This is a genomic window from Streptomyces sp. NPDC020801 (genome assembly GCF_044334385.1).
Lineage (GTDB): Bacteria > Actinomycetota > Actinomycetes > Streptomycetales > Streptomycetaceae > Streptomyces.
In genome coordinates, this window is record NZ_JBIRST010000001.1 from 285,481 (window position 1) to 343,151 (window position 57,671).

Annotated in this window: 41 protein-coding genes (1 of these 41 running past the window's edge); 26 read left to right on the plus strand and 15 right to left on the minus strand. The window is 73.1% G+C overall.

The genetic code is table 11. The annotated features are described in order from the left end of the window. Window positions 1–211: 211 nt before the first annotated feature. From ACH4UM_RS01440 to ACH4UM_RS01470, 7 genes are all read left to right on the plus strand, one after another. On the plus strand, window positions 212–1,033 hold the full coding sequence (locus ACH4UM_RS01440; RefSeq protein WP_398172316.1) for a hypothetical protein: 822 nt from the start codon (window positions 212–214) through the stop codon (window positions 1,031–1,033). A gap of 153 nt (window positions 1,034–1,186) precedes the next feature. Further along, window positions 1,187–3,937, plus strand: coding sequence for a protein kinase (locus tag ACH4UM_RS01445; RefSeq protein ID WP_398172318.1), 2,751 nt, complete (start codon window positions 1,187–1,189; stop codon window positions 3,935–3,937). Between the two features lie 145 nt (window positions 3,938–4,082). Then, the gene (locus ACH4UM_RS01450) at window positions 4,083–5,768 is read left to right on the plus strand and encodes a protein kinase (protein WP_398173546.1); all 1,686 of its coding nucleotides are present in this window, start codon (window positions 4,083–4,085) and stop codon (window positions 5,766–5,768) included. 75 nt (window positions 5,769–5,843) lie between these two features. Beyond that, the gene (locus ACH4UM_RS01455; protein WP_398172320.1) at window positions 5,844–7,517 is read left to right on the plus strand and encodes a serine/threonine-protein kinase; all 1,674 of its coding nucleotides are present in this window, start codon (window positions 5,844–5,846) and stop codon (window positions 7,515–7,517) included. Between the two features lie 94 nt (window positions 7,518–7,611). Continuing rightward, window positions 7,612–9,450, plus strand: a complete 1,839-nt coding sequence (locus ACH4UM_RS01460) for a protein kinase (protein ID WP_398172322.1) — start codon at window positions 7,612–7,614, stop codon at window positions 9,448–9,450. A gap of 150 nt (window positions 9,451–9,600) precedes the next feature. Continuing rightward, entirely contained in the window at window positions 9,601–11,214 is a 1,614-nt protein-coding gene (locus ACH4UM_RS01465; RefSeq protein ID WP_398172324.1) for a succinic semialdehyde dehydrogenase, read from the plus strand. A gap of 42 nt (window positions 11,215–11,256) precedes the next feature. Next, window positions 11,257–13,062, plus strand: a complete 1,806-nt coding sequence (locus tag ACH4UM_RS01470; protein WP_398172326.1) for a GMC family oxidoreductase N-terminal domain-containing protein — start codon at window positions 11,257–11,259, stop codon at window positions 13,060–13,062. 173 nt (window positions 13,063–13,235) lie between these two features. Here ACH4UM_RS01470 and ACH4UM_RS01475 read toward each other — a convergent pair whose 3' ends face one another. Further along, window positions 13,236–14,234 carry an LAETG motif-containing sortase-dependent surface protein gene (locus ACH4UM_RS01475; protein ID WP_398172328.1) on the minus strand — a complete coding sequence of 333 codons (999 nt, stop codon included), beginning with the start codon at window positions 14,232–14,234 and terminating at the stop codon, window positions 13,236–13,238. Between the two features lie 872 nt (window positions 14,235–15,106). Then, window positions 15,107–15,400: a chorismate mutase gene (locus ACH4UM_RS01480; protein WP_398172330.1), complete on the minus strand. Its 294-nt coding sequence runs from the start codon at window positions 15,398–15,400 to the stop codon at window positions 15,107–15,109. 357 nt (window positions 15,401–15,757) lie between these two features. On the opposite strand from ACH4UM_RS01480, the gene guaA reads away from it, so the two are divergent. Beyond that, entirely contained in the window at window positions 15,758–17,338 is a 1,581-nt protein-coding gene (gene guaA / locus ACH4UM_RS01485; RefSeq protein WP_398172332.1) for a glutamine-hydrolyzing GMP synthase, read from the plus strand. Between the two features lie 21 nt (window positions 17,339–17,359). Here guaA and ACH4UM_RS01490 read toward each other — a convergent pair whose 3' ends face one another. Then, the gene (locus ACH4UM_RS01490; protein WP_398172334.1) at window positions 17,360–17,848 is read right to left on the minus strand and encodes a pyridoxamine 5'-phosphate oxidase family protein; all 489 of its coding nucleotides are present in this window, start codon (window positions 17,846–17,848) and stop codon (window positions 17,360–17,362) included. A 233-nt stretch (window positions 17,849–18,081) separates the two neighbouring features. Here ACH4UM_RS01490 and ACH4UM_RS01495 point away from each other — a divergent pair, with 233 nt between their 5' ends. Beyond that, complete coding sequence (locus ACH4UM_RS01495; protein WP_398172336.1) at window positions 18,082–18,876, plus strand: class II aldolase/adducin family protein; 795 nt, start codon at window positions 18,082–18,084, stop codon at window positions 18,874–18,876. Between the two features lie 24 nt (window positions 18,877–18,900). On the opposite strand, the gene ACH4UM_RS01500 is transcribed toward ACH4UM_RS01495, so the two are convergent. Further along, entirely contained in the window at window positions 18,901–19,785 is an 885-nt protein-coding gene (locus ACH4UM_RS01500) for a DUF4429 domain-containing protein (protein WP_398172338.1), read from the minus strand. A 159-nt stretch (window positions 19,786–19,944) separates the two neighbouring features. Between ACH4UM_RS01500 and ACH4UM_RS01505 the strand changes: the two genes are divergently transcribed. After that, window positions 19,945–21,222: a hypothetical protein gene (locus ACH4UM_RS01505; protein WP_398172340.1), complete on the plus strand. Its 1,278-nt coding sequence runs from the start codon at window positions 19,945–19,947 to the stop codon at window positions 21,220–21,222. Window positions 21,223–21,436: 214 nt separating this feature from the next. Continuing rightward, window positions 21,437–21,967, plus strand: a complete 531-nt coding sequence (locus tag ACH4UM_RS01510) for a DoxX family protein (protein WP_398172342.1) — start codon at window positions 21,437–21,439, stop codon at window positions 21,965–21,967. 1 nt (window position 21,968) lies between these two features. On the opposite strand, the gene ACH4UM_RS01515 is transcribed toward ACH4UM_RS01510, so the two are convergent. Next, on the minus strand, window positions 21,969–22,208 hold the full coding sequence (locus ACH4UM_RS01515) for a hypothetical protein (protein ID WP_398172344.1): 240 nt from the start codon (window positions 22,206–22,208) through the stop codon (window positions 21,969–21,971). Then, window positions 22,195–23,820, minus strand: coding sequence for a PspC domain-containing protein (locus ACH4UM_RS01520; RefSeq protein WP_398172346.1), 1,626 nt, complete (start codon window positions 23,818–23,820; stop codon window positions 22,195–22,197). The genes ACH4UM_RS01515 and ACH4UM_RS01520 overlap by 14 nt, the downstream gene beginning before the upstream one ends. Before the next feature lie 198 nt (window positions 23,821–24,018). On the opposite strand from ACH4UM_RS01520, the gene ACH4UM_RS01525 reads away from it, so the two are divergent. Continuing rightward, window positions 24,019–25,308 (plus strand): PspC domain-containing protein, encoded by a 1,290-nt coding sequence (locus tag ACH4UM_RS01525; RefSeq protein WP_398172348.1) that lies wholly within the window; start codon window positions 24,019–24,021, stop codon window positions 25,306–25,308. Beyond that, a complete protein-coding gene (locus ACH4UM_RS01530; RefSeq protein WP_398172350.1) occupies window positions 25,308–26,051 on the plus strand; it encodes a LuxR C-terminal-related transcriptional regulator in 744 nt (247 codons plus the stop codon). The genes ACH4UM_RS01525 and ACH4UM_RS01530 overlap by 1 nt, the downstream gene beginning before the upstream one ends. A gap of 42 nt (window positions 26,052–26,093) precedes the next feature. Here the strand turns inward: ACH4UM_RS01530 and ACH4UM_RS01535 are convergent, their stop codons facing one another. Beyond that, complete coding sequence (locus ACH4UM_RS01535) at window positions 26,094–27,158, minus strand: NlpC/P60 family protein (RefSeq protein ID WP_398172352.1); 1,065 nt, start codon at window positions 27,156–27,158, stop codon at window positions 26,094–26,096. Window positions 27,159–27,588: 430 nt separating this feature from the next. Between ACH4UM_RS01535 and ACH4UM_RS01540 the strand changes: the two genes are divergently transcribed. Then, window positions 27,589–27,942, plus strand: coding sequence for a hypothetical protein (locus ACH4UM_RS01540; protein ID WP_398172354.1), 354 nt, complete (start codon window positions 27,589–27,591; stop codon window positions 27,940–27,942). Between the two features lie 21 nt (window positions 27,943–27,963). Here the strand turns inward: ACH4UM_RS01540 and ACH4UM_RS01545 are convergent, their stop codons facing one another. Beyond that, a complete protein-coding gene (locus ACH4UM_RS01545) occupies window positions 27,964–28,941 on the minus strand; it encodes a tellurite resistance/C4-dicarboxylate transporter family protein (protein ID WP_398172356.1) in 978 nt (325 codons plus the stop codon). A 26-nt stretch (window positions 28,942–28,967) separates the two neighbouring features. After that, complete coding sequence (locus ACH4UM_RS01550) at window positions 28,968–30,224, minus strand: C40 family peptidase (RefSeq protein WP_398172358.1); 1,257 nt, start codon at window positions 30,222–30,224, stop codon at window positions 28,968–28,970. A 286-nt stretch (window positions 30,225–30,510) separates the two neighbouring features. Here ACH4UM_RS01550 and pcrA point away from each other — a divergent pair, with 286 nt between their 5' ends. Continuing rightward, complete coding sequence (pcrA, locus tag ACH4UM_RS01555; protein ID WP_398172360.1) at window positions 30,511–33,003, plus strand: DNA helicase PcrA; 2,493 nt, start codon at window positions 30,511–30,513, stop codon at window positions 33,001–33,003. Window positions 33,004–33,060: 57 nt separating this feature from the next. On the opposite strand, the gene ACH4UM_RS01560 is transcribed toward pcrA, so the two are convergent. Continuing rightward, window positions 33,061–34,554, minus strand: a complete 1,494-nt coding sequence (locus ACH4UM_RS01560) for a M23 family metallopeptidase (protein WP_398172362.1) — start codon at window positions 34,552–34,554, stop codon at window positions 33,061–33,063. 309 nt (window positions 34,555–34,863) lie between these two features. Continuing rightward, on the minus strand, window positions 34,864–35,730 hold the full coding sequence (locus ACH4UM_RS01565; RefSeq protein ID WP_398172364.1) for a lipase family alpha/beta hydrolase: 867 nt from the start codon (window positions 35,728–35,730) through the stop codon (window positions 34,864–34,866). A 569-nt stretch (window positions 35,731–36,299) separates the two neighbouring features. On the opposite strand from ACH4UM_RS01565, the gene ACH4UM_RS01570 reads away from it, so the two are divergent. Beyond that, window positions 36,300–36,716 (plus strand): cobalamin B12-binding domain-containing protein, encoded by a 417-nt coding sequence (locus tag ACH4UM_RS01570; RefSeq protein WP_398173548.1) that lies wholly within the window; start codon window positions 36,300–36,302, stop codon window positions 36,714–36,716. Window positions 36,717–36,799: 83 nt separating this feature from the next. Here ACH4UM_RS01570 and ACH4UM_RS01575 read toward each other — a convergent pair whose 3' ends face one another. Together ACH4UM_RS01575 and ACH4UM_RS01580 are read right to left on the minus strand one after the other, a co-directional pair. After that, window positions 36,800–38,431 carry a DUF5691 domain-containing protein gene (locus ACH4UM_RS01575; RefSeq protein ID WP_398172366.1) on the minus strand — a complete coding sequence of 544 codons (1,632 nt, stop codon included), beginning with the start codon at window positions 38,429–38,431 and terminating at the stop codon, window positions 36,800–36,802. Between the two features lie 255 nt (window positions 38,432–38,686). Further along, entirely contained in the window at window positions 38,687–40,039 is a 1,353-nt protein-coding gene (locus tag ACH4UM_RS01580) for an SWIM zinc finger family protein (RefSeq protein WP_398172368.1), read from the minus strand. Between the two features lie 134 nt (window positions 40,040–40,173). Here ACH4UM_RS01580 and ACH4UM_RS01585 point away from each other — a divergent pair, with 134 nt between their 5' ends. From ACH4UM_RS01585 to sucD, 7 genes are all read left to right on the plus strand, one after another. Beyond that, window positions 40,174–41,337 carry an AAA family ATPase gene (locus ACH4UM_RS01585; protein WP_398172370.1) on the plus strand — a complete coding sequence of 388 codons (1,164 nt, stop codon included), beginning with the start codon at window positions 40,174–40,176 and terminating at the stop codon, window positions 41,335–41,337. 174 nt (window positions 41,338–41,511) lie between these two features. Beyond that, the gene (locus ACH4UM_RS01590; RefSeq protein ID WP_398172372.1) at window positions 41,512–43,908 is read left to right on the plus strand and encodes a DUF5682 family protein; all 2,397 of its coding nucleotides are present in this window, start codon (window positions 41,512–41,514) and stop codon (window positions 43,906–43,908) included. Beyond that, window positions 43,905–45,086 (plus strand): VWA domain-containing protein, encoded by a 1,182-nt coding sequence (locus ACH4UM_RS01595; RefSeq protein WP_398172374.1) that lies wholly within the window; start codon window positions 43,905–43,907, stop codon window positions 45,084–45,086. Before ACH4UM_RS01590 ends, ACH4UM_RS01595 begins: the two co-directional genes overlap by 4 nt. Before the next feature lie 259 nt (window positions 45,087–45,345). Further along, window positions 45,346–46,464 carry a hypothetical protein gene (locus ACH4UM_RS01600; protein WP_398172376.1) on the plus strand — a complete coding sequence of 373 codons (1,119 nt, stop codon included), beginning with the start codon at window positions 45,346–45,348 and terminating at the stop codon, window positions 46,462–46,464. 240 nt (window positions 46,465–46,704) lie between these two features. Further along, window positions 46,705–48,819, plus strand: a complete 2,115-nt coding sequence (locus tag ACH4UM_RS01605; protein ID WP_398172378.1) for a hypothetical protein — start codon at window positions 46,705–46,707, stop codon at window positions 48,817–48,819. Between the two features lie 746 nt (window positions 48,820–49,565). Next, window positions 49,566–50,747, plus strand: coding sequence for an ADP-forming succinate--CoA ligase subunit beta (sucC, locus tag ACH4UM_RS01610; protein ID WP_398172380.1), 1,182 nt, complete (start codon window positions 49,566–49,568; stop codon window positions 50,745–50,747). 21 nt (window positions 50,748–50,768) lie between these two features. Beyond that, window positions 50,769–51,653, plus strand: coding sequence for a succinate--CoA ligase subunit alpha (gene sucD, locus ACH4UM_RS01615; RefSeq protein ID WP_398172382.1), 885 nt, complete (start codon window positions 50,769–50,771; stop codon window positions 51,651–51,653). A 173-nt stretch (window positions 51,654–51,826) separates the two neighbouring features. Here sucD and ACH4UM_RS01620 read toward each other — a convergent pair whose 3' ends face one another. After that, window positions 51,827–52,657, minus strand: coding sequence for an RNA polymerase sigma factor (locus ACH4UM_RS01620; protein WP_398172384.1), 831 nt, complete (start codon window positions 52,655–52,657; stop codon window positions 51,827–51,829). 93 nt (window positions 52,658–52,750) lie between these two features. Here ACH4UM_RS01620 and ACH4UM_RS01625 point away from each other — a divergent pair, with 93 nt between their 5' ends. After that, complete coding sequence (locus ACH4UM_RS01625) at window positions 52,751–54,628, plus strand: DUF6350 family protein (RefSeq protein ID WP_398172386.1); 1,878 nt, start codon at window positions 52,751–52,753, stop codon at window positions 54,626–54,628. A 10-nt stretch (window positions 54,629–54,638) separates the two neighbouring features. Here the strand turns inward: ACH4UM_RS01625 and ACH4UM_RS01630 are convergent, their stop codons facing one another. Then, on the minus strand, window positions 54,639–55,442 hold the full coding sequence (locus ACH4UM_RS01630) for a hypothetical protein (RefSeq protein ID WP_398172388.1): 804 nt from the start codon (window positions 55,440–55,442) through the stop codon (window positions 54,639–54,641). Between the two features lie 405 nt (window positions 55,443–55,847). Here ACH4UM_RS01630 and purN point away from each other — a divergent pair, with 405 nt between their 5' ends. After that, complete coding sequence (gene purN / locus ACH4UM_RS01635; RefSeq protein ID WP_398172390.1) at window positions 55,848–56,477, plus strand: phosphoribosylglycinamide formyltransferase; 630 nt, start codon at window positions 55,848–55,850, stop codon at window positions 56,475–56,477. Then, window positions 56,474–57,671: the 5' portion of a bifunctional phosphoribosylaminoimidazolecarboxamide formyltransferase/IMP cyclohydrolase gene (purH, locus tag ACH4UM_RS01640; RefSeq protein WP_398172392.1), read on the plus strand. The gene runs 368 nt beyond the window's last position; only the first 1,198 of its 1,566 coding nucleotides appear in the window; its start codon is at window positions 56,474–56,476; the stop codon falls past the right edge of the window. Before purN ends, purH begins: the two co-directional genes overlap by 4 nt.

Below are 57,671 nucleotides of genomic sequence, written 5' to 3' on the forward strand. Positions count from 1 at the left end.
CCCGGCATCCCCGGCATCCCCGGCATCCCCGGCATCCCCGGCATCCCCGGCATCCCCGGCATCCCCGGCATCCCCGGCATCCCCGGCATCCCCGGCATCCCCGGCGTCCTCGGCGTCCTCGGCTTCCCCGGCGTCCTCGGCCTCCGGTGCCGGTGCCGGTGCCGGAGGCGGAGGCGGGGCGCAGAGTGGGCGTACCGCTTCGGGGTGGCCCGTGGTGCCGCCGCCGGACCTGGACCTGCCGCCGCGACCGGTACCCAGAGCGCCGCTGACCGACGTGGTGCCGCGGCGGACGCTGGTGATCATCGCGGTGGTCGTGGTGCTCGCCGTGATCGGTGCCGTGCTGGCCCTCACCCTCGGCGGCGACGACAAGGGCTCGAAGGGCGGCCGCAGCGCCGGCCGCACCTCCGCCTCCGCCGGAGCGTCCGCGAGCGCCTCGACCAAGAAGGACACCAGCGGCGGAAGCGCCACGGACGGGAAGACCGACTCCACGGCGGGCACCGCCGGTTCGGGCGGCTCGCCCGCCACCGGTGCGGGCTCCGGCGGGCCGGGCAAGGACGGCTCCGGCGACGGCTCCACCTCGGGCGGCGGCAGCGCCGACGGGGCGGCCACGTCGACGTACAGGAGCGGTCAGGGGTTCTCCATCGGGCTGCCCAAGGGGTGGAAGTACGCGACCACCGACTCCGCGGGGGTCCGCTTCACCGGCCCCGACGGGCAGAAGCTGCTGGTCGGCTGGACCTCGACGCCCAAGGACGACCCGGTCGCCGACTGGAAGAACCAGGAAGGCGCCATGGTGCGCCCGCAGTACCAGCGCATCCGTATCGAGAAGGTGGACTACAACGGCTGGAACACGGCCGACTGGGAGTTCACCTATGTCGACGGCGGGACCAAGTACCGCAGCATCGACCGCGGGTTCGTCGTGAACGGACATCAGGGGTACGGCCTGATGTACACCGCGAAGGCCGCGAACTGGGACGCCGGCCTGCGCAAGAGCACCTGGCAGACGCTGACGAAGACCTTCCGGCCCAAGTCCTGAGCCGAAACGGTCCCGGGTTTGGGGCGCGAGATCCGTCATCCCCTCTTTGCGGGTTGCCTCCGGCACGTATCGTGAGTGGTTGCGGACCGTAAGCATCGGGAACGGGACGCGTGGCGAACGGAATTGACCGACCGTGCGGCCGGGGGAGGCAACGTGGACGACTATGCGGGCCGGGTTCTCGCCGACCGCTACCGCCTGCCGCTGCCTGCCTCCGACGAGTACGAGCTCACCGAGACCCGCGCCTTCGACACCTACAGCGGGCAGGAAGTCCTCGTCCGGCAGGTGCCGTTGCCGGAGGTGGTCGAGGCGGAGGTGCTCGATGCGGACGGGCTGCCCGAGGGGTTCACGGCGCGGGACGGCGCCGCACGACGGCCCGCGGGACGTGCGGGGCGTACGGGCGGCGGGGCGGGCGCGGCGCGTACGGCGACGCGGCGGCCCACCGATCCGGCGGTGCGGCGGGCGGTCGAGGCCGCGCAGGCCGCCGCGCGGATACCCGACCATCCGCGGCTGGACCAGGTCTTCGACGTGTTCGCGGAGGGCGGTTCGCTGTGGGTCGTCAGTGAACTGGTCGCCGCCCGGCCGCTGGCGGCGCTGCTCGCCGAGAAGCCGCTGACGCCGTACCGGGCGGCCGAGGTCGCCTCCGACATCCTCATGGCGCTGCGCGTGCTGCACGCCCACGGCTGGGTGCACCGCAACATAACCGCCCGCACGGTCCTCGTCTGCGACGACGGCCGCGTGATGCTCACCGGGCTCGCGGTCGGCGCGGCGGAGGAGGCACTGTGCGGGTACGACCCGGTGCCGGCGCAGGACGGCGGGAGCGACGCCGGCGCGCCGGGCCCCGGTGACGCCGGTCCGTGGGAGACGGCCGCGCCGGGCGGGACCGGCAGCGCAGGAGGCGGACAGGGGCGCGGTGGTCTCGGCGGCCCTGGGGGCGGCGGTGTGGGCTTCGGCGGGCGGGCGGCCGGTCCCGGTGCCACCGGGGCGGACCCCGAGGCCGCGCGGCGAGCCGCGATCGAGGCACGGGCGGCCGGGGCGTTGTCCCTGCCCGGGGCCGACCCGGCGACCGGGCCCGGTGAGCCGGGCACGCTCGCGCGGCGCACGCCGGAGACCGGCGGCGACGTCAGGGCGGCGAGGGCCGGGGCGATCGCCGCGTACCGTGCGGGCGCGCGGGCGGCGGCCCGGGTGCAGGAGGCGCAGCAGAGCGCGCGCGCCGCGCTGCCGGGGACCCGGCCGCCCGCCGAGGGCGGGACGCGGCCCCAGGGCACCGCGGAGCCGCCGTACGGCTCCGGAGCGGGCGTGGCGCGCCAGGGCGGCCGCATCGTGCCTCCCGGCCAGATCGCCGACCCCTACGGCGTGCGCGCCACCTCCTGGAACGGCACCGCACAGCGTTCCGGCACCGACGGCACGCCGTCGGCGGATGCCGGTGGACCCGGACGTGCGGCCCTTCCCACCGGGACAGCCGAGAGCGCCGGCCCCGGCTACGGCCTCGAGCCGCCGGCGCCGGCGCCGACCCACGCGGACCCGTCGGACCCGTCGGACGGGGCGGACCCGTTCGGCCCTTCCGACCCGTTCGGCCCTTCGGACCGCACCCCGTCGCCCGCCCGGTGGGGCGAGTCGGCCGCCGGTGCACCCGTGCGGCGGGGACCCGCCACCGCGCTCGCAGCCGAGCGGGCGCGGCAGGCGCGGATGACCGTGGTGGGGCCGGTGACCGAGCGGTGGGCGCCGGAGCAGGCCGGTCCCGTGCACGAGAACTGGCAGCTGGCCGCGCCCATCGGTCCCTCGACCGACCTGTGGGCGCTGGGCGCGCTGCTCTTCAGGGCCGTACAGGGGCATGCGCCCTATCCGGAGGAGTCGACCGCCGAACTGGTGCAGATGGTGTGCGCCGAGCCGCCCGCCTTCGCGGAGGAGTGCGGGGCCCTGCGGCCGGTCGTGGAGTCGCTGCTGCGTCAGGACCCCACCGACCGGCTGGACTTCGAGGAGCTGGGCGGCTGGCTGCGCTCGCTGGTGCGTTCCGCGCCCGAGCCGGAGGCCGGCGCGCACGTCGTCTCCGCCCCGCCCGCCGACCCCGGCCGGCTGCCTGTCGTGCGCCGCCGCGGCGAGCTGGTGCGCAGGCGCCGCGCAGGGCTGCCCGCCACCCACGGACGGCACAAGCGGGACAGGCAGGAGGCGCGTTCGCCGCGGAGTCTGGGCCGCACCCTGCTTGTGCTCGTGCTGCTCCTGCTGGCCGCGGCGGTCGCGTACGCGATGCTGTTCATGCCTAAGTCGGACCGCAGCGGCGCGGCGGCCGGCGACCGCACGAGAACCGCCGGCGAGGCGAGCCCGGCCCCGAGGGGGCCGGGCGGCGGTGACGTGAGCGGCGCGCCCGGGCCCGGCCGGACCTCGCCCGACGCGGACAACGGCCCGTCCCGGGATGCCGGTTCGGCTCAGACGCAGACCACCGGCTCCGAGGTCGCCTCCGGTTTCACCCTGCGCAAGGACCCGGCCGGCTTCCGGATCGCCGTCGCCAAGGGCTGGGACCGTACGCCCGGGAACGGCCAGGGGCAGGTGGTCTACTCGCACGGGGCCTTCGAGCTGATCGTGGTGCCCGGCCGGGACGGCGCGGCCGGGTTCGGCAGCGACCCGATGGCCTATCAGCGGGAGAAGGAGGCGGAGTTGCAGGGCTACCGCTCCTCCAGCTGGGCCACCTCCTCCGGGATGCGGACCATCCAGGTGGGCGGGCGGACCATGGCCGAGGGGCAGTTCACCTGGACGGACGCGAGCGGGCAGGAGCTGTTCGTGCGCAATCTGGCCATCCTGCTCGACGGCCGCTACCACGTGGTGCAGGTACGGGGACCGGAGGCGCAGCGGGACGAGGTGACCAGGCTGTACGAACAGGCGTCGGCGACGTACCAGTACACCGGCTGAGAACGGGAGAAACCCACGATTCCCACCGGTCCCGGGAAGCGAAAACCGTCACAGTGAGGTTTCCTTGGGACCCCGCTGGTTCCCTGTTGGGGGGCCGGTCCTTACTCTGACCCTGTCAAGACCATTGCGGGGAAACGTGAATCAGATGCAGGGCCTGCTCCTCGCGGGCCGCTACCGGCTCGCCGACGCCATCGGCAGCGGCGGCATGGGCCGGGTGTGGCGTGCGCACGACGAGGTGCTGCACCGGGCCGTCGCCATCAAGGAGTTGACCGCCGCGCTCTACGTGTCCGAGAGCGACCGGGCGGTCCTCCTCGCGCGCACCCGGGCGGAGGCGCGCGCCGCCGCCCGGATCAACCACTCCGCCGTCGTCACCGTGCACGACGTACTGGAGCACGACGGCCGCCCCTGGATCGTGATGGAGCTGGTCGAGGGCCGCTCGCTGGCCGACGAGGTCAAGGAGCGGGGCCGGGTGGAACCCCGCGAGGCCGCCCGTATCGGCCTGTGGGTGCTGCGCGCCCTGCGCGCCGCGCACACCGCCGGGGTGCTGCACCGCGACGTCAAGCCCGGCAACGTGCTGCTCGGCCAGGACGGCCGGGTCCTGCTCACCGACTTCGGCATCGCCCAGATCGAGGGCGACACCACCATCACCCGCACCGGAGAGGTCGTCGGCTCGGTCGACTACCTGGCTCCCGAGCGCGTCCGCGGCCACGACCCGGGCGCGTCCTCCGACCTGTGGGCGCTCGGCGCGACCCTGTACACGGCGGTGGAGGGCCTCTCGCCCTTCCGCCGCACCTCCCCGCTGTCGACCATGCAGGCGGTCGTCGACGAGGAGCCCCGTGATCCCCAGCACGCCGGCCCGCTCGCCCCGGTCATCACCGCGCTGCTGCGCAAGGATCCGGCCGTACGGCCGGACGCGGCGGAGGCCGAGCAGATGCTCGCCGAGGCCGCGGAGGGGCGGCGGCCGGACGCCGCGCAGGTCTTCGTGCCGACGCAGCAGGTCGGAAACCAATGGGAGACGACCGACCACCCCGGTGCGCAGACGGCCGGGACGGCGGTGACGGGCGCCGCGACGCCGTACCAGCCGCTGACCGCGCCGACGGCCGCCGGACCCGTACCGGGACCCGGACCGGAATCCGGTCACCCGCACGCCACCGCGACCGCCGCCGTGCCGCCCAGGCGCCGCCGGTTGCGCACCTTCGCCCTCGTGGTGGTCCTGGCCGCGCTCATCGGCGGCGGCACCGCGGTGGCGCTGCAGAAGTGGGACGCGGGCCGGCAGCAGGACGCCGGCGCGTCCTCGTCCTCGTCGACGTCGCCCTCGCCGAGCCCCTCGGCCTCCAAGGGCGCCGACCCGGCGGACGGCCTCCCGGCCGGATGGGAACGCCGCAGCGATCCCTACGGCTTCAGCATCGCGGTGCCCGGCGCGAACTGGAAGCGGCAGGAGTCCGACGAGGCGCTCCACCAGGTCGACTACACGCCCGACGGCGGCCGGCACTTCATCCGCATCGCCATCGACGAATCGCCCGACTTCCCGACCGCGCACGACCATCAACTCGACCTGGACCAGCAGCTCCAGCGGCTGGTCGACTACAAGCGGGTGACCCTGGAGGCGAACACCTTCCGCGACCGTTCGGGCTCGCTGTGGGAGTACACCTGGACCGCGCTGGCGAAGGACACGCCCTTCCCCGGACCGCGGCACGCCATCGAGGAGACGTACTTCTCCCGCACGGGCGTCGAGTACGCGATCTACATGTCCTCGCCCGCGGACGACTGGGCGACCACGCAGAAGCAGTTCAAGTCCGTGCTGCAGAGCTGGCGGCCCGACTCCGGCTGACGCGGGCCCCGCGCGTCGGTGCTTGGCCGGTCGGCGCCCCGGAAGGGGGACCTCCGATGCGGCATGATGGGGCGCATGGGGACCGAGGGGGACGACTTCCGTGTCATCGCGGGCCGTTATCGCCTGGAGGCGAGGCTCGGGCGCGGGGGCATGGGCGTCGTGTGGCGGGCGACCGACCAGTTGCTCGGACGGCGGGTCGCGGTCAAGGAACTCCCGCTCGACGAGACGCTGTCGGCCGAGGAGGCCAGGCTCCAGCGTGACCGCACGCTGCGCGAGGCCCGTGCGGTCGCCCAGCTGCGGCACCCGCACATCATCGTCGTCCACGACATCGTTGAGGACGACGAACGCCCGTACATCGTCATGGAGCTGATCGACGGCGGCTCGCTCGCCGACCGGATCGCAGGGCGTGGCCCGGTGGACGTGGCCGAGGGCGCCCGGATCGGCATCGCCCTGCTCAGTGCGCTGCGCACGGCGCACGAGGCGGGGGTCCTGCACCGTGACATCAAGCCGGCGAACGTCCTGCTGGAGTCCGGCACCGACCGGGTGGTCCTCACCGACTTCGGCATCGCCCAGGTCGCGGGCGCGACCACGCTGACCGAGACCGGGTCCTTCGTCGGCTCGCCGGAGTACACCGCGCCCGAGCGGATGTCCGGGGCCAGGACCGGCCCCTCCTCCGACCTTTGGTCGCTCGGCGCGCTGCTGTGCACCGCGCTGAGCGGCGAATCGCCCTTCCGGCGCGACTCGTTGGGGGGCATCCTGCACGCGGTCGTCGTCGACGAGATCCGGCCGCCCGCGCAGGCCGGTCCGATCCTCCCCGTCGTACGAGGGCTGCTGGAACGTGATCCGGAGCGGCGGCTGGCGGCCGCCGAGGCCGAGCGGATGCTGCGGGCCTTCCTGGAGTCGGGCCGTACCCCGCAGCCGCCCGCCCGCTACACGCCGACACAGCACGACGTACCGCGCTCGGCGGTGCCCGCGACCCCGCCGCCGTCGCCGGGCGAGGCGTCCGGTGCCTCCGGTGCCTCCGGGGTGCCAGCCCGGCACTCCACCCGGGGTGTGCTGGTCGCCGCGCTGCTGGTGGCCGCGATGGCCGGGGCGGGCGTGTCCGCGGTGGCGCTGCTGATGCAGGGCGGCGGGGGCGGCGGCGGTACGCCGGCGACTTCGGCCCCCCGGACGGGCCCCTCCGCGGGCTCGGCGTCCCGGTCGTCCTCGTCCGTCACCTCGCCGTCCCCGTCCTCCACCCGGCCGACCGGTCCGTCGTCCACGGCCACCGTCACGCGGCCCGCGTCCTCCGCCGCCGACGGCCCCACCGCGCCCTCGGGCTACCACCCGGTCCGGGACCCGGCCGGTTTCTCGGTCGCGGTCCCGGACGGCTTCACCCGCAAGCCACAAGGGGAGCGGATCTTCTACATGTCGCCGGGGGAGACCTTCCGGCTCGGCATCAAGATCGCCGACCCGGGCGCCGGCGGCCCCCTCGGGGTGATGCGCCGGGCGGATGCCGCAGGCCCGTCCACCAACCCCGGTTACCACGACGGACGGGTCACCAGCACCACGCACGCCGGACACCCCGCCGCCCTCTGGGAGTTCACCTGGAACGGCTTCAGCGCGGCGGAGGGGGCGCGGCACACCTACGACGTGTGCTGGGAACAGAACGGGCAGATGTACGACGTGTGGGTGTCGGCGCCGGTGGGCGAGGTCCGGGAGGCCAAGGAGTACTTCGACGTAGCGGTCGACACGTTCGCCCCCGCGTAGGCCCGCACAGGTGTGTACCCCGTAGGTCACGGGTCTGTGACCACCGGGCCCACACGGTGGAGGCACGTGCGGTGGTCGCGATATGGATGGACCCATGAGCAACGACGGGGGAGCCCGCTACGAGGCCGACGAGCCGACGAGTTTCGCTCTGCAACCGCCCAACCCGCAGGCACGGGTGCCCCATCCGCAGAACCCGTACGCCGCACCGGCGCAGGGGAATGGCGCCGCGCAGCCGTACGGGCAGGCCGCCGCGCAGCCGCAGGCGAACGGCACCGCTCCGGCGCGGGGCCAGGCCGCCGCGCAGCCGCAGGATCGTTCCGGCGCGCAGCCGCGGGGCCAGGCCGCCGGGCAGCCGCACGGGAACGGAGCCGTGCAGCCGCACGGGAACGGAGTCGCGCAGCCGCAGGGCCAGGCCGCCGCGCGGCCCCAGGACCCCGGTGCCGGCCGGCTGATCGCCGGGCGTTACCGGCTGCTGGCCAGGCTGGGCCACGGTGGCATGGGGACCGTGTGGCGGGCCAAGGACGAGACGGTGGACCGCGAGGTGGCCGTCAAGGAGCCCCGCGTCCCCGACCACCTTCCCGAACGGGAACGCGCCAACGCCTTCGAGCGGATGCGTCGCGAGGCGCGTGCCGCGGCCAGGCTCGACCACCCGTCGGTCGTCAACGTGCACGACGTGGCCGTGGTCGACGGGCAGCCGTGGATCGTGATGGAGCTGGTGCAGGGCCGCTCGCTCGGCAGCGCCCTGCAGGAGGGCACGCTGGACGCGCGCGAGGCGGCCCGGATCGGCCTGGAGGTGCTCGGTGCCCTGGAGGCCGCGCACGCGGCGGGCATCCTGCACCGGGACGTCAAGCCGGACAACATCCTGCTCGGCCGGCACGACCGGACCGTCCTCACCGACTTCGGCATCGCCCAGATCGAGGGCGAGACCAGCCTGACCGACACCGGCGGCTTCGTCGGCTCGCCCGAGTACATCGCGCCGGAGCGGGTGCTGGGGCAGCGCCCGGGACCCGCGAGCGACCTGTGGTCCCTCGGCGTGGTGCTGTACGCGGCCACGGAGGGCGTCTCACCGTTCCGTCGCAGCAACACCCCGGCCACCCTCCAGTCCGTCCTCAACGCCGCCCCGGCCCCGCCGGCCGCCGCGCCCGGCCCGCTCGCCGAGGTCATCACCGGCCTGCTGCACAAGGACCCGGCGCACCGCCCCGACGCCGTCCGGGTCCGCGCCCTGCTCCGGGCGGCCGCCAGCCCGCCCGCCCCGGCACCCACGCAGGTGGTCCACTACGCGGGGGGCGCCGAGGGCGGCAGGCGTACCCCGCGGCTCGGCCGCAAGGCGTGGTTCGGGGCCGGCGCGGCCGCCGTCGCGGCGGCGGTGGCGGCGTACGTCCTGCTCGCCCACCCGTTCGCGGGTCCGCTGCCCGGCGGCTGGACGACCCATCAGGAGAAGGACGTCGCCGCGACGCTCGCGGTGCCCGCCGGGTACGTGCGCTCCCTGCCCGACCGGAAGACCGACAAGGGCCACTGGGTCACCTGCACCGACTGGAGCGGCAGTGTCTGGATCAACCTGTCGCTCGGCCGGAAGACGGAGGACACCAGTCACGAGATCGCGGACTCGGCGGCGGCCCAGATGTACCAGGACGACGCCGAGTTCAAGCAGCAGGGCGACTACGCGCTCGGCATGCCCTCCAAGGGGGCGACGACCCGTCCCGACGGCAACGCGACCTTCCACGGCCGGAAGGCCGCCGGCAACACGGTCACCTACACCACCGACGACTCGCAGAACCCCCGCCCGCGCGAGGTGCGGATCTTCTACTACAAGACCGCCGGCGGCGACATGTACAAGCTCACCGTCGGGTTTCCCGGCAAGGGCGACTTCACTGCGCGCGGCCGCGAGGTGGCACGTACGGCCATCGCGAACCTGGACGTGGACGAGTTGTAGCCCGTGGGAGCGGACATCACCTGATCGCCCCCGCACAACGCCCTGATCAGCGCATTCGTTGCCAGTGATCACTGGCGTCATGTGAGCACTCCGTGAATCCCCATTACCGACGGGTACACAAAGGCTCCGCCGCGGCATACCCTGCGCCTCATGACGGACGCGCAGGCCCCGGCGAAGACCGGTACGAATCCCCTGGCCCCCGCCCCCGCGGGTGCCCGCACCGCCGCCGAGGTGGTGACTCCCGAGCTGGTCGCCCAGCTCACCAAGGGCGTGGCCGGTTCCGGCCGGACCGCGAACCACACGCCGTTCACCGGCGAGAAGCTCGCCGACCTGCCCGAGTCCACCCCCGAGGACGTGGCCCTCGCCTTCGAGCGCGCCCGCACCGCGCAGGCGGTCTGGGCGCGGACCCCCGTGCGGCAGCGCGCCGCCGTGCTGCTGCGCTTCCACGACCTGGTCCTCGAACGCCAGGCCGAGGTCCTCGACCTGATCCAGCTGGAGACCGGCAAGGCCCGCCTGCACGCGCACGAGGAGGTCCAGGCCGTCGCGGTCGCCGCCCGGCACTACGGCCGCCGGGCCGCCGCCTACCTCGGGCCGAAGCGGCACACGGGTGCCATCCCCACCCTCACGCGCGTCACCGAACTGCGGCACCCGCGCGGGGTGGTGGGCCAGATCGCCCCGTGGAACTACCCGCTGGAGCTGTCCGTCGGCGACGCGCTCCCCGCCTTCGTCGCGGGCAACGCGGTGGTGATGAAGCCCGACACGGAGACGTGCCTGACCGCGCTGTGGGCACGGGACCTGCTGATCGAGGCCGGGCTGCCCGCCGAGGTCTTCCAGGTCGTCATCGGCGACGGCCCGGTGGTCGGCCCGGAGGTCGTCAAGCACGCCGACTACGTCTCCTTCACCGGCTCCACCCGCACCGGCCGCGAGGTCGCCCAGGGTGCCGCCGCCCGCCTGGTCGGCGTCTCCCTCGAACTCGGCGGCAAGAACGCCATGCTGGTCCTTCAGGACGCCGACATCGAGAAGGCGGCCGCGGGAGCGGTCCGCGCCTGCTTCTCCTCCGCCGGTCAACTGTGCATCTCGATCGAGCGGTTGTACGTCCACGAGGCGATCGCGGACGCGTTCCTGGAGCGCTTCGCCGCCCGTACCAGGGCGATGCGGCTCGGCACGTCCCTCGCCTACGGCGCCGACATGGGATCGCTGGTCGGCGAGCGGCAGCTTCGGACCGTCACCCGGCATGTGGAGGAGGCCGTCGCCAAGGGCGCCAGGGTGGTGGCCGGCGGCGTCGCCCGCCCGGACATCGGCCCGTACTTCTTCGAGCCGACGATTCTCGACGGCGTCGAGGCGCCGATGTCGGTGTGCACGGAGGAGACCTTCGGCCCGGTCGTCTCGATCTACCGCTTCAAGACCGACGACGAGGCGGTCGAGCGCGCCAACTCCACCCCGTACGGCCTGAACTCGTCCGTCTGGACGAAGGACGCCCGCCGCGGTCGCGAGGTCGCCGCCCGGCTGCGCACCGGCACGGTGAACATCAACGAGGGCTACGCCCCCGCCTACGGCAGCGTCCAGTCCCCGATGGGCGGCATGAAGGACTCCGGTCTCGGCCGCCGGCACGGCTCCGAGGGCATCCTCAAGTACACCGAGGCCCAGACCCTCGCCCACCAGCGGCTGCTGCCCATGGCCCCGTCGCTCGGCATGGACGACGAGAAGTACGCGGCGTTCATGAGCCGGAGCCTGAGGCTGATGAAGACGTTCCGTTTCCGCTAGGCCGCGCCGGTTCCCCACGCCGGTTCCCAATGAGGAGAGCACGTGTCGCAGGAGAAGTCTGTCCAGACCCGGGACGAGGACGGGTACGACTACGACGTCATCGTCGTGGGATCGGGGTTCGGTGGATCCGTCTCCGCCCTCCGCCTTACGGAGAAGGGTTACCGCGTGGGCGTGCTGGAGGCGGGCCGCCGCTTCACGCGCGAGACCCTGCCGAAGAACTCCTGGGACCTGAAGAACTACCTCTGGGCCCCCAGGCTCGGCATGTACGGCATCCAGCGCATCCACCTGCTCGGCAATGTCATGGTGCTGGCGGGCGCGGGCGTGGGCGGCGGCTCGCTCAACTACGCCAACACGCTCTACGTGCCGCCGAAGCCCTTCTTCGACGACCCCCAGTGGCGGGACATCACCGACTGGCAGGAGGAGCTCAGCCCGTACTACGACCAGGCCCAGCGCATGCTCGGGGTGCGGCTCAACCCCACGATGACCCCCTCCGACGTGCACCTGAAGGCGGCCGCGCAGCGCATGGGCGTCGGCGACACCTTCCACATGGCGCCGGTCGGAGTGTTCTTCGGGGACGGCGAGGACGCCGACGGGAAGGCGAGGGCCAAGGCGGGTGAGCAGGTCGCGGACCCGTACTTCGGCGGGGCCGGGCCGGACCGCAAGGCCTGCACCGAGTGCGGCGAGTGCATGACGGGCTGCCGGCACGGCGCGAAGAACACGCTGAACGAGAACTACCTCCACCTCGCCGAGAAGGCGGGCGCGGTCGTGCACCCGATGACCACGGTCGTGTCGGTCACGGACGACTCGCGGGGCGGATACGCGGTCGCCACACTCCCGACGGACAACAAGAAGAAGGGCGCCGGCCGCGTCCTCACGGCGCGCAGGGTGGTCCTGGCGGCCGGGACGTACGGCACCCAGACACTGCTGCACCGGATGAAGGCCGGCGGGCAGCTGCCGTATCTCTCGTCCCGGCTCGGCGAGCTGACCCGCACCAACTCCGAGGCGCTGGTGGGCGCCCAGACCGACAACCGCCGCTACCGCAAGGCGACCGGCGAGGCGAAGGCCGACTTCACGCGCGGTGTCGCCATCACCTCCTCCATCCACCCCGACGAGAACACCCACATCGAGCCGGTCCGCTACGGCAAGGGCTCCAACTCGATGGGCGGCCTGTCGATTCTGCAGGTCCCGTACGCGGAGGGCTCGTCGAGGATCGCGGCCTGGCTGGCGAACGCCGCTCGCCACCCCCTGCTGGTGCTGCGCTCCCTGTCCAACCGCCGCTGGTCGGAGCGGACCATCATCGGCCTGGTGATGCAGTCCCTGGACAACTCCCTGACCACGTACCTGAAGCCGGACGGCGTCGGCAAGGGACTGCTGACGGCCCGCCAGGGCCACGGTTCGCCCAACCCCAAGCAGATCAGAGCCGCCACCGAGGGCGCCGTCGCGCTCGCCGCCGAGATCAACGGCTTCGCCGGCTCCAACGTCGGCGAGCTGATGGGCACCCCGCTCACCGCCCACTTCCTCGGCGGCTGCCCGATCGGCGACTCGCGCGAGACCGGCGTCATCGACCCGTACCACCGCCTCTACGGCCACCCCGGCATCTCGGTGGTCGACGGCGCGGCGGTCTCGGCGAACCTGGGCGTCAATCCGTCCCTGACCATCACGGCCCAGGCCGAGCGGGCGATGTCGTACTGGCCCAACAAGGGCGAGAGCGACCCGCGCCCGCGGCAGGGCACGGCGTACGAGCGACTGAAGCCCGTGGAGCCGCGCAGTCCGGCGGTCCCGGCGGACGCGTTCGGCGCGCTGCGGCTGCCGTTCCTCGGGATGCCGACGGTGCCGCCGAAGAAGTAGGCCCGGGCAAGAGCAGGCCCGTACATGAGCAAGTCCGAACAAACTGGACAAAAGTCGCCCGCGTGGAAGTGGGCCCGCGCAAGAGAAGGACCTGCGCCCCCCTCCTGGCACAGGTCCTTCTCCGGTCGTGGCGAGCTCCGGCGAACCGCGGCGAGCTCTGCGCGTCGCGTCGGTTACGCGTTCGAACCGGCCTTGCGGCGGCGGACGGCGAACAGCGCGCCGGCACCGACGACCACCGCGACGCCGCCGACGAGACCGACGGTCGGCATCATGGAGCTGGAGCCGGTCTCGGCGAGGCTGCCGGTGACCTGCTGGGTGTTCGTCCGGTTCGGCTTCTGGGTGGGAACCGGGACCTTGCCGCCTTCCTGCGGCTTGGTTCCGCCCGTGTCGGTGCCGGCCTTGACGATCTGGAGCACGTAGTGCGCCTGGTCCGAGCCGAGGCAGTTCTGCTCCTCGTCGAAGTAGAGGCCGCCGCCGATGGTCAGGCCCTCGCCGATCGGCGCGTCGGCCCTGACGTTCACCCGGAGCTGGTAGGCGACCGTCTGTCCGGCGCCGATGTCGGAGAGGTCGAGGTAGCCCACGGAGTGGCCCTCGCCGTCGTTGACGTCGACCCAGGTGCCGTTGTACTTCACCTGGAGCTGGACCTGGCCGGAGTTGAACGCGTTCTCGGCGTTCGGGTCGTTGGGTCCGACGCCGGCGTAGAAGACGACGTCCTTGACGCCGGTCTTCGTCGGGTTCCTGACGGTGAGCGAGAAGGGGTGCCAGCCGCTGCCGACCGCGATCTTGCCGGGCAGCCCGTTGAGCTGGGCGTCGAGCTTGGACTTGTAGCCCGCGTTGTCCTCGCAGACGCCGGACGGCGCGGACGGCTCGTCGGTGGGCTCCGCGGACTTGCTCGGCGGCGTGGAGGCCGGGGCCGAGCTGGTGGCGGGCGCGCTGCTGGGCGGCGTGGACTCGGGCGTGCTCGCCGGCGGCGTGCTCTCCGGCTCGCTGCTGGGCGGAGTCGACTCCGGCTCGCTGGTGGGCGGGGTGGACGCAGGCGTCGACTCGGGCGCCGAGGAGCTCGGCGGCGGGCTCGTCGGCTCCTCGGCGGAGGCGGAGGGAGCCGTCATCAGCGCCAGCGGGGCTATGACGGCCGTCGCGGCCGCGGTGACCATGGCGCGGCGAAGCTTCATGAAGACCTCGGGAGTTTCCGGCGTACTGCGGGCGGCGCAGTACGAACGTCGGGGGAGGCCTCCGCGTGTGGGGCGCGGGTTTCGGCCCGTGGTTCCGGTGGTGTGACTTCGCGAGGCTGTGAATGGTTGTGCTGCTTTTCGCAGGCCGCTTATGTGCCTTGCGTCACACGTGACTCTCCGGAGTGACCAGGGCCCAGCCGGAACGGCTGCCACAGGGCGAAAGGGCGCCCGCAAGGCGACGGCCTCCGCAAGGCAATGGCCTCCGCAAGGCGACGGCGCCCGCAAGGCAATGGCCTCCGCAAAGCGATGGCGCCCGCAAGACGAAGGGCCCCGCGGGACGTGCGCCGCGGGGCCCTCCTATCGTCAGCACCGACGTCAGGGCAGCGCCGGTGCCTGGGGCGGCGCCGGGGGGTTGCGCCGCTTGCCTCGTGCGTTCTGCGTGTGTCCGCCTCCGTCCCCGGGGCGGGCGGTGGTCTGGACCGCCGGTGGCCGGGCGGCACACCGCAATGCCGTTGCCTGTTCGGGGACTTGGGCTTCGGGGCTTTCCGGGCATCGTGCTGGATGAACGCGGCCTCCGCAACCGTTCGACCCGGCCTTGTGCATTTTTCTGTTTTCCGCCGGCCGGCCCCGGGCGTCCCCGGAGCCGGCCGTTAGTTGGGTGACCGGGCTGCTGTCCCCTGCCGTCCGGTCACTTCTCCGAAGCGAGGTCCCACGGCGCACGGCGTGATCCGTACGCCTCATCGCTCCAGAGAGCCACGCGTGGTTCTTTCGGGCCCGCCCCTGGCTGGCACGGACACCCTGACCAACGAGGCCGCTCGCACGGCGGTCACGCGCCGTACGGGTGAGATCCGGGCGGCAGGCGCGGACGGGTCTCAGACCTTGCCCCGGCACAGCTCCAGCAGGGTCATCGCCAGGGTCGTACCCGGCTTGCCGAGCGCCTTCCTGTAGTGGCCGAGGATCTCCATCTCGCGGGAGAGGTTCACGCGCCGGCCGCCCGAGCCGATCCGCGCCTCCTGGACCACGGCGGAGACGGCCATCCGTTCCTGGATCAGGCCGATGATCCGGTCGTCGAGCGCGTCGATGCGCTCCCGGGCGTGCGCGATCACGTTCGCGGCCTCGTCGGAGCGGGCGCCGGTCTTCTCTGTGGCGGGGGCGGTGGCGGTCATCTCGGGGGCTCCTCACGGTGGGTTCACTGGTGGGTGCGGCGCCCCGGATCGGCAGGACCGGAAAACGCCAGGCGCCCCGGACCTTGTCGGCCCGGGGCGCCTGGGAAGTCGCTTGTCAGTGGCTCAAGCAGCACGACCATGGCAGCCGGTGGGCCGGTTGCCATAGGTAAAGAGGAAGGTCGGGTGCGCGAGCATGCGGACAGTATGCCACGGCCCCGTCCCCTCCCGCCGAGCCTGGTGGCGAGGGCATGGGCCCGGGGGTTTCGGGCCGGATCCACCGGGAGCGGGACGTCACCCGCGGCCTCCTCGGTAGAATCGGCAAGCACAAGGACCCGTCCAACCGCCGGAAGGCACCCCGTGTCATCAGCGACCCCTGCCGCAGCCGCCCCCGACACCGTCCTGGTCGTCGACTTCGGCGCGCAGTACGCCCAGCTCATCGCCCGTCGCGTCCGCGAGGCCCGGGTCTACAGCGAGATCGTGCCGAGCACCATGCCGGTCGCGGAGATGCTCGCCAGGAACCCGGCGGCGATCATCCTCTCCGGCGGCCCCTCCTCGGTGTACGCGGAGGGCGCCCCCCGCCTGGACCGCGAGATCTTCGACGCCGGCGTCCCCGTCTTCGGCATGTGCTACGGCTTCCAGCTGATGGCGCAGGTCCTCGGTGGCACCGTGGACAACACCGGAGCCCGTGAGTTCGGCCGTACCGACCTCGCCGTCTCCAAGCCGTCCTCCACCCTCTTCGAGGGCACCCCGGCCGAGCAGGCCGTGTGGATGTCGCACGGCGACGCCTGCTCCGCCGCGCCCGAGGGCTTCACCGTCACGGCGTCCACGGACGTCGTCCCGGTCGCCGCGTTCGAGAACGACGACAAGAAGCTCTACGGCGTCCAGTACCACCCCGAGGTCATGCACTCCACGCACGGCCAGCAGGTGCTGGAGCACTTCCTGTACCGCGGCGCGGGCCTGACCCCGTCCTGGACCACGGGCAACGTGATCGAGGAGCAGGTCGCCGCCATCCGCGAGCTGGTCGGCGACAGGCGGGCGATCTGCGGTCTGTCCGGCGGCGTGGACTCCGCGGTCGCCGCCGCCCTGGTCCAGAAGGCCATCGGCTCCCAGCTGACCTGTGTCTACGTCGACCACGGCCTGATGCGCAAGGGTGAGACCGAGCAGGTCGAGAAGGACTTCGTGGCCGCGACCGGCGTCCAGCTGAAGGTCGTGGACGCCGAGGAGCGCTTCCTCACCGCACTCAAGGGGGTCAGCGACCCCGAGGAGAAGCGGAAGATCATCGGCCGTGAGTTCATCCGGGTCTTCGAGCAGGCCCAGGCCGAGATCATCGCGGACGAGGGCCCGGCGGTCGAGTTCCTGGTCCAGGGCACGCTCTACCCGGACGTGGTGGAGTCCGGCGGCGGCACCGGCACCGCCAACATCAAGTCGCACCACAATGTCGGCGGCCTGCCCGAGGACCTCGAGTTCAGGCTGGTCGAGCCGCTGCGCAAGCTGTTCAAGGACGAGGTCCGCATGGTCGGCCAGGAGCTGGGCCTGCCGGAGGAGATCGTCCAGCGCCAGCCCTTCCCGGGCCCCGGCCTCGGCATCCGCATCGTCGGTGAGGTCACCAAGGAGCGCCTGGACCTGCTGCGCGAGGCCGACGCCATCGCCCGCGAGGAGCTGTCGGCGGCCGGCCTGGACCGCGACATCTGGCAGTGCCCGGTGGTCCTGCTCGCGGACGTCCGCAGCGTCGGCGTCCAGGGCGACGGCCGCACCTACGGCCACCCGATCGTGCTGCGCCCGGTCTCCTCCGAGGACGCCATGACCGCCGACTGGTCCCGGCTGCCCTATGAGGTGCTCGCGAAGATCTCCACGCGGATCACCAACGAGGTGCGGGAGGTCAACCGTGTGGTCCTCGACGTGACGTCGAAGCCGCCGGGCACCATTGAGTGGGAGTGAGCCCCATCAGCCCCTCGGGGCTCAGGTCCGCCTGAGAGTCCGCACCGGCTCTTCGGGCTTCCAGACCTGGGCGACCAGATACGTGTCGTCCTCGACGAAGGTCCGTACGACCTCCGTCAGCTCGGTGCGGAAGAGGTGGAACGGCTGCGGCGGTTCCACCTCTTCCGCGTATGCGCCCTTCACCGCCGGGTCCGTCACCTCCACCGCCCGGCCGCTGATCCGCACGTCACCGCCCCCCATCCCGGTGCCCGGACCCGGATTGGCCTGCAGGGCGAACCTGGCGTCCCGCCGCAGGTCGAGCGCCTTCAGCGAGCCCGGCATCATGCCCAGCCACAGCTCACCGTGCAGGAAGCGCACCTCGAGACCGGTGGTGCGGGGCGAGCCGTCCCTGCGCAGGGTCGCGAGGACGTGGTGCGTGAACGCCCCGAAGCGCTCCTCGACGGTCCGGGCCAGCCCGGGTGCGGCGGCGGCGAAGGCCGCCCAGTTGGTTGCCGTACGGTTCGTTGCCATACGGCGAGTGTGGCGCCGAAACCAGACATCCTCTGTCGGGTGTCGGGTGTCGGGTGTCGGGTGTCGGGTGTCGGGTGTCGGGCGCGTCGGGCGCGGGCGCGTCGGGCGCGGGCGCCGGGCGTGCGCCGCCGAGTCAGCGGCCGAGTGCGCGGCATCTTTACAAACCAGCGCTGTCATCCTGGCCCGACCGCCGGTAGCTTCCGCCCGTACGCCGATCCCGCGCCGGAGGACCCATGCACGGCCCCACTCCGCCCCAGCCCCTGCCCACCGACAGGCTGCAGTTCGCGATGCCCCCGATGCACGAGTCGGTCGAGGACGAGCGCCGGCACCGCAAGGAGCGGCTCGCGGGCGCACTGCGGATCTTCGGCCGGTCCGGGCTGGAGGACGGCGTCTCGGGACACATCACCGCCCGCGACCCCGAGTTCAGCGACTGCTTCTGGGTCAACCCCTTCGGGATGCCGTTCAAGCACGTCACCGTGAGCGACCTCGTCCTCGCCAACCAGGACGGCCAGGTGATCGAGGGCCGCTACCACGTCAACCAGGCCGCGTTCACCGTGCACTCCCAGGTGCACGCCGCCCGCCCGGACGTCGTCGCCGTCGCCCACTGCCACTCGGTGCACGGCCGGGCCCTGGCGGCCCTGGGCGAGCTGCTGGACCCCATCACCCAGGAGAGCTGCGCCTTCTACGAGGACCACGCCGTCTACGACGCCTACACCGGGGTCGCGGTCGACGCGGAGGAGGGCCGCCGGATCGCCGCCGCGCTGGGCTCCCGCAAGGCGCTGGTGCTGCGCAACCACGGCCCGCTCACGGTCGGCGACTCGGTGGACGCGGCGGCCTGGTGGTTTCTGTCCATGGAACGTTCCGCCCAGGTGCAGCTGACCGCCCGAGCGGCGGGCCGGCCGGTTCTGATCGGCCACAAACTGGCGGTGGCGACCCGGGAGCAGCTCGGCGGCGACCTGGTGGCGTGGATCAACTACCAGCCGCTGTGGCAGGACATCAGCCGCAGTGAGCCGGACCTGCTGGGCTGAGCACCTCCGAGGTCGCTCGCGTGTTCAAAATCCCCTCAGCACGGCCGCCTTGGTCCTCGCGAACTCCTCGTCCGTGAGCACTCCCTCCCGGTGCAGCTCGCCCAACTCACGCAGCCGGCGCAGCAGTACGTCGTGGTGGTCGGCCCGCGGCGGCACCACGGCCGCGAGCTCACGGCGGTCCGCGAAGGCGGCGCCGGCCCGGGTGGAGGGATGCGGCAGCCGCGCGGTGACCGCGGTCGCGACCAGCGCGGTGAGCAGATCACGTCGTGTGTTGCCCCACAGGTCGAGGGCGTAGGGGTCCTTCTCGGGCGGCAGTTTGGAGAACAGCGTCTCGCGTGTGACGAAGCGCAGGAAGCCGTCCTCGTAGCCGGTGTTGGGCAGCCACTCGACCTGGACCAGATCGCCGACACCGATGATGCGCGGGCCGGTCGCGCGCTTGACCCGGTCGGAGGTGTCGGCCCAGTCGATGCGGAGCTGGGTGCCGTCGAAGGAGACAGTGCCGTCGGAGGAACGGACCGAGACGGGCACCGGCGGCCCGGTCAGCAGGTACGCCTTGACCGGATCCTTGGGGATCTGGTCGAGCAGCAGGGCCCGGCGGATCTCCTCGGCGACGTACTCGGCGATCGAGGAGCGGTCGAGGTCCACCAGCAGCCGGTACGGGTCGGCGGCGTCCGGCAACCGCCCGCCGGTCGCCTGGAGGAGGGGATCGGCGCCCTCCCGCAGCCGGATGCGCAGCCGGCCGCGCTTGCGATCGGGTTCGTAGGCCACGCTCGAGACGGCCTCCAGCGGCACGGCGATCTCCCCGTACGTCTGCCGGAACAGCGGCACGGAGCGGTGGAGTCCCGGCGTGATCCTGACCGTGCTGCCGTCGAAGGCCCAGGTCCCGTCACGCTGGATGATCTCGGCCATACGCACATTCTCGCAGCCGGGTCAACACGGCGGCCGTAGCTTCACCCGCGCTGACCACCTGACCGACGCGGGTGGGGTGGTGTAGGGCACAATTCGCTCTCGGCGTAGGGGTGTTTTCCGCAGGTCTGCTGCGGTTTCCGGGGAAGGCGGGCATCGGGCGTGGCGGTGCAGGAAGCGAGAGACGGCGTGGGCACGGGTGCCCATTCGGGCGGCTGCACCTGCGGGGACTGCCCGCACGGAGCGCGCGCGGGGCACCGGCGGGCCGTTGCCGAGTTCCTTCTCAAGCGGGACGAGTTCGCGGCCGGTCAGGGCCTGCCCGCGGCCGTGGCCCACTCGCTGCCGGCCTCCCGGCAGTGGGTGTCGGAGGAGCTGACGCAGTCCGCGGAACTCGTCGCCGAACGCGGCCGCGCCGAGGGCGAGGCATGGCTGGCCCGGCTGTGGCGCTGGACGGCCTGCGCGGTGTGGGCGGCCGTCCTGCTGCTGCTTCTGACGCAGTCCCTGACAGCGGTCGGTGCGGGCTGGTCCGCCGCACGCACGGCGGGGCTGCTGGCGGCGGTCGTCGTGGGCGGGGCGCTGACGGCCGCCTCGTGGTTCCACCGGGCACGGGGCGGGGTGCTGGCCCCGGTCATCGGCGAGGACAACCGGCTGTCCACCTCGCGTGCGGTCGCCGCGGCATGGGTGCTGTTCGTGGCGTACGCGGTGCTGGTCCTGGTGGCCCGGCTGGCGGCCGCCTCGGACCACGCGGGGCGCGACGCGCTGATCTCCGGGCTGGAACTGGCCCACGGCGCCGGTGTGGTGACCGTGCTCGCCGTGGTGTGCGGCATCGCGGTGCTGGTACGCCGGGTGGTCGGGCTGCGGGTGCTCGGGCAGCGGCTGCAGAAGGTGCGGGCGTACCGGCCGCGCGCCGCCGACCTGCTCACCGACGACGCGGGACGGGGTGCGTTCACGGACATCCAGTACGTGGTGATCAGCGCCGTGGGCCTGGTGTTCGCGGCCGTGCGGCTGGCCCGCAGGCCCGACCAGCTGCCCGATCTGCCGTGGGGGCTGGCGGTGGTGGTGCTGGTGTCGGCGGCCACCTATGTGGCGGGCAAGTACGCCGAGGGCGGGCGGCCGGTGATCCTCTCGGTGGTCCGGGCCCGGGAGGCCGGGGACCTGGACGCGCCGATCCGCACCGGCGACGACATCGAGATCCGCGGCGCGGGCTTCGTCCCGCCCGGTGCGCAGGGTGCCGACCGGCTGTCGCGGATGGTGGTCCGCATCGGCGCGGTCAACGTCCATGTGCCCCTGGTCCCGGTCACCGGGGGCTTCAGCAACCCCGCCGACTCGACACTGACCGTGCCGGTGCCGGCAGACGTCGAAGCGGGCCGGGTCGAGGTCCAGGTGGTGACCGCGGCGGGTGTGGAGACCAACCGCTACGCCATCGACGTGACGGACTGACGACCCCTCGGGCGGGGCGGCGGGACCGCTTTCGCCCGCGCGTTCCCGCTTCTCACCGACCCGCCGGCCCCAGCTCTGCGCCCACTGTGACGCATGGGGCCCAAGTCACGCGGAAGCCGGAAAAATGGTTCCTCAGGGTTGAGCTTTCCGTCTCTTACATACGTATGTTCTGTTGAGGGATGAACGGCATGGCGGTGAGAGGCGGCTGACAGCGATGACTCACAGCGTTCGTATGGACACGCACCCCTTGTATGCCGATCGACGCGGTAGTTGGCGGGACACCGCCACCCGCTACTCGCTCCTTCCCCTCCGCGTCTTCCTGGGCGTCACCTTCATCTACGCCGGCCTGGACAAACTCACCGACAGCGCCTTCCTGAAGGGCTCCGGCTCCGGGTCGATCGGCGACACTATGCGCGCGGTCCGCGACTCGGCCGCCATCCCGGCCCTGGTCGACCTGGCTCTGAAGAACCCGGTCGGTTTCGGCGCCGCCATCGCCCTCGGCGAACTGGCTGTCGGCATCGGCACCCTGCTCGGCCTGTTCGGCCGTCTGGCGGCACTCGGCGGTGCGCTGATCTCCCTCAGCCTGTGGCTCACGGTCAGCTGGGCCTCCACCCCCTACTACTACGGCAACGACCTCGCCTATCTGATGGCCTGGCTGCCTCTCGTCCTCGCCGGCACCCCGATGTTCTCCCTCGACGCCGCGCTGTGGAACCGGCGATGGCGGCGGGCCGGGGACCTCCAGTAGCTCAGCCCGCTCCCTCCGTCCGGGCCTCGCCGGCCCTGGTACGGCCGGCCCGGCGCCTTCGCACGGCCCGGTTGAGGACCGCGACCGCGCCCGCCAGGCACAGGCCGCCGACGACCAGCGGGACCGCCACGAACCACGGGGTCTGCCAGGCGCCGCCCGCATCGCCCGCGTAGACGACGCCCGCGACCGCCAGGACGACACCGGCCACCAGCCTCCCGGGCTGGAACTCATGACGCAGCACGGCTCACCTCCGCCTGTCCCATTCCGACCTTCAGGTCGAGGTCGAGTGTTCCGGCGCCCTTGTCCCCGGCCGCCGTCGGCAGCGTCACCTGCTGATACCTGCCCGGGGCCACGTCGACGTCCTTGGAACTGTCTCCCGGCAACTGGATGTCGCCGACCCCCACGTCGATGGCCGCCCGAACGGTCACGCCCCGGGGGACGATCACCCGCAGCCGTCCCAGGCCCACCTGCGCCCGCGTGGACAGCGTCTGCCCCTTGTCCAGGTGTATTCGGGTCAGGTCCAGGGTGGCCTCCCCCGTGCCGAGGTCGTAGGCGCGCTGGACGTCCGCCGTGGCGGCAGGCCGCCAGGTCTGGCGCATCCAATGGGTGCCGATGTCCTTCGGTAGCGCCGCCGAGCCGGTGAGCAGGGCCGCGGTGACCAGTGCCAGCAACACCGACCCCACGCCCGTGCGCCCCAGGAAGGCGCTCACCGCGATGCCCAGGCCGAAGACGGCGAGCGCGCAGGCCAGGCCCGTCTGCAGACTGGTGCCGAGCGGGTGGTCCTCCCAGGTGAGACCGGTGCCGAGGCCGCCGGCGAGCAGGGCGAGCAGAAAGACCCAGCCGCCGATCCAGCGCGGGCCGCGCGGGCGGGGCGGCTCGGTGCGCGGGGGCCGTGTCTCCTGGCTCCCGTAGCCGCCGAGGCTGATGTTGACGGCCGCGGCGATGTCCCTCTCGCGCGAGTCCCCCGGCCCCCACAGATAGCCCGTGCCGCCGACATGGGTGCCGTCCTTGACGATCGGGTCGCGCCACCAGGACGGGTAGGCGGTGGGGACCGGCGGGGCCTGGGCCTCGGGCGGGGCGTCGGCGACGGCCTGGGCGGCCAGCGGATCGGGGTCGGGGGCGCCGCGGTGCTGCGACCAGTAGCCCGCGCCCGCGAGGAGCAGGGACAGGACGACGGCGAAGGTGAGCACGCTGGCGTTGCTCAGCATGGACAGGAACACCCCGCAGCCGACCAGCGCGAACAGCACGGCCGCCAGGGCCTGCCCGTCCACCCGGCCGGTCAGCAGCTTGCGCACCTCGTTCTCGTCCTCGTCCTCGTACGGCACGAAGAGCCACGCGAAGCCGTAGAAGATGAGACCGATGCCGCCGGTCGCGGCGAGCACGGCGAGCGTGATCCGGAAGATCACCGGATCCATGTCGCACTGCCGGCCCAGCCCCGAGCAGACCCCGCCGATCAGCTTGTGCCGCCGGTCCCGCCGGAACCTCGGTGAGCCCTCCGAGCCCTCCGCGCCCTCCGCATGCTGGGCGGATTCCGGGCCCGCCGCGGCCGTCGCGGCCGGGTCCGGTCGATCGGCCGCCCCCGCAGCCCCTGTCGCGCCTGTCGCCCCCGTTCCCCCTGTGCCCCCCGTTCCGCCCGTCCCCGCCGTCCCCGTCACACTCGCCTCTCCGCCGGGGCGGGCCCGGCCGGCCGCACCTCGCTGTCCGCTTGTCTCCCGCGCGCCCGCCCGCTCGTGCGCGCGCGGTTCCTCACCCGCACCCGGGCCGTGCACGGGGTCCCGCGGTCCGGCGCCCGAGCCCGAGCCCGGGCCGGACCCGGGTCCCTGCCCCGTCGCGGCGTGCTGGTGATTCGTCATGCGTCCATGGTGACGGGCGCGCCGCCGCGGCGGCAGTCGGGACGACCCTGGCCGAACCCTGATTCGCCCCTGAGCCGCCGCCGGGGATTCGTTCGACAGACGCCCCGGGCCGGAAGCGCGGGGCGTTTTGGAAGATCAGGGGAGTCTCGGGGGCGGACCCTGATGCCCTCGTCCCGCAGGCGTGTGACCATCAGTGGCATGCCGGAAGCCGCAGCACCGCCCCTGGAGGACCCGCGGCCGCCGCGCAAGCTCTACCGCAGCAGCGACGGACGCTGGCTCGGCGGAGTGGCGCGGGGCCTCGCCGGGCACCTCGGGCTGCCGGTGGTCTGGGTGCGGCTCGTCTTCGTCGGCCTGTTCATGGCCGACGGCCTCGGCGCGCTGCTGTACGCGGCCTTCTGGTTCTTCGTGCCCCTGGGCGTCGGCGGCGTGGGCGGCCAGAAGCCGCCGTCCCTCGTCACCACGGAGACCTCGCCGGACGGGCGGCGCAGGATCGTCGCCCGCAAGCCGGACAAGGGCCAGATGGTCGCCCTGATCCTCATGGTCGTCGTGGCGATGGTCTTCGTCGGCAGCGTCAATCTGGGCAGCGGCGCCAAGGCGTACCTCCTGCCGGCCGTCCTCGTCGCGGCGGGCGTCGCCCTGGTCTGGCGCCAGGCGGACAACGCCCGCCGGGCCCGCTGGGTCGAGGTCGGTCGCCGCCGTCGTACGCTCACGCTGCTGCGCGCCGGCGCGGGCGTCCTGCTGGTCACGGCCGGGGTCTCCGCCATCTTCGTGCTGCAGGGGTCCGCCGCCCACCTCGGCTCGGTGCTGCAGGCGGCCCTCGCGGTCATCGTCGGCATAGCGCTGCTCGCCGGGCCGTACCTGGTGCGCATGACCCAGGACCTGTCCGAGGAGCGCCTGATGCGCATCCGCGCCCAGGAGCGCGCCGAGGTCGCCGCCCACGTTCACGACTCGGTGCTGCACACCCTGACCCTGATCCAGCGCAACGCGGAGAACGCGGGGGAGGTGCGCCGCCTCGCCCGTGCCCAGGAGCGCGACCTGCGTGCCTGGCTGTACAAGCCCGAGGGCAACGGCAAGGACGAGGCCGACGAACCGACCACCCTCGCCGACGCGGTGAGGCGCAACGCCGCCGAGGTCGAGGACAAGCACGGCGTCCCCATCGAGGTGGTCGTGGTCGGCGACTGCCCGCTCGACGAGCGCGTCGGAGCCCAGATGCAGGCCGCGCGGGAAGCCATGGTGAACGCCGCCAAGTACGGTGGCGAGGGCGGCGCGGTGCAGGTCTACGCCGAGGTCGAGGGCAGGACGGTCTTCGTGTCCGTCCGGGACCGCGGCCCCGGCTTCGACCTCGACGCGATACCCGCCGACCGCATGGGCGTCAGAGAATCGATCATCGGCCGCATGGAGCGCAACGGGGGCACGGCCCGGCTGCGTGCGGTGCCGGACGGCGGCACGGAGGTCGAGCTGGAGATGGAGAGGGCGGAGAACACGTGATGAGCGACCCGACCGAGACGAACGGGACGGCGGGAGCGGAGGCGGTGCAGGCGGACGGGGCCGCCGGCGGCGGTACGGGCGGGCGGCATGTGCGCGTGGTCCTCGTCGACGACCACCGCATGTTCCGCACGGGAGTCCAGGCCGAGATCGGCCGGACCGAGCAGACCGGCGTGGAGGTCGTCGGCGAGGCCGCGGACGTCGACCAGGCGGTCACGGTCATCACGACGACCCGGCCCGAGGTGGTCCTCCTCGACGTCCACCTGCCCGGGGGCGGCGGGGTCGAAGTGTTGCGGCGCTGCGCCGCGTTGATGGCCGACGCCGAGCGGCCCGTCCGCTTCCTCGCGCTGTCCGTCTCGGACGCGGCGGAGGACGTGATCGGAGTGATCCGCGGCGGGGCGCGAGGCTATGTGACCAAAACGATCACCGGCGCCGACCTCGTCGACTCGATCTTCCGGGTCCAGGAGGGCGACGCCGTCTTCTCCCCGCGCCTGGCCGGTTTCGTCCTCGACGCCTTCGCCTCCACCGACGCCCCGCCGGTGGACGAGGACCTCGACCGCCTCACCCAGCGCGAACGCGAGGTGCTGAGGCTCATCGCCCGTGGCTACGCGTACAAGGAGATCGCCAAGCAGCTCTTCATCTCGGTGAAGACGGTGGAGTCCCATGTCTCGGCGGTCCTCAGGAAGCTCCAGCTGTCCAACCGCCACGAGCTGACCCGGTGGGCGACGGCACGCAGACTGGTCTGAGCCGGACGGTTGCCGGGCTGCCTTCCGCAGCACCTGCCCCGCTCACGCCACCCGGGCCGCCCCCGCGAACGGCATCTCGTCGATCGGGGCCAGGCGGACCGGGGCCGAGGGGTTCGGGGCGTGGATCATCCGGCCGTTGCCGACGTAGATGCCGACGTGACTGATCCCGGAGTAGAAGAAGACCAGGTCGCCGGGGAGCAGTTCGGACCGTGAGACACGGCGGCCGGCGTCGATCTGGGAGTAGGTGGTGCGGGGGAGCGAGATCCCGGCGGAGCGGTAGGCCGCCTGGACCAGGCCGGAGCAGTCGAAGGCGTCGGGCCCGGTCGCGCCCCACACATAGGGGCTGCCGAGCTTGTCATAGGCGTAGGCGACGGCCGCCGCCGCGCGGGAGTTGGGTGCCGCGACCGATCCCGGAGCGCCGGGCGCGTCGCCGGCGGAGCGGTAGGCGTGCGCCGCGTCCCCGTCGTGGCCGATCGCGGCACGCTGCTCCGGGGACAGCAGCGACAGCAGCCGCCGGGCCTCGTCCAGCCTCCCGGTGACCGTCTTTCTCTGCCGGCGCAGCTCCGCCTGCCGGGATCTGAGCGACGTCAGCTCGATGTCCGCGACCCCGCGCAGCCGCTCGATCTCCCTGAGTTGCTGGCGTACGCGGGTCACGGCGGCCGACTGCCGGACACCGGCCCGCTCCGCGAACTCGGCACCCTCCAGGTACTGCCGGGGATCGTCGGACAGCATCAGCCGCACGGCGGGGTCGATCCCGCCTTCCCGGTACTGCGCCGCCGCGAGCGAACCCAGCGCCTCGCGCGCCGAGTTGAGCCGCTCCTGCCTGCGCGCGGCCTCGTCGCCCAGCGTGCTCAGACGCCGCTCGGCCGCGTCCGCCTTCTCCTTCGCGCCGTTGTACTTCTCGGTGGCGGCCTCCGCCTCCTGGTACAGCTTGTCCACCCGGGCCCTGACCTGACCCGGCGTCGGCTGTGGTGCGGCGTGCCCGGTGCCGTCGAACCCGGCCGTCGTCGCCGCGCCCGCGAGCGCGATCGTGACGGCCGTACGGGCGGTGTTTGCGCCGATCGAACGCTGTCGGGGCTTGCGGTGCGCTGCCACGTGGACCGTCACGTCCCTTCGTCCGGCCGCCGGGGCGGGGGCACGTCCGGCGGCGGCCCACACAGGGGGAGAGGGCCGCCGCCGGACCTTTTCGGCGGTGGTGCCCGACTGCCGCCCCTGGCCCGGGCGGCGGTGGGGAGCCGGTCACCTGGGGGAGGACGCTAAACCTGTCCGTGTCGGCTCGGTGACGCCATGTACGCAACTGGCGCGAGGGGACCGCCGGGTGACCGCATGTGACCGTGATCCAGGCGCGGGGTTGCCGTCTTCGCGCGGGGCGATGACCGATGCGGCGGTTTCTGCCGCAGGTGGGGCAGGCCGGCTGCTATGGGCCGCATATATGCGTCGATCGGTATCCGTCGGCGCGTGCGGGTGACCGGCCGGCACCGCAGGCGGCCGGGGCCGGTGTCAAGGGCCCGCAGGTCCCTGATTAGGCTCCGGCCTCATGGACGTACTCATCCATCTCTTCGTCGGCCTGCACATCATCGGCATCGCCGCGCTGCTCGGCGGTTTCCTCACCCAGATGAAGGCGATGGGCCAGGGCACTGCCCGGTTCGTCCCCGGGATGCTGCACGGTGCGCTGACCATGCTGGTCACCGGCGTCATCCTGGTCGGCCTCAACCAGGCCGACGGTCATCACGTCAACACCATCAAGATCGGCATCAAGCTCGCGCTGCTGATCGTGATCCTCGGCCTCGTCTATGTGAAGCGGGACGACGAGAAGGTGGACAAGGGTCTGTTCGGACTGGTCGGGCTGCTGACCATGACGAACATCTTCATCGCCGTGCTGTGGACGTGAGCCCGGCGCGCGAAGCCGGACTCAGCGCGCGGCCCCCCGCGCGGTGAGCTCGCCGCGCGCGTCCGCGACCGCGCCTGCGGCCACGGCGAGCCAGGCCGCCATCGCGATCCACAGCAGTGCCTCGCCCGGGCCCCGGAGCCCCGGGACGACGAGGGCTGCGGCGACGGACAGCAACGCCGCCGCCGACATGCCCATGGGGAACACGGTTGACCAGCGGCGCTCGTCGTAGCCGAGCCGGGGCCGGACCAGCTCGGCGACCAGCAGGACGGCGTACCAGCACAGGTCGAGCACGACCAGCCCGACGGTCGTCGTGCGCAGGACGCCGTTGTCGTCGTTGTTCCACAGATACATGCCCGCGTTCCCGGCGGCGATCAGCTCCGCCGAGGCGAGGGCCGAGATCGCCAGCGCTCCGCCCGCAACCCACTGGTCCCCGTGCCCTTCGACCACCTGCCGCAGGTCGAAGCAGGTCAGCGCGAAGACGTAGAGCGCCAGTCCGAGCCAGAACATGACCAGCGCCGTGTGCGCCAGCCAGGCCGTGGCCACCGCCTTGGCCAGCGTGGCACCCAGCACGGCGAGGCCCTCCGTGGCCACGCAGCTGAGGAACACCAACCCCGGCATGGGCCGTCTGCAGTGCGGTACGACCAGCACCATCAGCCCCGGCCACAGCACCACGGCCAGTGCCAGCAGTGCCTCGGCCAGGGTCTGCCGGCCCAGCGCCGAGAAACCGGTCCCCAGCACGGTCGTCGCGGCCACGGCGTTGAGGGCGCCCGGCGCGCCCGCCTCGGCCCTCCACCGCGACCGGTCGCGCAGCAGCCGCACGGCGAAGTCGGCGGCCAGCGCCAGCCAGCCGACGCAGGCCACCGCGAGGACCACGAGCGACAGCAGCGCGTAGCCCGCCAGATACAGTCCGACGGACACGATGCCGGTCGCCATGACGGCCGCCCCGGCCGTGGGCAGGCGCTGCGCCAACCAGGCGCAGAACGGGGACGTGGCGGGCATGGCCCCGATGCTAAGGATCTTCGGCGTCAGGCCGGGCGCACCACGCTGTGGACCACTGACGCGACGTTGTGGTGGACCGGCTCCTCGCGGACATGGGTGCCGGGCCTCGGGGCGTGGATCATCAGGCCGTCACCGGTATAGACGCCGACGTGGTTGATGTGGCTGGTGTGACCGGGGGAGCCGCCGTGGGCGTCGTCGTGGAAGAACACGAGGTCACCGGGGAGCGCCTCGGACAGCGGTACCGTCCTTCCCGTACGGGCCTGGGCGTGGGTCCTGCGCGGGAGGGTGACACCGGCGGCCTTCCACGCGGCCTGGACGAGGCCGGAGTTGTCGTACGAGCCGGGTCCCACCGCGCCCCAGACGTACGGCTTCCCGATCTGCGCGCGGGCGAAGGCGAGGGCCCTCTCGGCCCGGGTGGCGCACGAGGAGTCCGACGACGATGACGATGACGACGACGAAACGGCCGGGGAGGGCGATGCGGTCGGCAGCGGTGGGGTGGCCGCCGATGGTGGGGTGGTCGGCAGCGGTGGGGTGGCCGGCGACGGTGGGGTGGTCGGCAGCGGTGGGATGGCCGCCGATGGTGGGGTGGTCGGCAGCGGTGGGGTGGCCGGCAGCGGCGAGTTGGCCGACAGCGGTGGGGTGGTCGGCAGCGGCGAGTTGGCCGGCGACGGTGAGTCCGTCGGATTCGCCAGCAGTTCGCGTGCGGCGGCCAGTTTGCGCTGGACGGCGGCCTTGGCCGCCTTGATGTCGTGCGGCGACCCGGACGGCGGCTCGGGGCTCGTGGCGGTCTCCGGCTGCTGCCGCCTGGTCCCGGACCGCTGTGCGATCTGGCCCTCGACCAGGCTCTTGCGGCGGGCGGTCAGCCTGCTCATCACCTGGGACTGGTCGAAGTAGCCCTGCGGGGTCTCGGCGAGCAGGGAGGCCGCGGCCTCGGGGGTGTCGGGGCCGGTACGGTTCTGGGCCGCGGTGAAGGCGCCCAGCATCTCGCGCGCCTTGGTGAGCATGTCCGTGCGCCTGGCGGCCCTCTCCCTGGCCGTGTCCTGCCTCTCGGGCGCCGACTCCGCGGCCGACTCCGCCCGGCGGTACAGGTCGTCGATCTTCTTCTCGACCTCTTCGGGGCTGGGCCGGGCGCCGCCGGGCCGGGCGTCGTCCACGGCGGGGGCGGCCGCGGTGGTCTGGGAGAACAGGGCCACCGAGGTCCGGGCGGCCGTGGCGGCCAGTGCGGGAGCGTGCAGATCTGCTACGCGCGTAACCGGGTGGCTCGTCTTGCGGTGCGACGCCAAGGGGGGCGGCTCCTTCCATCGTCCGCCTGCCGGCTCAGCGGTGGGGGTGGTGCGGCTCGACGGCACGGTAGCCAACTCGTGTGGCTTGTGTGAAGGTTGGTGTGCGATATGCCCGATACGTTTTCGTGACCTGCCGTCCGAGGGTGCGCCGGTGTAACGGTGCAGCTCCACAGCGTGGCCGACCGGCGGGCCGGCGGGTGGCCCCGGCCCAGGCCCGCTGCGGATCCGGTCATGTTCTTCGGGGCGGCCACGGGTTGTCAGTGGAGCGCCCTAGACTCGTAGAGCGATGAGCAGCCTCTTTGACGACAGCTTCCTGGCGGACCTCCAGGCCCCGCGTGGCCATGAGGAAGAACCGCCGCCGCCCGAGGACGATCACGCTCCGGAGCCGGTGCCGGACGATCTGTTCGGCGGGAAGTTCGACGTGCCCCCGGACCGGGACGCGTACGGCGCCGACGCGTACTACCGGGACGGCGCGCACAGGCCGGTCATGGATGCGGCCGACCTCCTGGAGGGGCTGAACGACAATCAGCGCGCCGCCGTCGCCCACGCCGGCTCCCCGCTGCTCATCGTGGCCGGTGCCGGTTCCGGCAAGACACGCGTGCTCACGCACCGCATCGCCTACCTGCTGGCCGAGCGGGGTGTGCATCCCGGCCAGATCCTGGCGATCACCTTCACCAACAAGGCCGCCGGCGAGATGAAGGAGCGCGTCGGGCAGCTCGTCGGCCCGCGGGCGAACGCGATGTGGGTGATGACCTTCCACAGCGCGTGCGTGCGCATCCTGCGCCGCGAGAGCAAGAGGCTCGGCTTCACGTCGTCCTTCTCGATCTACGACGCCGCCGACTCCAAGCGCCTGATGGCCCTGGTCTGCCGCGACCTGGACCTCGACCCCAAGCGCTACCCGCCGAAGTCCTTCAGCGCCAAGATCTCCAATCTGAAGAACGAGCTGATCGACGAGGAGGACTTCGCCGCCCAGGCCACCGACGGGTTCGAGAAGACCCTCGCCCAGGCCTATGCCCTCTACCAGTCGCGGCTGCGCGAGGCCAACGCCCTCGACTTCGACGACCTGATCATGACGACGGTCAACCTGCTCCGCGCCTTCCCGGATGTCGCCGAGCACTACCGCCGCCGCTTCCGGCACGTCCTCGTCGACGAGTACCAGGACACCAACCACGCCCAGTACGCCCTCGTACGGGAGCTCGTCGGCACCTCGGAGCACCCCGTGGACGTACCGCCGAGCCAGGACGACCTGCAGCCGGCCGAGCTGTGCGTGGTCGGTGACGCCGACCAGTCGATCTACGCCTTCCGCGGCGCGACCATCCGCAACATCCTCCAGTTCGAGGAGGACTACCCGAACGCGACGACGATCCTGCTGGAGCAGAACTACCGCTCCACGCAGACGATCCTCTCCGCCGCCAACGCGGTCATCGAGCGCAATGAGTCCCGCCGCCCGAAGAACCTGTGGACCAACGCCGGCGCCGGTGCCCGCATCACCGGGTACGTCGCCGACACCGAGCACGACGAGGCGCAGTTCGTCGCCGACGAGATAGACCGCCTCACGGACGCGGGCGACGCCAAGGCCGGCGACGTCGCCGTCTTCTACCGCACCAACGCCCAGTCCCGTGTCTTCGAAGAGGTCTTCATCCGCGTCGGCCTGCCCTACAAGGTCGTCGGCGGCGTGCGCTTCTACGAGCGCAAGGAGGTCCGGGACGTCCTGGCCTACCTGCGGGTGCTGGCCAACCCCGAGGACTCGGTCCCCCTGCGCCGCATCCTCAACGTGCCCAAGCGCGGCATCGGCGACCGCGCCGAGGCGATGATCGACGCCCTCGCCCAGCGCGAGAAGATCAGCTTCCCGCAGGCGCTGCGCCGTGTCGACGAGGCGTACGGCATGGCCTCGCGGTCGACGAACGCCGTCAGGCGGTTCAACACGCTGATGGAGGAGCTCCGCACGATCGTCGAGTCCGGCGCCGGACCGGCGACCGTCCTGGAGGCCGTCCTCGAACGCACGGGTTATCTGGCCGAGTTGCAGGCCTCCACCGACCCGCAGGACGAGACCCGTATCGAGAACCTTCAGGAACTGGCCGCCGTCGCCCTGGAGTTCGAGCAGGAGCGCGCGGAGAGCGAGCCGGGCACACTGGCCGACTTCCTCGAGCAGGTCGCCCTGGTCGCCGACTCCGACCAGATTCCGGACGAGGAGGACGGGTCGGGCGTCATCACCCTGATGACCCTGCACACCGCCAAGGGCCTGGAGTTCCCGGTGGTCTTCCTGACCGGCATGGAGGACGGCGTCTTCCCGCACATGCGTGCCCTCGGCCAGACCAAGGAGCTGGAGGAGGAGCGCCGCCTGGCCTACGTCGGCATCACACGCGCACGCGAGCGGCTGTACCTGACCCGTTCGGCGATGCGCAGCGCCTGGGGGCAGCCCTCCTACAACCCGCCCTCCCGCTTCCTGGAGGAGATCCCGCCGGTGCATGTGGACTGGAAGCGCACGGGTGGCTCGTCGCCCGTCTCCTCCGGTCCGGCCTCCGGTGTGGCGGCCTCGCTGTCGTCGTCCCGCTCCCGCTCGTCGGCGTCGGGCGCCTCCGGGTTCGCCACGCGCCGGGCGTCGGACAAGCCGGTGGTCTCCCTGGCGGTCGGCGACCGGGTCACGCACGACCAGTTCGGTCTCGGAACGGTGGTCGCGATCAAGGGCACGGGCGGCAACGCCGAGGCGACAATCGACTTCGGCGACGCCAAGCCGAAGCGGCTCCTGCTGCGGTACGCGCCCGTGGAGAAGCTGTAGCCGCCAGGGCGGACGAACCGGGACGCGCCCCCGCACTCGCGGGGACGCCTCTTGTGATCAGGTCGGGTCGAGACCGTGGCTGCGCAGCCAGGGCAGTGGGTCTATCGGCGATCCTCCGGCGGGCCTGACCTCGAAGTGCAGGTGCGGACCCGTGGAGTTGCCGGAGTTGCCGGAGTAGGCGATCGGCTGTCCGGCCTTCACGGTCGCACCGGAGGGGACCCGGTAGCTGGAGAGGTGGCAGTACCAGGTCTCCGTGCCGTCCATCGCGGTCACGATCAACATGTTGCCGTACGCGTTGTTCCACTGCGTGCGGACGGTGCCGTCGGTCGCGGCCATGACCGTGGTGCCGTAGGAGACGGGGAAGTCGATGCCGGTGTGCACGGACATCCAGTTCACGCCCGCCTGGCCGAAGTAGGCGCTGAGCCCTCGCTGCGTCACCGGCAGCACGAACTTGGGGCGCAGTCGCTCCTTGCGGGCCGCCTCCTCCGCCGCCTTCTTCTTCTCGGCCTCCTGCTGCGCCCTGAGGTCGATGCGCTCCTGCGTACGGCTGGCGCGGTCGGCGAAGTCGTCGGCGCCGGCGGACAGGCTCTGCAGCTGGGTGTCGAGCTTGTTGTTGGCGGTGGACGGCTGCACGGCGTGGGCGTCGGACGCCGACGCCGAGGTGTCCTTGCTGTCGTCGCTCAGGCCGCCCACGGAGGCGGCGGCGATTCCGGCGACGCCCATCACGCAGACCGAGGGCACGGCCACGGTCAGCAGCGCGGAGCGCCGGGCCGGGGGGCGGCGGCGGGAGCGGCTCGCACTGCGGGAGGACGCGCGCGAGACGACGGGGGGCGGGGTGACCTCTTCCTGGTCGTCGAGCAGCGGCGGGACGGTGGGCAGTTCGCCGGAGGCGGCCAACTCCCCTTCCGCGGCAGAGGCATCGCCGTTCGGTTGCGGCTCGGGGGCGTCGGCCTCCGGGTCCCAGGCCGGCGAGTCGGGATGCTGCTCGAAGCCGGCCGCGCCGTCGCTGTTCCACTGTGTGGCGTCGTAGGCACCGGTGTCGAAGGTGTGGGTGCCGAAGGTCTGGGTACCCCAGTCCCACTGCTGGGTGCCGTCTGCCACGGCAGCGCTCTGGTCGGCCTGGAGCCAGGCGGTGGCGTCCCACTGGCCGCTGGCCTCGGCGGGCGCCGACTGCTGTGGTACTGCGGCCAGTTGCTGGTACCCGCTCGCCCAGGAGGTCGTGTCGTAGACACCGGTGTCGTAGGCGGCCTGGTGCTGGGCCGCGTATGCGTCGTGGTTCAGGGTCTGGTGGCTGCCCGTGGACCAGGGGGCGGTGTCGTACGAGCCGGTCGCCTGGGCGCCGCCCCCCGGGAGGGTGCCGAAGAGGGGGTCGGTGGCGAAGTTCGCCGTGCCGTGCGTGCCGGTGTCAAAACCGGTGGCGTCGTAGTCGCCGTACGTGGTGAAGTCGCCGTACGTGGCTTCCTGCCCGCCGTACGACGCGTAGGACGTCGAGGCGGCATCGGAGGCCGGAGCCGGGGTGGTCACGCTCCCCGACGGGTGACGGTCGTTCACCGACTTCTCTTTCGCCTCGACAACAGGGGCTGCCAGAGCAGTGCGGCGACTGTACCCGGCGGTACGCGGGCGCGACAATCTTCGGCAGGTTTCCCGGAGGTGGGAAACGGGCATTCGGCCGTGTTTCGGCGGACTGCGGGCGCGGCTTTGGCTTTGTGTTCGAAGCCGTGTTCGACACCGATGGGTCAATGTGGTCGCCGACTCGGTGGTCCCGGACGGATGTTGCGCCCACGTTGCGCCCTTCCGTGCTCCTCCCGCAGCCCTCCCGCAGCCCTTCCTCGGTTCCTCGGTCCTGCCGCGGTCCCGCCGTCAGGCCACCGTCAGACCGCCGGTACACGCGGTGGCCGGGTCTCCCGGCCGTGCGGTGTCCAGCGCCTGCCGTATCCCGGTGGCGACCGCTGGGTGCACGGGCAGGGCAAGATGCCCGATTCCGCTCACCTGCACGTTCTGCGCCTTGAGGTCCGGATGATCGATGCAGGCCGACTCCAGCGGGTCCATCAGGTGGTCGAGATCGCTCCAGAAGCTGACGAAGTGCGTACGGCAGCCCGGCGCGGGGCGGGACAGCTCCTCGATCAGCTCCGAACCGGGGCGCATCTGGCGCACGATCGGGTGAGCGTTGGCCAGCGGCGCCACCCGGGTACCGGAGTGCGGGGTGCCGAGGGTGACCAGGGTGCGCACCCTCAGGTCGCCGCCGAGCCGCTGCACGTAGTAGCGGGCGATCAGGCCGCCGAGGCTGTGTCCCACGACGTCGACCTGGCTGCTGCCGGTGCGCTCGCAGATCTCGTCTATGTGCCGCCCGAGCAGCTCGGCCGCGATGCGGATGTCACAGGTCAGCGGCGAGTAGTTGAGGGACTCCACGCGCTGCCTGCCGTGCTGGGCGAGGTTGCGGCGCAGCAGGACGAACACCGAGCGGTTGTCGATGAACCCGTGCAGCAGCACGACCGGTGGTTTGGCCTCGGTGGGCAGCTGGGCGGCGCCGTCCGGCGCGGGAAGCGGGCAGGAGGGGCCGCGGCGCTCCTGGACGATGCCCGAGGGATAAAGGAGCAGGTGTCCCGCGAGGATCGCGAGCTCGAGGGCGGTCGCCTTCAGGAGGCCCAGTGACAGTCCCGCGAGTCTGGTCGGGAGCAGGCGCTGGCAGAGCGGAAGGATCGGGTCTGCGACGCTGGTGACCTTCATGGCCGACCTCCTGTCGGCACGCGGGAGGACAGCTCTGTCCCCCGTGTGCCCTCGTGGGCAGTCGCGGCGAAGACTGCCGACGCGGCATGAGCGGGGCACGCATGACGGGTCCGGCGTGCGGCGTGGGTGACGCCGATGAGGGGAGACGGTCCCCCGCCCGTGCGGCGGCGAGGCTCCCCGCTTTCGTGCCGTACCTGCCCTGTCTGCCCGTCCTGCCCCCGTCGATGCGCCGCACCACCGCGGCGCATGGCTCGCGGCGCGGTGGTGCGGCGACCTCGTTGCGGCTCCCGTGACGCTTGTTCCCCCTGCTCGAAGAGCACGGAGGAGTGTCCCACCGTGTGATTTCCCCCTCGGTCCGCACCGTGAAACTGCCGGTTGCGGGATGCTGGCGATAACGTTCGTTCACTTGCCCGGACCATGTGGTGCGGGGCGTCCGTCCCGTAGTGGCGTACCCGGTGCGGTGAGCGGCGGAATGCACGGCATGCGCGGTATTTCCGGCATGTTCGATGCGCTCGACATGTGCGGTACTTATCGGTACGGATGGATGTAGTCGCTTCATGGAGGCAGTGATGGGTGTGGCAGCCGGTCCGATCCGCGTGGTGGTGGCCAAGCCGGGGCTCGACGGCCACGATCGGGGCGCCAAGGTGATCGCGCGGGCACTGCGCGACGCCGGTATGGAGGTCATCTACACGGGGCTCCACCAGACCCCCGAGCAGATCGTCGACACGGCGATCCAGGAGGACGCCGACGCGATCGGCCTCTCGATCCTCTCCGGCGCGCACAACACGCTGTTCGCCGCGGTGATCGAGCTCCTCAAGGAGCGCGACGCCGAGGACATCGTGGTGTTCGGCGGCGGGATCATCCCCGAGGCGGACATCGCGCCGCTGAAGGAGAAGGGCGTCGCGGAGATCTTCACCCCCGGCGCCACCACCCAGTCGATCGTGGACTGGGTCCGGGCGAACGTCAGGCAGCCGGCGGACGCATAGCGGCTCCCGGGGCCGGCCGGGCGTCGGCGGCGTGGTCTGGGGGCGCAGCTCCCAGGGAGGCCCGCCCTGACCCGGGGCGGGGCTCAGCTCACCCCGGTGGAGGACAACTCGTCGGTCATCGCGGAGCGCAGCCGCAACGTCGTCACCAGCCGCTGGAACGCCTCCGCCCAGTACCCCCCGGCCCCCGGCGACGCGTCCTCGGCCTCGTCCGGCACGGCCAGCAGTGCGTCGAGCCGGCTCGCCTCCGCGGGATCCAGACACCGCTCGGCCAGCCCCATCACTCCACTGAAACTCCATGGGTAACTCCCTGCGTCCCGCGCGATGTTGAGCGCGTCGACCACCGCACGTCCAAGCGGCGCGGACCACGGCACCGCACACACCCCGAGCAGCTGAAACGCCTCGGACAGCCCGTGCGTCGCGATGAATCCGGCCACCCATTCGGCCCGCTCGCCGGCGTTCAGCGTGCCGAGCAGCTTGGCGCGCTCGGCCAGGGACACCGCTCCCGGCCCGCCGGCCCCGGGGGCCGCGGGCGCCCCGAGGAGCGCCCGCGCCCACTGCGCGTCCCGCTGCCGCACGGCCGCCCGGCACCACGCGGCGTGCAGCTCGCCCTGCCAGCCGTCCCGCACCGGCAGCGCCACGATCTGCTGCGGGGTGCGGCCGCCCAGGCGCTCCGGCCATGCCCCGAGCGGTGCGGCCTCCAGCAGCTGACCCAGCCACCACGACCGTTCGCCCCGTCCCGCCGGCGCCTTGGGCACGACACCGTCGCGCTCCATGCCCGTGTCGCACTCGTGCGGGGCCTCGACGACGATCGCCGGTGTCCCGCGCGTGTGGTCGACGGCCACGCAGGTCCCGGCCCGGGCAGCCGTCCGCGCGGCGAGCGCCGAGCCGGGCAGCGCCGACAACAGCTCCGCGGCCGTGGCCCGCACGTTGCGGCTGCGGTCGGCCAGGGCCTGCTCCAGGAACCCTTCGTCGTCCGGACCCAGGCCCGTCCGCAGCGAGTCGAGGAACATGAGCCGGTCCTCGGCGCGCTCGGTGGGCCAGGTGGCGGAGAGCAGTTCGCGCGCGGCGGCGGGACGGCGTGCGCGTATCGCGGCCAGCAGGGCGACCCGCTCCGCGAACAGGCCCTCCTCCCACAGCTGCCCGATCAGTTCCGTGTCCTCGGGGCCGGGCAGCGCGGCCCCGCCGCCGGGGGCCGCCCGCAGGGCGAACCGCCAGTCCGGGTTCAGCCGTGCCAGCCAGAGCGCGCGCGGGCCGGCGAAGGCCAGGGCGGCCGGGCGAAGGTCCGTGCGTCCCCGGGCGGCGTCCAGCAGCGCGGGCAGTGCCTGTGCGGGCGCCGCGTACCCGTGCGCGTTCGCGGCCGCGAGCCACTGGGGGAGCAGCTCCATGAGATCGGGCGCCGTGCCTCTGCGGCCGCCGCCCGCCGTACCGGGCCGGCCGGCCAGCAGCAGGGCGAGCCTGCGGGCCGCGGCGGCGGGCAGCGGCGGGCGCGGGTCCGCAGGGGCCGGCTCCGGGCGCTCGGCCGCTCGGGCCGGGCGCAGCCCCGCCCGTCGTCGCACGGTCTGCACGGCCGCCGCGTCCAGCAGCGCCACGGGCGCCTCCCGGCCGGGCGCACCGCCCGGGGGTGTACGGCGGTCCGTACCGAGCAGGGCGGTGGTGACCAACTCCTCCCAGGCGCCCGCGGCGGGCGCATCCACCGGGGCGGAGGTCCTGATCATGAGCTTCCTTTCCATTGCCGGGTGCCTGGGAATGGCTGAGGGGTCACCCTCGCCGGGTTTCCCGTGGGGCGGAACAAATGCGTGATACCGGTGAGAAAGGGCGGACGGGTGAGGTGTGCTCGTGGCCGGTGTGGTCCTTTCGGGTGAGGCTTCCCGCTGGACCGGCGGCGCCCCGCCATTCGCCGTGACGTCACCCCATTGCCGGACACGCGAAGCCCGCCATCGGGTCGGATGTCGCGGAGAGTATGCAGCTCATCAGCACAGTGTCACCAACTCTCCATCGTCTCGCGGCCATGCCGTCAGAGGCGTGAAGCCACGGTGGCCGCACTCGCCGAAAACCGTGACGGGCGCCCCGCCCGACAGCGCGACCAGCCGCCACAGGCCCGGACGGGTGCGGGCCACCGGAGTGAGGGGCAGCGCGGAGTCGGACCCGGCGTCGGCCAGCTGCCAGGACTCGCCGTCCGGGACCGGTACGACATCCCGCAGTGTCACCGGAACCGACTCCAGCCACGGGTCCGCGCGCAGCACCTCGCCGTACCGGGCGGCCGCCTGCGCCGTCGTCAGGCCGGGCGGACGTGTCCGCGTGGGCGCCGGGGGCGCGAATCGCTCGCCCAGCGCCCCGCGCAGCTGCCCGGCGCCCGGATACGCGGACACCTCAGCCTCCAGGGCCAGCCCGACCGGCAGCGCGAGCTCCGGGGCGCGGCCGGCGGCGCCGTAGGAGAGGAGCAGGGCCGTACGGCCGGAGCCGGCGCCGTGCAGCCAGATCCTGCGGGTGGTCAGCTTCGCGTCCGCGGTGTCGTACTGGGCGAGGACGAGCCAGCTGTCCCGCACAGGCGGTCCGTCCGCGGAGCCGGGCAGCCCGACGCGGGAGCGGACCGTGGCCGCCAGCCCCTCCGGCAGCCGGTCGCGGCGCAGCCAGCCCTGGTCCAGCAGATGCAGCAGCGCGCACTCCTCCAGCAGCCGCACCGGCCAGCCCGGCCCGGACGACGGGATCGCCCCCAGTTCACGGACGCGTGCGGCCAGTCCCGGCGCCTGCGCGTCGACCATGCGGGCCGCCGTCTCCTCCCACAGTGCGTACCCGGTCTGCTCGGCCGTGGCCAGCCCGCCGCGCAGCAGGTCGGTCAGGCGCCGCTCCAGCTCCGTCGCTCCCGCGCTGATCCGCTCGGCCCGGCGCTCGGCCCGGCGTCGCGCCTCCGGATCGACGGAACCGGCCCCGGAATCCGCAGCCCCCGCCGCCTGCCTCTGCGCGGTCCGCCTTCTTCGGCCCGCCATCCACTGCTCGGCCCAGTCCGGCGCCCGCCCCGGCGGCACGGCACCGTCCTGGCCCGCCCAGAGCAGGAGCAGCCCGAGCGCGTGCTTGCACGGGAACTTGCGGCTGGGACAACTGCACCTGTACGCCGGACCGGCCGCGTCCGCGATGTCGACGACCGTCTGATACGGCCTGCTGCCACTGCCCTTGCACAGCCCCCACACCGTCCCCTCGTCGGAACTGCCCGCCTCGGACCACGGTCCGGCCGCGCCGAGTTTGCTTCCCGCTTTGCGTGACGCGTCGTCAGGCGCCAGTGCCAGCACCTGGTCCGCGGTCCAGCGCACCCCCTGCTGAGTCATGCCATCGAAGGTAGATCCCCCCACTGACAATCGGCCCTGGCGAGTGCGTTTGTGCAGGTCAAAACGCATTGTCAGTGCCGTGGTGCACGGTGGATGCCAGAACCGAACCGGCCGAGCTGGAGGGGGCCTCAGCCATGTCTGTGTCCGTCGAACCGACGCCCGTCGAACCGCGCCAAAAGCACTCCGCGCCCGCGAACACAGGTGCGGGGCAAGGGCAGTCGGAGGCGCTGCGGCCGCACGCCGAGGACGCCTTCGCCGCCGAACTGGCCGCGCTGGCCGCGCAGGACGACCGCCCGTGCCCGGCCCGCTGGAAGCTGTCGCCGTGGGCTGTTGCGACCTACCTCCTCGGCGGCACCCTGCCGGACGGCACGGTGATCACGCCGAAGTACGTCGGCCCGCGCCGCATCGTCGAGGTCGCGGTCACCACCCTCGCCACCGACCGCGCCCTGCTGCTGCTCGGCGTGCCCGGCACGGCGAAGACCTGGGTGTCCGAGCACCTGGCCGCGGCGGTCAGCGGTGACTCGACTCTGCTGGTGCAGGGCACGGCGGGCACGCCGGAGGAGGCGATCCGCTACGGGTGGAACTACGCGCAGCTGCTGGCACACGGCCCGAGCCGCGACGCCCTCGTGCCCAGCCCGGTCATGCGGGCCATGGCGCAGGGGATGACCGCCCGCGTCGAGGAGCTGACCCGCATCCCGGCCGACGTGCAGGACACGCTGATCACGATCCTGTCGGAGAAGACGCTGCCGATACCGGAGCTCGGCCAGGAGGTGCAGGCGGTCCGGGGCTTCAACCTGATCGCCACGGCCAACGACCGCGACCGCGGGGTCAACGAGCTGTCCAGCGCCCTGCGCCGGCGCTTCAACACGGTGGTGCTGCCGCTGCCGGAGACCCCCGAGGCCGAGGTCGACATCGTCTCCCGGCGTGTGGACCAGATCGGCCGCTCGCTCGACCTGCCGGCCGTGCCTGACGGCGTCGACGAGATCCGCCGTGTCGTGACCGTCTTCCGCGAACTGCGCGACGGCGTGACGACCGACGGCCGTACGAAGCTGAAGTCGCCGAGCGGCACGCTGTCGACGGCCGAGGCGATCTCGGTCGTCACGGGCGGCCTGGCGCTGGCGGCCCACTTCGGCGACGGCGTGCTGCGGGCGGGCGACGTCGCCGCGGGCGTCCTCGGCGCCGTCGTCCGCGACCCGGCGGCCGACCGTGTCATCTGGCAGGAGTACCTGGAGACGGTGGTCCGCGAGCGGGACGGCTGGAAGGACTTCTACCGGGCCTGCCGGGAGATGAGCGCGTGAGCGGCGAGGGGTGGCTGATTGGCATGGGGCGGCCGAGCGGCGAGGGGCGGTCGCCGGGCGGTGCGGCGCGGGCCCGCGCCGACGACGAGCCCAGCTGGACGGGAGGACGAGGCGGCCGGTGCGCACGAGCAGGACGAGGGGCGCGTGGTGGACGTGGGGGACGAGGGGGACGGTGTGACAGGCGTTGAGGAGCCGTCGCCGTCAGGGAGCCGCCGGCCCGGCGCGGGGCCGCTGCTGCTCGGGGTCCGGCATCACGGTCCCGGGTCCGCGCGGGCGGTGCGGGCGGCCCTGGATGCGTCACGGCCTGGGGTGGTGCTGATCGAGGGGCCGCCGGAGGCCGACGCGCTGATCCCGCTCGCCGCCGGCGAGGACATGCGGCCGCCGGTCGCCCTGCTCGCCCACGCCGTGGACGAGCCCGGCCGCTCGGCCTTCTGGCCGCTGGCCGAGTTCTCCCCGGAGTGGGTCGCCGTCCGCTGGGCCCTGGCGCACGGCGTCCCGGCCCGCTTCATCGACCTTCCGGCCGCGCACACACTGGCGTGGGGGAAGGCAGACGAGACCGCTGCGACTCCACAGCAGAGCCCCCCCGAGCGCCCGGCCGGCGGGGGCCCGCCCGGCGCCGAGGTGCGCCTCGACCCACTCGCCGCCCTCGCCGAGGCCGCCGGGTACGAGGACCCCGAACGCTGGTGGGAGGACGTCGTCGAGCACCGGGGCGTGGGGGAGGGGGACGCGTCCGCGCCGTTCCTGGTCATCGAGGAGGCCATGGGCGCGCTGCGGGACGCCCACGGCAGCGGGGGCCACGACCGGGACCTGGTGCGGGAGGCGCACATGCGGCTCCAGTTGCGGGCAGCCGAGCGTGAGTTCGGGGACGGCGTCGCCGTGGTGTGCGGGGCCTGGCATGTGCCCGCGCTGCGGCAGCAGGCCGCCGTCACCGCCGACCGGGCGCTGCTGAAGGGCCTGCCCAAGGTCAAGGCGGACATGACGTGGGTGCCGTGGACGCACCGCAGACTGTCCCGGGCCGGCGGCTACGGCGCGGGCATCGACTCCCCGGGGTGGTACGCCCATCTGTTCCACGCGCCGGACCGGCCGGTCGAGCGGTGGCTGACCAAGGTGGCCGGGCTGCTGCGCGCGGAGGACCGGCCCGTGTCCTCCGCGCACGTCATCGAGGCGGTGCGGCTGGCGGACACGCTCGCGGCGATGCGCGGCCGTCCACTGCCCGGGCTGGGCGAGACCACGGACGCGGTGCGCGCGGTGATGTGCGACGGCTCGGACGTGCCGCTGGCGCTGGTGCACGACCGGCTGGTGGTCGGCGACGTCCTGGGCGAGGTGCCGGAGTCCGCGCCCGCGGTGCCCCTGCAGCATGACCTCGCCCGCCTCCAGCGCCGGCTGCGGCTCAAGCCGGAGTCCTCGGAGCGGGAGTTGGAGCTCGACCTGCGCAAGGAGACCGACGCCGGCCGCAGCAGGCTCCTGCACCGGCTGCGGCTGCTGGGCATCGGCTGGGGCGAGCCCGTGGCCTCGCGGGGCAGCACGGGCACGTTCCGGGAGACATGGCGGCTGTGCTGGGAACCGGAGCTGTCGGTGCGGGTCGCCGAGGCCGGGGTGTGGGGCACGACCGTGCTCACCGCGGCGACCGCCAGGGCGGCGGCGGACGCCATGGGCGCGCAGGCCCTCGCCGAGGTCACCGGGCTCGCCGAGCGCTGCCTGCTCGCCGAACTCCCGGACGCACTGCCCGTGGTGATGCAGGTGCTCGCCGACCGGGCGGCGCTCGACGCGGACGTCGGGCACCTCGCCCAGGCGCTGCCGGCCCTGGTCCGCTCCCTGCGCTACGGCGATGTGCGCGGCACCGGCACCGAGGCCCTGGCCGAGGTCGCCGGAGGGCTGGCCGAGCGGATATTCGTCGGTCTGCCCCCGGCCTGCGCCGGACTGGACGCGGACGCGGCCGAGGAGATGCGGCGCCATGTGGACGCGGTGCACGGAGCCGTGGCCCTGCTGGGCGACACCCCGTTGACCGGGCGGAGCGACCTGCGCACCCGCTGGCGGACCGTGCTGCGGGTGCTGTCGGGCAGGGACACGGTGCCCGGGGTGGTCCGGGGACGCGCGGTGCGGCTCCTGCTGGACGACGGGGAGATCGAACAGGACCTGGCCGCACGGCTCATGGGGCTTGCGCTGTCGCCCGGCACGCCGCCGGCGGAGGCGGCCGCGTGGATCGAGGGCTTCGTCGGCGGCGGGGGCGGGATGCTGCTCGTGCACGACGAACGGCTGCTCGGGCTGCTCGACGCCTGGCTGACCGGAGTGCCGGCGGAGGCGTTCACTGACGTACTGCCCTTGCTGCGGCGCACCTTCTCGGCGTACGAGCCCGGGGTACGCAGAACACTCGGCGAACTGGTCCGCCGCGGCCCGGGGCAGGGCGGCGGCCCGGCCGGTGCCGCGGCGGCCGGTGCCGCCGGCTTCGGTACGGGCCTCGACCAGGAGCGTGCGGAGGCCGTACTGCCGGTGCTCCGGCTGCTGCTGGGTCTGCAGGACGCCGCGTCCGAGGAGAAGAGCGGCGACGAACTCGCGGGGGTGGCGGGATGACGGTGGGGGAGAGGCACGGCGTGGCGGAAGCGGACCCGGCGCGGGAGCGGTTGCGGCGCTGGCGGCTGGTACTGGGCGCGGACGCGGCCGACGGCACCGGATGCGCGCTGTCCGGACGGGACGCGGCGATGGACGGGGCACTCGCCGCGCTCTACGGCAAGGGGGACAAACCGGGGACCGGGCGGGACCGTTCGGCGGGACTCGGGGCCTCGGCGCCGTCGGTGGCGCGCTGGCTCGGCGACATACGGACCTACTTCCCGTCCTCCGTCGTACAGGTCATGCAGCGCGACGCCATCGACCGGCTCGGGCTGGCCACGCTGCTGCTGGAGCCGGAGATGCTGGAGGCCGTGGAGGCCGACGTGCACCTGGTCGGCACGCTGCTGTCGCTGAACAAGGCGATGCCGGAGACGACGAAGGAGACGGCACGGGCCGTCGTGCGCAAGGTCGTCGAGGACCTGGAGAAGCGGCTGGCCACCCGCACCCGGGCCACCCTCACCGGCGCCCTCGACCGCAGCGCCCGCGTCAGCCGGCCCCGCCACCACGACATCGACTGGAACCGCACGATCGCGGCCAATCTCAAGCACTACCTGCCGGAGTACCGGACGGTCGTGCCGGAGCGGCTCATCGGCTACGGGCGGGCCTCCCGGTCCGTGAAGAAGGAGGTCGTCCTCTGCATCGACCAGTCGGGTTCGATGGTGGCATCCGTCGTCCACGCCTCAGTGTTCGGGGCGGTGCTGGCGTCCATGCGGTCGATCAGCACCCGGCTGGTCGTCTTCGACACGGCGGTCGTCGACCTCACCGACCAGCTCGACGACCCGGTCGACGTGCTCTTCGGCACCCAGCTCGGCGGCGGCACGGACATCAACCGGGCCCTGGCGTACTGCCAGTCGCAGATCACCCGCCCCACGGAGACGGTGGTGGTGCTGATCAGCGACCTGTACGAGGGAGGCATACGGAACGAGATGCTGAAGCGGGTGGCGGCGATGAAGGCGTCGGGAGTGCAGTTCGTGACGCTTCTCGCGCTCTCCGACGAGGGAGCGCCCGCCTACGACCGGGAGCACGCGGCCGCGCTTGCGGCGCTCGGGGCACCGGCGTTCGCCTGCACGCCCGACCTGTTCCCGGAAGTGATGGCGGCGGCGATCGAGAAGCGTCCGCTTCCGATACCGGACGCCGCGTGACGAAACCGCGTGACGAAACCGCGTGACGAAACCGCGTGACGAAACCGCGTGACGAAACAGTGGGACGAAACCTTGTGACGAACACGGGACAACGAGGGGGCGGTGGCGGTTCGCTGACTACTTGTCGACCGGATCGTGCCAGCAAAACGGACATGCCTACCCATCGGTAACAGGGGGCTTGCGTGACCGCGGGCTTCCCGTGCGAGGATCGAGGCGTCGTCGGCGGCGCGTCGCCCACTCGGGAAGGAACCGTCCCCTCTTGACCTTGCCAGCAGCCCTCTCCGGTGCCGCTCTGCGCGTGATGCGCACGGCGGCCGGGCGGCGTGCGCTGCAACTGGTACTGCTGGTCGGGGCGTTGTTCGCGCTCGGGTTCCTCTGCGGGGAGCAGGCGCACGCCGCGGAGGGAACTCCGACGGTGCCCTCGGTCCAGGCAGTGCCGGCGTCCGCGGCGGACGGTGTGCGGTCCTTGACGAACGGCGCGGCTGTGGCCTTCGGCAAGGCGCTGCACGCGCCGGCCAGGCGGCCCGGCCACGGTTCCGCGGCCCACCGGACCTCGCACCACGCTGCTCACCGGACAGCTCGCGCGACGGCCCGCAAGAGGACAGCCGATCAGGCCACCCGCCCGGTGACCGACTCCTTGGGCAGTCCGGTGACGGTCCCTCCGGCGACCGCCTCCCTCGTCCCTCCGGCGACCGCTTCCCTCGTCAGTTCGGCGACCGACTTCCACGTCGGTTCGGCGGCGGGCTTCCCGGCCCGTCCGGCGACCGAGTCGGTGGTCCGTCCGGGCACCGACTCCGTCGTCCGGTTCGTGACCGAGCGGGTGGTGGAGCCGGCCGGGGATCTGGTGACGGCCGTGGCGGCCGTGACCGACACCTCCGGCGGCGCGCGGACGCGGATACCGGCGGTGCTGTCGCTGCCCACGTGGCCGGCGCAGCCCGTGCCGCCCTCGCTGCCGCTGCCCGCGCCCTCCGGGCAGCCCGGGCTCTCCGGCCGGCCGGGAAGCGTGCTGCCGGCATCCGTCACGGCACGCGACGGGGCGGCCGCCGAAGGACAGCCCAGTGACGCGGCACGCGCCGCGAGCGCGGTCGTCTTCGGACCGCCGGCCGCGCACGGCTCCATCGCGGCGGGCGGCACCGCGCGCGTCCACCACGCGCACCGATGCCCGCACGTCCCCGCGCACCAGGCGCCCGCCGGTGACGCGAACGGCGTCGCGGGCGACCACTCGGCGGCCGACTCCAGCACATCGCGGCACGCCGACGCGCACGCCGTGACCCTGAACGACCGGGCTCCGCTGCGGCTGGTGCACGGCACCGTCGCGCGCGCCGACGCGGCCGGGACCCGGGACAGGCACCGGGACATCCCGGTCTTCCCGGGCTAGGCAGAGCCGGCCCCTTCCCCCGCCCAGACCTGCCGCGCGGGGGCGGAACAGGTCTGCCCGCCCGTCCGGACCCCCCTTTCGATCTCCGGACGGAAGCCACCGGAGCCGTAGCGCGTCCGCCGGTCCCCCCCCCCACACACACCCCGGACCGTGTGCGCGACCGCGTCAGGCGCCGGAATGTCCCCACCCCGGAGTCCCTCTCCCGGGCGTCTCGGAACCCCTTAAGGATCTGACGCACGCATGAACAAGAACATCCGCCGCTCCATCGTCATAGCCGCCGGTGTCACCGGCGCCTGGGCGCTCGGTTCGGCCGTCGCCAGCGCCGACGAACTGCCGGCGTCCTCCGTGTCGGCATCGGACGCCACCAACGAAACCGGTGACACCGCCGGTTCGGTGACCGGCGCGGTCACCGGCACGGTCGACGGCGCCGTCTCCGGTGTACGGAACACCGTCTCCGGCAGCACCGGCAGCACCGGCGGCACGGCCGTGCAGAGCGCGGCCACGACCGTCTCGGACACCACCGCCCGGGCGCGGTCCACAGTCGGCGACCTCGCCGGCACCGCCGCCGGAGCCACGCAGACCGGGAAGGCCGGCAGCGCCGCCGAGCAGGCCCGCCGCTACGTCGACGCCGAGGTGAGCGTGGAGCGCGCCACCCGGATCCGGGGCGCGCAGGCCATCCAGGGCGCCCATGCGGCCCGCGCCGCCAAGGCCGAGGCCGGCGCCGTCACCGACCAGGGAACCCAAGTGGCCCATGCGGCCCAGGCCGTCGACGTCGCCCACGCCGCCCACAGGGTGACCGACGAGTTCCCGGGCAGGTCCACCCCCCAGAACGGCATCGACTACCTCTTCGGTCCCCTGTCCGCCTTCGCCCCCGAGCTCGAGGAGGCGCTGGCCGGCGCCCAGACCAAGCTCCAGGGCACCCAGGCGGCCGCCCGCGCCCAGGCTCAGGGCGTCGTCGGCGCCGTACGGGCCGTGGCGCGGCACACGGTCGCGGGCGCGGGCCGCACTGCGCCGGGCGCGACCGGCGCGGTGACCGGCGCGGTGACCGGCGCAGCGACCGTCGCAGTGACCGGAGCCGCGCAGACCGCGGTCACCGGTGCCGAGGGCCGGGCCGCCTCAGTGGCCGGCACCACACAGGGCACGGTGGCACAGCTCCGTGGGGCCGCCGAGACCACCGTCTCGTCCGTGCCCGGCCACGTCACCGGCACCGTCGGTGAGGCGAAGCAGCAGGTCGTCGGCTTGGTCGGCACCGTGCCCGGGACCGTCACCCCGGTCGTCGCGCAGACGGCCGCGGCCGTCGTGCCGCCCGTGGCGGACACCGCCGTGGGCGGCGTGCTGCCCGTGGCCGGAGCTGCCGTACGGGGCGTGGCACCGATCGCCGCAGACGCCGTGCGGGGGGTCGTGCCCACCGTCACGGACGCGGTGTACGGCGTGACGCCGGTCGCCACCGGCGCGGTGCACGGAGCGGTTCCGGCCGCCACGCACGCGGTGGACGGCGTGGTCCCGGTGGCCGGGCACGCCGTCGGCGCCGCAACCGCGCTGGCCCACGGTGTCGTGGCCGGCGTACAGCCGGTCGCGGGCGGCGCCGTGCGCGGGGTCCAGCCCGTCGCCCGAGGAGCGGTCGCCGGGGTTCAGCCGGTCGTCCGAGGAGCGGTCGCCGGGGTTCAGTCGGTCGCCGGCGGGGCGGTCGCGGACGGGTCGTCTGTCGGGGCCGGTGCGGTCACCGACGCGCAGCCGGTCGCCCACGGCGTCGCCGCCGGTGTGCCCCCGTACGCCGCCGGACTGGCCGGCCGGGTCGTCCACGACACCACCGACGCCGTGCTGCCGCCGGTCGCGAACACCGCCGTGCACGGTGTGCTGCCCGTCGCCGGGCAGGCCGTCACGGACGCGGGTGCGACGGCGCACGGCGCCGCGGCCGACGTCCAGCCCTTCACGGGCGGCGTCGTCGGCGCCGTACCGCCGTTCGCACAGGGGGTGACCGGGCAGGTGGCCCCCTTCGCCGAGGGCGTCGCGGGCGAGGTGGCGCCGTTCGCGTACGGGGTGGCCGGTGCCGTGCGGCCGGTCGTCGGCACGGTCACCGAGACCGTGCGGCCGGTGGCGCGGGGCGTGGGCGGCAGCGCCACCACGCTCGCCCACGCCGTCGGGGGCGACGCCGGCCTGTTCGCCGGCGGTGTCGCCGGCCGGGTCGCGCCCTTCGCGCAGGACCTCACCGGCACCGTCGGCGCCACCGCGGCCCCGCTGGCCGGTCACGCGGTCACCGGCGCCGGTGACGTCGCCCAGTCGGTCACCCCTGGCTACGCGCAGGGGGTGCAGGGGGCGGCGCGGGACGTGCGTCCGTACGGCATCCGAATCTGACGCCGGCTCGCACCACCCGGGCCACCAGTTCACCTCGACCGCGCCGTACCGGGTCCCGGCGGACCGGGTACGCGCCCATTCGTACGAGGCCCCGGCGGACCCGTACGCGCCCACCGCCGTGCGAGGGCCCGGGGCGGCCCCGGCACGGCGACCGGCAGACTCCGCGGGGCTGACGGACCCGGATGGCCGAAAGCCGTCGGTCCTCCGGCCGGAACCCCGCGGAAAGGGCCGGCTGGTCCCCATTGGGGTGGGGATCATCCGCCTTGAGCCCCTGAGGGCTGCCCAAGGGGCCTCACCGGGTCAACCCCAGCCCGGTGAGGCCCTTCGCCGTTCCCCGCGCCGTCCCGTGGCCGTTTCTCTCGCCGCTCCTCCAGCCGTCCTCGGGCCGGTTCCTCTCGCCGCTCCTCCAGCCGTTCCTCTCCCGCCCCCGCGCCGGTCCCCTTCGCCGTTTCTCGTGCCGCCCCCCGCCCGTTCCCGCGCCCGTGCCCCGAGCCGTCCCTTTCGCCATCCCTCACATCCGGCACGCAGTGCCAGAGAGTGCGGCATCATGTGACAGGTATCACCGCTCAGGTGTGACCCCCGATTTAGGGCACCCCGGCGAGCGGAGATAACCTGCGAGACGGACATGCCGCGCGCTCGGACACCGTGTGCGCCTCCCTTGTGACACAGAGCGGACGTCACGTTGCCCTTCGCGGCACGCCCACGCATCCAACGAACCGCGAGATCACTGATAGGGACGGAAGCGCGTGGACCTGTTCGAGTACCAGGCGAGGGACCTCTTCGCCAAGCACGGTGTACCGGTGCTGGCCGGTGAAGTCATCGACACGCCTGAGGCGGCGCGCGAGATCACCGAGCGGCTGGGCGGCAAGTCGGTCGTCAAGGCCCAGGTGAAGGTCGGTGGTCGTGGCAAGGCCGGTGGCGTGAAGCTCGCCGCCACCCCGGACGAGGCCGTTGCCCGCGCGACGGACATCCTCGGCATGGACATCAAGGGCCACACGGTCCACAAGGTCATGATCGCCGAGACGGCTCCGGAGATCCTCGAGGAGTACTACGTCTCCTTCCTCCTCGACCGCGCCAACCGCACCTTCCTCTCCATCGCCTCCGTCGAGGGCGGAATGGAGATCGAGGAGGTCGCCGCCACCCGCCCCGACGCCGTCGCCCAGATCGCGATCGACGCCATCGACGGCGTGGACCGGGCGAAGGCCCAGGAGATCGTCGCCGCCGCGAAGTTCCCGGCCGAGGTCGCCGACAAGATCGCCGACGTCCTGGTGAAGCTGTGGGAGGTCTTCATCAAGGAGGACGCCCTCCTGGTCGAGGTGAACCCGCTCGCCAAGGTCGCCTCCGGTGACGTCCTCGCCCTCGACGGCAAGGTCTCCCTGGACGACAACGCGGAGTTCCGCCACCCCGAGTTCGAGGAGTTCCACGACAAGGCAGCCGCCAACCCGCTCGAGGCGGCCGCCAAGGAGAAGAACCTCAACTACGTCAAGCTCGACGGCGAGGTCGGCATCATCGGCAACGGCGCGGGTCTGGTCATGTCGACCCTGGACGTCGTCGCCTACGCCGGCGAGGCCCACAAGGGCGTCAAGCCCGCCAACTTCCTCGACATCGGCGGCGGTGCCTCCGCCGAGGTCATGGCCAACGGCCTGGAGATCATCCTCGGCGACCCGGACGTCAAGTCCGTGTTCGTCAACGTCTTCGGCGGCATCACCGCCTGTGACGCGGTCGCCAACGGCATCGTGCAGGCCCTGGAGCTCCTGGAGTCCAAGGGCGAAGAGGTCACCAAGCCGCTCGTCGTGCGCCTGGACGGCAACAACGCCGACCTGGGTCGCAAGATCCTCGACGACCGCAAGCACCCGCTCGTCCAGCGGGTGGACACCATGGACGGCGCGGCCGACAAGGCCGCCGAGCTGGCTGCTGCCGCGAAGTAAGGGACGAGGTCACAGAACACCATGGCTATCTTCCTCACCAAGGAATCCAAGGTCATCGTCCAGGGCATGACCGGCTCCGAGGGCCAGAAGCACACCAAGCGCATGCTGGCGTCCGGCACCAACATCGTCGGTGGCGTGAACCCGCGCAAGGCGGGCCAGACCGTCGACTTCGACGGCACCGAGGTACCGGTCTTCGGCACCGTCAAGGAGGCCATCGAGAAGACCGGCGCCGACGTCTCGGTCATCTTCGTCCCGGAGAAGTTCACCAAGGACGCGGTCGTCGAGGCCATCGACGCCGAGATCCCGCTCGCGGTCGTCATCACCGAGGGCATCGCGGTGCACGACACGGCGTCCTTCTGGGCCTACGCCGGCAAGAAGGGCAACAAGACCCGCATCATCGGCCCGAACTGCCCCGGCCTGATCACCCCCGGTCAGTCGAACGCCGGCATCATCCCGGCCGACATCACCAAGCCGGGCCGCATCGGCCTGGTGTCGAAGTCCGGCACGCTGACGTACCAGATGATGTACGAGCTGCGTGACATCGGCTTCTCGACCTGCGTCGGCATCGGCGGTGACCCGATCATCGGCACCACCCACATCGACGCGCTGAAGGCGTTCCAGGACGACCCCGACACCGACCTGATCGTCATGATCGGCGAGATCGGCGGCGACGCCGAGGAGCGGGCCGCGGCCTTCATCAAGGAGAACGTGACCAAGCCGGTCGTCGGCTACGTCGCGGGCTTCACCGCGCCCGAGGGCAAGACCATGGGCCACGCCGGCGCCATCGTCTCCGGCTCCTCCGGCACGGCCCAGGCCAAGAAGGAGGCCCTGGAGGCCGCGGGCGTCAAGGTCGGCAAGACCCCGACCGAGACGGCCAAGCTCGCCCGCGCCATTCTCGGCAGCTGATTCGGCAGCAGATTCGGCGGCTGATTCGGCGGCTGAATTCCGCAGCTGAATTCCGCAGCTGAATCCGGCAGGCGATACGGCCTCGTCGGCTGAGCTTTTCCGGCCGAACGTCGGTGGGCCCGCTCCCCGGGTTGGGGGCGGGCCCACCGGCGTTCCGCCGGCGCCCACCCGGTTCATCTGGCCTGGGGCACCAGCCGCTCCGGCCCGACCACGGTCCCCTTCCTGAGCTCGGCGCGCAGCCTGAGCGCCTCCTGCGACAGGGGTCCGAGCGCGCCCGCCGCCGGCAGCCCCTGCACCGCGTGCCCGGGGGACACCGGCGCCAGGTAGTGCGTGGGTGCGGTCCGCAGCGTGAGCGTCGTCGCGCCGATGATGGTGACCGTGAAGGCGATGGCGGACCGGGTCCAAAATCGCGTCCTGCGCTCCCCGGCCGTCCGCACGGTGGCCGGCTTCGCCGCCGGGCGGCGCTCGGTGGCGGCCAGCCGGACCAGCCGTCGGTGCAGTTCCGCCGTGTCCGCCAGTTCCGGCAGCTGTGCGGCGACGGCCTCCCGCGCGTGCATCAGGCGGTTCGCCGTCGCCGGGGTGCTCGCCTCCGTCTCCGCCGCCGTCTCGGGCAGGTCGAGCCCGACACCGTCGTAGAGCACGAGCGTGCGGAGGTGGGGCGGCGGGAGCTGCATCAGGGCGCGCTGCAGCGCGCGGTCCGCGGGATCGGGAGGCGGGTCGGGGATGCGGTTGCGGGGGCGGAGGCGGTGCCAGGGGGACAGCGCGCACTCGTACGCCGCCACCCGCACCCAGCCCGCCGGATCCCGGTCGTGGGCCACCTCCGGCCAGCGCTGCCAGGCCTGTTGGAAGGCCTGCTCCACGGCTTCGCGCGCCCGCTCGTGCCGGCCGGTGAGCAGATAGGCCTGCCGTACGAGGGCGGGGGCGCAGAACGCGTAGAGGGCGTCGAAGGCCTGATCGGGCGTCAGCGGGTCCGTATCCGTGTCTGTGTGATGGGCCGTCACCATGCGTCCCTCCGTGTGAATAGGCACATAAACGTATATTGGGCGACACAGCGGGGCTTCGCCTGTTGCGCCGGGAACGCGCGTGTCGTTGGGAGCATGGCGAGCGTGATCCAGACGACCCATCGACGTCCGCCGCTGCCTCGCCTGCGCGCCCGCGTACGTGACCGCTCACCCGGACTCGGCGCCGGCCTCCTGGGCGGCGCGGTCGCGGCGGGACTCGGGCTCGGCTCGTTCGCCGTGCTCGTCATCGCCCTGTGGATCAGCTCCCCGTACCCCGACAGCGGCCCCGGCGGCGCCCTGCACGTCGCCGCCGCGCTGTGGCTGCTGGCGCACGGTGCCGAACTGGTCCGCACCGACACGCTCACCGGCGTGCCGGCGCCCATGGGGGTGACCCCGCTGCTGCTGCTCGCGCTGCCCGCGCTGCTGGTGCACCGCGCGGCGCGGGATGCGACCGACGGAGGCGACGGCGGCCCGCTCGTCCCGCCGCGCACCGTGTGGGCGGGCGTCGTCCTCGGCTATCTCTCGGTCGGCGGTGGGGTCGTGGCCTACGCGGCGGGCGGTGCGCTGCGTCCCTCGTGGGCCTGGACGGCCGTGTGTGTGCCGCTGGTCGCCGTGGTGGCGGCGGGCAGCGGCGTGTGGACGGCGTACGGCTGTCCGCGTGCCCCGGCGGACCAGGCCCTGCGCGCATTGCCGAAGGGCTTGCGGCGGCTGCTCGTCGGGCCCGGTCCCAGGGCGCGCCTCGGCGCCTCGGCGCGGGCGGCCGGAGCCGGAGCGGTGGTCTTCGCCGGGGGCGGGGCACTGCTGCTCGGGGTGTCGCTGGCGGGGCACGGCGAGATCGCCCGGGGAGCCTTCCTGCGGCTGACGGAGGGCTGGTCGGGACGGTTCGCCGTACTGCTGCTGTGTCTGGCGCTGCTGCCGAACGCGGTGCTGTGGGCGGTGGCCTACGCCCTGGGCCCCGGTTTCGTCCTCGGCGCCGGCCATGTCGTCGAACCGTTCTCCTCCGCCCCGGCCCCCCTGCTGCCGCCGTTCCCGCTGCTCGCGGCGGTTCCGGACGCGGGCCCCGGCACCTCGCTGAACCTGGCGTCCACGGCGATCCCGGTGGCGGCCGGACTCACGATGGGCTGGTTCGTGGCGGGGGCGGCGGTACGGGGAGGGCGGGAGGTACGCGGTGGCGGGCCGCCGGTGCGGGCGTGGTCGTGGCGGCGGACGATGGGCGGCGCCGGACTGGCGTGCGGGCTGTGCGCGGCCGGGCTCGGGGTGTTCGCCGAGCTGGCGGGCGGCCCGCTCGGCGGTGCCGCGCTGGCGAGCTTCGGGCCGGTGGGATGGCAGGTGGGGACGGCCGCCCTGGCGTGGACGCTGACGGTGGCCGTACCGACGGCGGCGGTCCGTCGGGCCTGGCGCTGCCGGGGAGGCCGGCTGACGGTGGAGGAGGCCGGCACCCGGTGGCGGATCGGCAGGCCCCGGAAGGATGCGGCCGGGATCCCGGTCGCGGCGCCACCCGCGCAGGCCGCGCCGCTGCCGTTGCCCGAAGGCCACGACGCCGAGCTCGAGGCCTACGACGTACTGCCCCTCGACCCGCAGCCGTCCGACCCCCTGTCCTGGCAGGACGACGAGGCCGCCCGCCAGGCCCGCTGGGCGGCACTCGCACAGGGGGCGACGAAACCCCCGGCCCCGGCGGAATCCGATACGCCGGCGGAAGCGCAGGAACCTGCAGTGCAGGAACCTGCAGTGCAGGAACCGGCAGCCCCGGACGCGGGAGCCCCGGACGCGGCAGCCCCGGACGCGGCGACAGCAATGACGGAAGAAGCGACGGAAGCGAACGATCCCCGGGCCGTACGACCCACCGAACGACCCACCGAGCCACCCACCGAACAACCGACCGGGTCACCGACTCGGCCGCCGAGCGGGCCACCGGCCCAGTCACCCGCCCCGAGCGAGCCGCCCCCGAGCGAGCCGCCGCGGAGTGACGAGTGACCCCGGTCCGTCAGCCGTTGACCCCCAGCACCTGCCGCAGCTCCTGCGGCAGGTGCTGGTCGCAGGACTGCTTGGCCTCGTTGGTCAGGGCGTCGTTCACGCAGGAGTAGTAGTCGCTGTAGACCAGTTGCGCGGTGAAGGTCACGGCGACCAGGGCGAGGGCCAGCGAGGCGGTGACCAGACCGGTGATCGCGGCCGTCGTCTGGGGGCGGCCGTCCTGCGCCGGCGTGCCGGCGTCGGGCCTGCGCGGCTTGGCGCGCAGGGAGCTGATGCCCCAGTACAGCGCCAGCGCGCCGAGCAGCAGGGCCACGTACGTCCAGCTGAAGAGGACGAAGAAGAAGGCCCACATGCCGCACAGCAGCGCGTACCTCGCACGGCGCTGGGCGGGGTCCGTCGGGTCCCAGCGCAGGCCGGGACCGGAGCCGCCGCCGGGTCCGCCGCCGGGCCCGCCCGGACCCTCGGGTCCGCCGCCGGGACGCTGGGGGCGTTCGCCGAAGCCGCCGGAGGAACGGCCGGGCTGCCGGTCGCTCCACTGGCTGCCCCAGGGGGAGTGGCCGCCGCCCTCGCCGGAACCGTCGTCGGAGGAGTCGCCGGAGGGGTGCCGGGGCTGCCACGGACGGTCGGGAGTGCCCACCGGGGGCGGGGCGAAGGGGTTGTCGTCGGGGGCCGCGCCGCCCTGTCCGTCGCCGTTCTCTCCGCCCGGGCGCGCGTCCGGCGGCGAGGTGGGGCGCTCCCGCAGCAGCACGGCGCCGCGCTCCCCTCCCTGCTCCGGCTGCGGGGGGAACGTGAGGAGTCGCAGGCTGCGGTCCGGCATCAAGTGAGCGTCTTCCCCTTGGTGAGTCACTACTGAACTGGAGCGTCCGGGCTGGAACGTCCGGGCTGGAACGTCTGATCCGACGCGCCTGATCCGAAATATCAGATCCGAAATGCGGATCCGAAATGCCTGATCTGGAGTGTCCGATCCGGAACGTCCCCCCGAAGGTGCTGTGCGGCCCCGGGTCGCGGGCCCGTCGTCGTGTGAACGCACGGTGCGCGAAGTGCGTTCCCGTACCGGGTTCCCCCCAGACGCTACCTTCCGGCCACGCCCCCGTCCCATGGGGGCCGTCCGGTGTGCCGGTATCGTTGCTGGCGGTCGGCCGCTTCGTAGGCTTCCCCGTATCCGGGGGCGCGAAGCATTCGTACGACCGTACAAACAGCTCCCCCGAGAAAGGGCCCCACCGTGGCCGCCAAGCCCGTGGCCAAGCGCCTCGTCGTGCTGGTCTCCGGATCCGGCACCAATCTGCAGGCGCTCCTCGACGCGATCGCCGAGGCCGGAGCCGAGGCATACGGCGCCGAGATCGTCGCCGTGGGCGCGGACCGCGAAGGCATCGAGGGGCTGGCGCGCGCCGAGCGCGCCGGGGTGCCGACCTTCGTGCGGAAGGTCAAGGACTACGGTGCGCGCGAGGAGTGGGACGCGGCGCTCGCCGAGGCCGTCGCCTCCTACGAGCCCGACCTCGTGGTGTCCGCCGGGTTCATGAAGGTCGTGGGGAAGGAGTTCCTCGCGCGGTTCGGCGGGCGGTTCGTGAACACGCACCCCGCCCTGCTGCCCAGTTTTCCGGGAGCCCACGGCGTGCGGGACGCGCTCGCGTACGGCGCCAGGGTCACCGGCTGCACCGTCCACTTCGTCGACGACGGCGTCGACACCGGGCCGATCATCGCCCAGGGCGTGGTCGAGGTCCGGGACGAGGACGACGAGAGCGCGCTGCACGAGCGCATCAAGGAAGTCGAGCGAAGGCTGCTCGTCGAGGTCGTGGGGCGGCTCGCCCGCAACGGCTATCGCATCGAGGGACGAAAGGTAGTTATCCAGTGACCGCCGAGAGCAACAAGCGGCCCATCCGGCGCGCGCTCGTCAGCGTCTACGACAAGACCGGTCTCGAGGAGCTCGCGCGCGGGCTGCACGAGGCGGGCGTCGAACTCGTCTCCACCGGCTCCACCGCCGGGCGGATCGCCGCGGCCGGCGTGCCCGTCACCAAGGTCGAGGAGCTGACCGGCTTCCCCGAGTGCCTGGACGGCCGGGTCAAGACCCTGCACCCCAAGGTCCACGCCGGCATCCTCGCCGACCTGCGTCTGGAGGACCACCGGCGGCAGCTGGCCGAGCTCGGCGTCGAGCCGTTCGACCTGGTCGTGGTCAACCTCTACCCGTTCCGCGAGACCGTCGCCTCCGGCGCCTCGGACGACGAGTGCGTCGAGCAGATCGACATCGGCGGCCCCTCCATGGTCCGCGCCGCCGCCAAGAACCACCCCTCGGTCGCGGTCGTCACCAGCCCGGCCCGCTACGCCGACGTCCTCGCGGCGGTCTCCGCCGGCGGCTTCGACCTTCCCACCCGCAAGCGGCTGGCCGCCGAGGCCTTCCAGCACACGGCCGCCTACGACGTGGCGGTGGCCTCCTGGTTCGCCTCCTCCTACGCCCCCGTCGACGAGTCGCGGTTCCCCGACTTCCTCGGCGCCACCTGGGATCGCGCGCACACCCTGCGCTACGGCGAGAACCCGCACCAGCCCGCCGCCCTGTACGTGGACGGCAGCGGGGCCGGCCTCGCGCAGGCCGAGCAGCTGCACGGCAAGGAGATGTCGTACAACAACTACACCGACACGGACGCCGCCCGCCGTGCCGCCTACGACCACGACGAGCCGTGCGTGGCGATCATCAAGCACGCCAACCCGTGCGGCATCGCGGTCGGCGCGGACGTCGCCGAGGCCCACCGCAAGGCGCACGCCTGCGACCCGGTCTCCGCGTACGGCGGTGTGATCGCCGTGAACCGCCCGGTGAGCCGGGAGATGGCCGAGCAGGTCGCCGACATCTTCACCGAGGTCGTCGTCGCGCCCGGCTACGAGGAGGGGGCCCTTGAGGCCCTCACCAAGAAGAAGAACATCCGGGTCCTCAAGGCCCCGAACGGGCCGGCCGCTCCCGTCGAGGTGAAGGCCATCGACGGCGGCGCGCTGCTTCAGGTCACCGACCGGCTCCAGGCCGACGGCGACGACCCGGCCAACTGGACCCTGGCCAGCG

What these genes read in the sequence shown, in the direction of transcription:
- ACH4UM_RS01450 (WP_398173546.1), top strand. Translation starts at nt 4,083, where the DNA reads ATGCAGGGCCTGCTCCTCGCGGGCCGCTACCGGCTCGCCGACGCCATC.
- ACH4UM_RS01455 (WP_398172320.1), top strand. Translation starts at nt 5,844, where the DNA reads ATGGGGACCGAGGGGGACGACTTCCGTGTCATCGCGGGCCGTTATCGC.
- ACH4UM_RS01460 (WP_398172322.1), top strand. Translation starts at nt 7,612, where the DNA reads ATGAGCAACGACGGGGGAGCCCGCTACGAGGCCGACGAGCCGACGAGT.
- ACH4UM_RS01465 (WP_398172324.1), top strand. Translation starts at nt 9,601, where the DNA reads ATGACGGACGCGCAGGCCCCGGCGAAGACCGGTACGAATCCCCTGGCC.
- ACH4UM_RS01475 (WP_398172328.1), bottom strand. Translation starts at nt 14,234, where the DNA reads ATGAAGCTTCGCCGCGCCATGGTCACCGCGGCCGCGACGGCCGTCATA.
- ACH4UM_RS01480 (WP_398172330.1), bottom strand. Translation starts at nt 15,400, where the DNA reads ATGACCGCCACCGCCCCCGCCACAGAGAAGACCGGCGCCCGCTCCGAC.
- ACH4UM_RS01490 (WP_398172334.1), bottom strand. Translation starts at nt 17,848, where the DNA reads ATGGCAACGAACCGTACGGCAACCAACTGGGCGGCCTTCGCCGCCGCC.
- ACH4UM_RS01495 (WP_398172336.1), top strand. Translation starts at nt 18,082, where the DNA reads ATGCACGGCCCCACTCCGCCCCAGCCCCTGCCCACCGACAGGCTGCAG.
- ACH4UM_RS01500 (WP_398172338.1), bottom strand. Translation starts at nt 19,785, where the DNA reads ATGGCCGAGATCATCCAGCGTGACGGGACCTGGGCCTTCGACGGCAGC.
- ACH4UM_RS01510 (WP_398172342.1), top strand. Translation starts at nt 21,437, where the DNA reads ATGACTCACAGCGTTCGTATGGACACGCACCCCTTGTATGCCGATCGA.
- ACH4UM_RS01520 (WP_398172346.1), bottom strand. Translation starts at nt 23,820, where the DNA reads ATGACGAATCACCAGCACGCCGCGACGGGGCAGGGACCCGGGTCCGGC.
- ACH4UM_RS01525 (WP_398172348.1), top strand. Translation starts at nt 24,019, where the DNA reads ATGCCGGAAGCCGCAGCACCGCCCCTGGAGGACCCGCGGCCGCCGCGC.
- ACH4UM_RS01530 (WP_398172350.1), top strand. Translation starts at nt 25,308, where the DNA reads ATGAGCGACCCGACCGAGACGAACGGGACGGCGGGAGCGGAGGCGGTG.
- ACH4UM_RS01540 (WP_398172354.1), top strand. Translation starts at nt 27,589, where the DNA reads ATGGACGTACTCATCCATCTCTTCGTCGGCCTGCACATCATCGGCATC.
- ACH4UM_RS01545 (WP_398172356.1), bottom strand. Translation starts at nt 28,941, where the DNA reads ATGCCCGCCACGTCCCCGTTCTGCGCCTGGTTGGCGCAGCGCCTGCCC.
- pcrA (WP_398172360.1), top strand. Translation starts at nt 30,511, where the DNA reads ATGAGCAGCCTCTTTGACGACAGCTTCCTGGCGGACCTCCAGGCCCCG.
- ACH4UM_RS01565 (WP_398172364.1), bottom strand. Translation starts at nt 35,730, where the DNA reads ATGAAGGTCACCAGCGTCGCAGACCCGATCCTTCCGCTCTGCCAGCGC.
- ACH4UM_RS01570 (WP_398173548.1), top strand. Translation starts at nt 36,300, where the DNA reads ATGGGTGTGGCAGCCGGTCCGATCCGCGTGGTGGTGGCCAAGCCGGGG.
- ACH4UM_RS01575 (WP_398172366.1), bottom strand. Translation starts at nt 38,431, where the DNA reads ATGATCAGGACCTCCGCCCCGGTGGATGCGCCCGCCGCGGGCGCCTGG.
- ACH4UM_RS01580 (WP_398172368.1), bottom strand. Translation starts at nt 40,039, where the DNA reads ATGACTCAGCAGGGGGTGCGCTGGACCGCGGACCAGGTGCTGGCACTG.
- ACH4UM_RS01585 (WP_398172370.1), top strand. Translation starts at nt 40,174, where the DNA reads ATGTCTGTGTCCGTCGAACCGACGCCCGTCGAACCGCGCCAAAAGCAC.
- ACH4UM_RS01595 (WP_398172374.1), top strand. Translation starts at nt 43,905, where the DNA reads ATGACGGTGGGGGAGAGGCACGGCGTGGCGGAAGCGGACCCGGCGCGG.
- ACH4UM_RS01605 (WP_398172378.1), top strand. Translation starts at nt 46,705, where the DNA reads ATGAACAAGAACATCCGCCGCTCCATCGTCATAGCCGCCGGTGTCACC.
- sucD (WP_398172382.1), top strand. Translation starts at nt 50,769, where the DNA reads ATGGCTATCTTCCTCACCAAGGAATCCAAGGTCATCGTCCAGGGCATG.
- ACH4UM_RS01620 (WP_398172384.1), bottom strand. Translation starts at nt 52,657, where the DNA reads ATGGTGACGGCCCATCACACAGACACGGATACGGACCCGCTGACGCCC.
- ACH4UM_RS01625 (WP_398172386.1), top strand. Translation starts at nt 52,751, where the DNA reads ATGGCGAGCGTGATCCAGACGACCCATCGACGTCCGCCGCTGCCTCGC.
- ACH4UM_RS01630 (WP_398172388.1), bottom strand. Translation starts at nt 55,442, where the DNA reads ATGCCGGACCGCAGCCTGCGACTCCTCACGTTCCCCCCGCAGCCGGAG.